At 50.0% G+C, this 57,671-nt stretch carries 41 protein-coding genes, 2 tRNA genes, 3 rRNA genes, 1 other RNA gene, 2 pseudogenes and 1 other annotated feature (2 of these 50 only partly in view); of the genes and pseudogenes, 21 read left to right on the top strand and 28 right to left on the bottom strand.

Going from position 1 to position 57,671, the window contains the following annotated elements:
• The 5 genes and pseudogenes from thrB to yjjY all read right to left on the bottom strand — a co-directional run.
• Nucleotides 1-313 carry the beginning of a homoserine kinase gene (gene thrB / locus U0008_RS17940; RefSeq protein ID WP_043495456.1) on the bottom strand. Its footprint begins 617 nt before the window's first position, so only the first 313 of its 930 coding nucleotides appear in the window; the start codon lies at nt 311-313; its stop codon lies beyond the left edge, outside the window.
• Nucleotide 314: 1 nt separating this feature from the next.
• On the bottom strand, nt 315-2,774 hold the full coding sequence (gene thrA / locus U0008_RS17945; RefSeq protein ID WP_043495459.1) for a bifunctional aspartate kinase/homoserine dehydrogenase I: 2,460 nt from the start codon (nt 2,772-2,774) through the stop codon (nt 315-317).
• Between the two features lie 25 nt (nt 2,775-2,799).
• Nucleotides 2,800-2,923, bottom strand: a sequence feature (Thr leader region).
• Entirely contained in the window at nt 2,859-2,942 is an 84-nt protein-coding gene (thrL, locus tag U0008_RS22565) for a thr operon leader peptide (protein WP_071603088.1), read from the bottom strand. (Overlaps the previous feature by 65 nt.)
• 241 nt (nt 2,943-3,183) lie before the next feature.
• On the bottom strand, nt 3,184-3,870 hold the full coding sequence (locus U0008_RS17950; RefSeq protein WP_025801392.1) for a tRNA/rRNA methyltransferase: 687 nt from the start codon (nt 3,868-3,870) through the stop codon (nt 3,184-3,186).
• A 415-nt stretch (nt 3,871-4,285) separates the two neighbouring features.
• Nucleotides 4,286-4,425, bottom strand: a pseudogene (gene yjjY / locus U0008_RS17955) (YjjY family protein); the annotation flags it as partial.
• 121 nt (nt 4,426-4,546) lie between these two features.
• On the opposite strand from yjjY, the gene arcA reads away from it, so the two are divergent.
• On the top strand, nt 4,547-5,263 hold the full coding sequence (gene arcA, locus U0008_RS17960) for a two-component system response regulator ArcA (RefSeq protein WP_004089205.1): 717 nt from the start codon (nt 4,547-4,549) through the stop codon (nt 5,261-5,263).
• 158 nt (nt 5,264-5,421) lie between these two features.
• Here arcA and U0008_RS17965 read toward each other — a convergent pair whose 3' ends face one another.
• Nucleotides 5,422-6,537: a tRNA/rRNA methyltransferase gene (locus tag U0008_RS17965; RefSeq protein WP_043495461.1), complete on the bottom strand. Its 1,116-nt coding sequence runs from the start codon at nt 6,535-6,537 to the stop codon at nt 5,422-5,424.
• A gap of 339 nt (nt 6,538-6,876) precedes the next feature.
• On the opposite strand from U0008_RS17965, the gene trxC reads away from it, so the two are divergent.
• The 4 genes from trxC to pssA all read left to right on the top strand — a co-directional run bounded on the left by trxC (nt 6,877) and on the right by pssA (nt 12,319).
• Nucleotides 6,877-7,308, top strand: a complete 432-nt coding sequence (gene trxC / locus U0008_RS17970) for a thioredoxin TrxC (RefSeq protein WP_043495462.1) — start codon at nt 6,877-6,879, stop codon at nt 7,306-7,308.
• Nucleotides 7,309-7,418: 110 nt separating this feature from the next.
• Entirely contained in the window at nt 7,419-8,111 is a 693-nt protein-coding gene (locus U0008_RS17975; RefSeq protein ID WP_043495463.1) for a tRNA-uridine aminocarboxypropyltransferase, read from the top strand.
• A gap of 44 nt (nt 8,112-8,155) precedes the next feature.
• Nucleotides 8,156-10,816, top strand: a complete 2,661-nt coding sequence (locus U0008_RS17980; RefSeq protein WP_043495466.1) for a bifunctional acetate--CoA ligase family protein/GNAT family N-acetyltransferase — start codon at nt 8,156-8,158, stop codon at nt 10,814-10,816.
• Between the two features lie 147 nt (nt 10,817-10,963).
• On the top strand, nt 10,964-12,319 hold the full coding sequence (pssA, locus tag U0008_RS17985) for a CDP-diacylglycerol--serine O-phosphatidyltransferase (RefSeq protein WP_025801388.1): 1,356 nt from the start codon (nt 10,964-10,966) through the stop codon (nt 12,317-12,319).
• Between the two features lie 496 nt (nt 12,320-12,815).
• On the opposite strand, the gene rrf is transcribed toward pssA, so the two are convergent.
• The 6 genes from rrf to gmhB form a co-directional block, all read right to left on the bottom strand.
• A 5S ribosomal RNA gene (gene rrf / locus U0008_RS17990) occupies nt 12,816-12,931 on the bottom strand.
• Nucleotides 12,932-13,051: 120 nt separating this feature from the next.
• Nucleotides 13,052-15,959, bottom strand: a 23S ribosomal RNA gene (locus tag U0008_RS17995).
• Nucleotides 15,960-16,208: 249 nt separating this feature from the next.
• A tRNA-Ala gene (locus U0008_RS18000) sits at nt 16,209-16,284 on the bottom strand.
• A gap of 131 nt (nt 16,285-16,415) precedes the next feature.
• Nucleotides 16,416-16,492 (bottom strand) — tRNA-Ile (locus tag U0008_RS18005).
• Nucleotides 16,493-16,565: 73 nt separating this feature from the next.
• Nucleotides 16,566-18,108, bottom strand: a 16S ribosomal RNA gene (locus U0008_RS18010).
• The 16S, 23S and 5S rRNA genes sit together here with 2 tRNA genes alongside, the layout of an rRNA operon.
• A 417-nt stretch (nt 18,109-18,525) precedes the next feature.
• Complete coding sequence (gene gmhB, locus U0008_RS18015) at nt 18,526-19,089, bottom strand: D-glycero-beta-D-manno-heptose 1,7-bisphosphate 7-phosphatase (protein WP_025801177.1); 564 nt, start codon at nt 19,087-19,089, stop codon at nt 18,526-18,528.
• Between the two features lie 191 nt (nt 19,090-19,280).
• Between gmhB and metN the strand changes: the two genes are divergently transcribed.
• The 6 genes from metN to proS all read left to right on the top strand — a co-directional run bounded on the left by metN (nt 19,281) and on the right by proS (nt 24,959).
• A complete protein-coding gene (metN, locus tag U0008_RS18020) occupies nt 19,281-20,312 on the top strand; it encodes a methionine ABC transporter ATP-binding protein MetN (protein ID WP_025801176.1) in 1,032 nt (343 codons plus the stop codon).
• Nucleotides 20,305-20,958: a methionine ABC transporter permease MetI gene (locus U0008_RS18025; protein ID WP_025801175.1), complete on the top strand. Its 654-nt coding sequence runs from the start codon at nt 20,305-20,307 to the stop codon at nt 20,956-20,958. Before metN ends, U0008_RS18025 begins: the two co-directional genes overlap by 8 nt.
• Before the next feature lie 108 nt (nt 20,959-21,066).
• Nucleotides 21,067-21,882, top strand: a complete 816-nt coding sequence (locus tag U0008_RS18030) for a MetQ/NlpA family lipoprotein (protein ID WP_025801174.1) — start codon at nt 21,067-21,069, stop codon at nt 21,880-21,882.
• A 115-nt stretch (nt 21,883-21,997) separates the two neighbouring features.
• Nucleotides 21,998-22,417 (top strand): envelope stress sensor lipoprotein RcsF, encoded by a 420-nt coding sequence (gene rcsF, locus U0008_RS18035; protein ID WP_025801173.1) that lies wholly within the window; start codon nt 21,998-22,000, stop codon nt 22,415-22,417.
• Nucleotides 22,414-23,121, top strand: coding sequence for a tRNA (N6-threonylcarbamoyladenosine(37)-N6)-methyltransferase TrmO (gene tsaA, locus U0008_RS18040; RefSeq protein WP_043489342.1), 708 nt, complete (start codon nt 22,414-22,416; stop codon nt 23,119-23,121). The genes rcsF and tsaA overlap by 4 nt, the downstream gene beginning before the upstream one ends.
• Before the next feature lie 119 nt (nt 23,122-23,240).
• Nucleotides 23,241-24,959 (top strand): proline--tRNA ligase, encoded by a 1,719-nt coding sequence (proS, locus tag U0008_RS18045; RefSeq protein WP_025801171.1) that lies wholly within the window; start codon nt 23,241-23,243, stop codon nt 24,957-24,959.
• 74 nt (nt 24,960-25,033) lie between these two features.
• On the opposite strand, the gene creA is transcribed toward proS, so the two are convergent.
• Nucleotides 25,034-25,510 carry a protein CreA gene (creA, locus tag U0008_RS18050; RefSeq protein WP_046360381.1) on the bottom strand — a complete coding sequence of 159 codons (477 nt, stop codon included), beginning with the start codon at nt 25,508-25,510 and terminating at the stop codon, nt 25,034-25,036.
• A 244-nt stretch (nt 25,511-25,754) separates the two neighbouring features.
• Here creA and robA point away from each other — a divergent pair, with 244 nt between their 5' ends.
• Entirely contained in the window at nt 25,755-26,633 is an 879-nt protein-coding gene (robA, locus tag U0008_RS18055; protein WP_025801169.1) for an MDR efflux pump AcrAB transcriptional activator RobA, read from the top strand.
• Here the strand turns inward: robA and gpmB are convergent.
• Nucleotides 26,630-27,277, bottom strand: coding sequence for a 2,3-diphosphoglycerate-dependent phosphoglycerate mutase GpmB (gpmB, locus tag U0008_RS18060; RefSeq protein WP_025801168.1), 648 nt, complete (start codon nt 27,275-27,277; stop codon nt 26,630-26,632). The genes robA and gpmB overlap by 4 nt on opposite strands.
• A 52-nt stretch (nt 27,278-27,329) precedes the next feature.
• Here gpmB and yjjX point away from each other — a divergent pair, with 52 nt between their 5' ends.
• Entirely contained in the window at nt 27,330-27,863 is a 534-nt protein-coding gene (yjjX, locus tag U0008_RS18065; RefSeq protein WP_040046168.1) for an inosine/xanthosine triphosphatase, read from the top strand.
• An 81-nt stretch (nt 27,864-27,944) separates the two neighbouring features.
• On the opposite strand, the gene trpR is transcribed toward yjjX, so the two are convergent.
• The 3 genes from trpR to cspE all read right to left on the bottom strand — a co-directional run bounded on the left by trpR (nt 27,945) and on the right by cspE (nt 30,767).
• Nucleotides 27,945-28,271 (bottom strand): trp operon repressor, encoded by a 327-nt coding sequence (trpR, locus tag U0008_RS18070; protein ID WP_043489340.1) that lies wholly within the window; start codon nt 28,269-28,271, stop codon nt 27,945-27,947.
• Nucleotides 28,272-28,365: 94 nt separating this feature from the next.
• Nucleotides 28,366-30,294: a murein transglycosylase gene (gene sltY / locus U0008_RS18075; protein WP_043489337.1), complete on the bottom strand. Its 1,929-nt coding sequence runs from the start codon at nt 30,292-30,294 to the stop codon at nt 28,366-28,368.
• Nucleotides 30,295-30,554: 260 nt separating this feature from the next.
• A complete protein-coding gene (gene cspE / locus U0008_RS18080) occupies nt 30,555-30,767 on the bottom strand; it encodes a transcription antiterminator/RNA stability regulator CspE (RefSeq protein WP_025801164.1) in 213 nt (70 codons plus the stop codon).
• Between the two features lie 563 nt (nt 30,768-31,330).
• Between cspE and ettA the strand changes: the two genes are divergently transcribed.
• A complete protein-coding gene (gene ettA / locus U0008_RS18085; RefSeq protein WP_038502471.1) occupies nt 31,331-32,998 on the top strand; it encodes an energy-dependent translational throttle protein EttA in 1,668 nt (555 codons plus the stop codon).
• A 201-nt stretch (nt 32,999-33,199) separates the two neighbouring features.
• Here ettA and U0008_RS18090 read toward each other — a convergent pair whose 3' ends face one another.
• Complete coding sequence (locus tag U0008_RS18090) at nt 33,200-34,105, bottom strand: LysR family transcriptional regulator (RefSeq protein ID WP_043489327.1); 906 nt, start codon at nt 34,103-34,105, stop codon at nt 33,200-33,202.
• A gap of 117 nt (nt 34,106-34,222) precedes the next feature.
• On the opposite strand from U0008_RS18090, the gene U0008_RS18095 reads away from it, so the two are divergent.
• Nucleotides 34,223-35,224 carry a zinc-binding alcohol dehydrogenase family protein gene (locus U0008_RS18095; protein ID WP_043489325.1) on the top strand — a complete coding sequence of 334 codons (1,002 nt, stop codon included), beginning with the start codon at nt 34,223-34,225 and terminating at the stop codon, nt 35,222-35,224.
• Between the two features lie 45 nt (nt 35,225-35,269).
• Here the strand turns inward: U0008_RS18095 and U0008_RS18100 are convergent, their stop codons facing one another.
• From U0008_RS18100 to serB, 4 genes are all read right to left on the bottom strand, one after another.
• On the bottom strand, nt 35,270-37,054 hold the full coding sequence (locus U0008_RS18100) for a DUF3300 domain-containing protein (RefSeq protein WP_043489323.1): 1,785 nt from the start codon (nt 37,052-37,054) through the stop codon (nt 35,270-35,272).
• 446 nt (nt 37,055-37,500) lie between these two features.
• Nucleotides 37,501-38,742, bottom strand: a complete 1,242-nt coding sequence (nadR, locus tag U0008_RS18105) for a multifunctional transcriptional regulator/nicotinamide-nucleotide adenylyltransferase/ribosylnicotinamide kinase NadR (RefSeq protein WP_043489321.1) — start codon at nt 38,740-38,742, stop codon at nt 37,501-37,503.
• Between the two features lie 86 nt (nt 38,743-38,828).
• Entirely contained in the window at nt 38,829-40,211 is a 1,383-nt protein-coding gene (gene radA / locus U0008_RS18110; protein WP_025801158.1) for a DNA repair protein RadA, read from the bottom strand.
• A gap of 185 nt (nt 40,212-40,396) precedes the next feature.
• Nucleotides 40,397-41,374, bottom strand: coding sequence for a phosphoserine phosphatase (gene serB, locus U0008_RS18115; protein ID WP_025801157.1), 978 nt, complete (start codon nt 41,372-41,374; stop codon nt 40,397-40,399).
• 111 nt (nt 41,375-41,485) lie between these two features.
• Here serB and U0008_RS18120 point away from each other — a divergent pair, with 111 nt between their 5' ends.
• Nucleotides 41,486-42,187 carry a YtjB family periplasmic protein gene (locus U0008_RS18120; protein ID WP_043489319.1) on the top strand — a complete coding sequence of 234 codons (702 nt, stop codon included), beginning with the start codon at nt 41,486-41,488 and terminating at the stop codon, nt 42,185-42,187.
• A gap of 60 nt (nt 42,188-42,247) precedes the next feature.
• Here U0008_RS18120 and rnpB read toward each other — a convergent pair.
• Both rnpB and rsmI read right to left on the bottom strand, forming a co-directional pair.
• An RNA gene (gene rnpB, locus U0008_RS18125) (RNase P RNA component class A) lies at nt 42,248-42,625 on the bottom strand.
• A 25-nt stretch (nt 42,626-42,650) separates the two neighbouring features.
• On the bottom strand, nt 42,651-43,520 hold the full coding sequence (rsmI, locus tag U0008_RS18130; protein ID WP_040046162.1) for a 16S rRNA (cytidine(1402)-2'-O)-methyltransferase: 870 nt from the start codon (nt 43,518-43,520) through the stop codon (nt 42,651-42,653).
• Between the two features lie 62 nt (nt 43,521-43,582).
• Here rsmI and U0008_RS18135 point away from each other — a divergent pair, with 62 nt between their 5' ends.
• From U0008_RS18135 to dolP, 4 genes are read left to right on the top strand one after another with little or no spacing between them, the layout of a single operon-like run.
• The gene (locus tag U0008_RS18135; RefSeq protein ID WP_043489317.1) at nt 43,583-45,634 is read left to right on the top strand and encodes a penicillin-binding protein activator; all 2,052 of its coding nucleotides are present in this window, start codon (nt 43,583-43,585) and stop codon (nt 45,632-45,634) included.
• Nucleotides 45,592-46,002, top strand: coding sequence for a YraN family protein (locus U0008_RS18140; protein WP_043489315.1), 411 nt, complete (start codon nt 45,592-45,594; stop codon nt 46,000-46,002). The genes U0008_RS18135 and U0008_RS18140 overlap by 43 nt, the downstream gene beginning before the upstream one ends.
• A 39-nt stretch (nt 46,003-46,041) precedes the next feature.
• Nucleotides 46,042-46,632, top strand: a complete 591-nt coding sequence (gene diaA, locus U0008_RS18145) for a DnaA initiator-associating protein DiaA (protein WP_025801152.1) — start codon at nt 46,042-46,044, stop codon at nt 46,630-46,632.
• 10 nt (nt 46,633-46,642) lie between these two features.
• On the top strand, nt 46,643-47,239 hold the full coding sequence (gene dolP / locus U0008_RS18150; protein WP_025801151.1) for a division/outer membrane stress-associated lipid-binding lipoprotein: 597 nt from the start codon (nt 46,643-46,645) through the stop codon (nt 47,237-47,239).
• Nucleotides 47,240-47,310: 71 nt separating this feature from the next.
• On the opposite strand, the gene mtgA is transcribed toward dolP, so the two are convergent.
• From mtgA to U0008_RS18170, 4 genes and pseudogenes are all read right to left on the bottom strand, one after another.
• Nucleotides 47,311-48,012: a monofunctional biosynthetic peptidoglycan transglycosylase gene (mtgA, locus tag U0008_RS18155; RefSeq protein WP_193764197.1), complete on the bottom strand. Its 702-nt coding sequence runs from the start codon at nt 48,010-48,012 to the stop codon at nt 47,311-47,313.
• A gap of 32 nt (nt 48,013-48,044) precedes the next feature.
• Nucleotides 48,045-48,698, bottom strand: a complete 654-nt coding sequence (gene elbB, locus U0008_RS18160; RefSeq protein ID WP_043489311.1) for an isoprenoid biosynthesis glyoxalase ElbB — start codon at nt 48,696-48,698, stop codon at nt 48,045-48,047.
• A 309-nt stretch (nt 48,699-49,007) separates the two neighbouring features.
• Nucleotides 49,008-51,429, bottom strand: a pseudogene (gene arcB / locus U0008_RS18165) (aerobic respiration two-component sensor histidine kinase ArcB).
• 695 nt (nt 51,430-52,124) lie between these two features.
• A complete protein-coding gene (locus U0008_RS18170; RefSeq protein WP_043489301.1) occupies nt 52,125-53,027 on the bottom strand; it encodes a tRNA modification radical SAM protein MnmL/YtqA in 903 nt (300 codons plus the stop codon).
• A gap of 694 nt (nt 53,028-53,721) precedes the next feature.
• On the opposite strand from U0008_RS18170, the gene gltB reads away from it, so the two are divergent.
• On the top strand, nt 53,722-57,671 hold the 5' portion of the coding sequence (gltB, locus tag U0008_RS18175; protein ID WP_043489298.1) for a glutamate synthase large subunit. It continues 508 nt past the right edge of the window; only the first 3,950 of its 4,458 coding nucleotides appear in the window; its start codon is at nt 53,722-53,724; the stop codon falls past the right edge of the window.

A 57,671-nucleotide genomic window follows, 5' to 3' on the forward strand; every position in this document is an offset into this window, starting at 1 on the left:
CGACCACCGAACAGGCGCTAGAACCGAGCCCTGAGCCAATCGGCATATTCTTTTCCAGCACCATGGCGACCGATAACTCTTGTCCGATCGCTTGGCAAAAACGCTCCCAGCATTGATAGACAATGTTTTCTTTAGGATCGCTCGGAAGCTTGCTCACAAAGCTGCCTTTAGACGTTAGGCTAAAAGCATCAGCGGCTTCAACGCTCACGCAATCGCCAAGAAACTGGCCATCGACCGGCGAAACAGCGGCACCCAGTACGTCAAACCCCACGCTCACATTTCCAATTGAGGCCGGTGCATAAACCTTAACCATATTAAACTCCCAACTTCCATGACAAGGTGCGCAGTAAATCTGCAAACACACCGGCTGCGGTGACGTCGTTACCTGCACCATAGCCGCGCAGAACTAACGGAATTGGCTGGTAATAACGGCTGTAAAACGCCAACGCGTTCTCACCGTTCTTCACTTTATAAAGCGGATCGTTACCATCGGCTTCAACAATCTTGACCTGACAGCGACCGTCGACAATTTGTCCAACGTAGCGCAATACCGCGCCATTCTCACGTGCTTTAGCCACGCGTGCCGCAAACAGATCGTCTAACTGAGGTAAACGCGCCAAGAATGATGCGGTATCGCCACTGGCGTCGAAATCAGCAGGCAACACGGACTCCACGTCGATATCATCCAGTTCCATTACATGACCCGCTTCGCGAGCCAAAATCAGAAGCTTGCGCGCTACATCCATACCCGACAGATCGTCACGTGGATCGGGCTCGGTATAGCCCAATTTTTTAGCTTCCAGCGTAGCGGCAGATAACGACATCCCTTCTTCAAGCTTGCCAAAAATAAACGACAGAGAGCCCGACAAAATCCCCGAGAACTGAACCAGTTCATCACCCGCGCTCAGCAAATTCTGCAAGTTTTCGATAACCGGCAGCCCCGCGCCTACGTTGGTGTCGTAGAGGAATTTACGGCGTGACCCTGCGGCAGCCTGACGCAGTTGATGGTAGTAGTTCATTGAACCGGTGTTGGCTTTTTTGTTTGGCGTCACGACGTGGAAACCATTACTGAGGAAATCAGCGTACTGATCGGCAACGGCCTGACTCGACGTGCAATCCACAATCACCGGGTTCAGCAGATGGTATTCGTTCACTAAACGAATCAGGCGGCCAAGATTAAACGGCTCTTTGGCATCAGCCAATTCATCCTGCCAGCGAGCAAGATCGATACCGTGCACATTGGTTAATAGCGCGCGGGAGTTTGCAATGCCGCAAACGCGTAAATCGATATGTTTGTTCTTCAGCCATGACTGTTGGCGGTGGATCTGCTCTAACAAAGCCCCACCCACGCCACCAGAGCCAATCACAAAGACTTCGATAACCTGATCGGTATTGAACAACATCTGATGGCTAACGCGCACGGCGGTAGTGGCTGAATCATTGCTGACAACAACGGAAATCGAGCGTTCGGAAGAGCCCTGCGCAATCGCAATAATATTGATATTCGCGCGCGCCAAAGCTGAGAAGAATTTTGCTGAGATACCGCGCATGGTGCGCATACCATCGCCAACCACAGAGATAATCGCTAAGTGCTCGGTCACATCCAACGCTTCCAACAGGCCGTCTTTTAGCTCCAGATAGAACTCTTCATTCAACGCCCGCTGTGCGCGATCCAGCTCGCCCTGCGGGATACAGAAGCTGATGCTGTATTCCGAAGAGGATTGCGTGATCAGTACCACCGAAATACCGCTGCGTGACATAACGGCAAATACGCGCGCCGCCATGCCGACCATGCCTTTCATCCCCGGGCCTGAAACGTTAATCATCGCCATATTGTTCAGGTTAGTGATCCCTTTCACTGGCAGGCCGTCCGAACCACTTTCACGTCCAATAAGCGTTCCCGGCGCTTGAGGGTTGGCGGTATTTTTGATGAGGCAGGGAATTTGGAACTGGGCGATGGGAGAGATGGTGCGAGGGTGAAGAACTTTGGCGCCAAAATACGAAAGCTCCATGGCTTCCTGATACGACATCGACTTAAGCAATCTGGCATCGGGCACAGTGCGTGGGTCGCAGGTATAAACGCCGTCTACGTCAGTCCAGATTTCACAACAATCTGCACGTAAGCAGGCGGCCAGTACAGCAGCAGAGTAATCAGAACCATTGCGGCCTAACACCACCAGTTCGCCTTTGTCGTTACCCGCGGTGAACCCCGCCATCAGTACCATATGATCGGCTGGAATCGGATCAGCGGCGATACGTCGAGTCGACTCCGCAATATCAACGGTTGATTCAAGATAACCGCCATGAGCCAAGAGTTTTTCAACCGGATTAATGACGGTTACGCCATAGCCACGCGCTTTGAGCAACTCAGCCATAATGGCAATCGAGAGCTTTTCACCGCGACAAATCATTGCCGCATTCACGCTGTCGGGGCATTGCCCTAACAAAGAGATGCCATGAAGTACCTGTTTGATTTGAGCAAACTCAGCGTCAACCACCTGCTTCAGACGCCCCGCGTCAAAACCGGTTTGGGCCTGCTGCAAACCCGTCAGCAAATCAGTAAAGATAGCCTCAGCGTCGCTGATATTTGGCAGTATCTCTTGCCCTGCAATGGTTTTCTCAACCATCGCGACCAGATGGTTGGTGATTTTTGCCGGCGCAGACAGCACGGTCGCAACCTGCCCCTGTTGGGCATTATTTTCTAATATGTCAGCAACGCGCAGAAACCTATCTGCATTCGCCACTGAGGTACCACCAAATTTCAGCACTCGCATTTGTCACACTCTCCCGAATTAGGCTTAAAAAAAAGCCCGCACTGTTTAGGTGCGGGCTTTTTTCTTTCTCTTTTTCTGTACGCGTCAGCCCGCCCCGTTACATGTCGTATCGGTGGTGGTAATAATTGTTGTGGTGTTCAGGCTGTAGTTATGAAAACTAATACGCATCTCTGTCTGTCCAATAAATTCTTGTGTCTGCCCTATATTGGTTAAAGCAAAGGCAAAACTAAGTCAACGAAATTCTGTTTTTAACCGGCAACATTTCGATAACCTCGACAGCATAAAAACCTATAGAAAAATAGCACATCAGCAAAAGTGCGCTGAATCACACTTTTCTTACACGTTATCTAAGAGAAATTTATCCGCCTTTGCCGAGCAATCGTCGTTTTCAGCTTTTTTCTTCGACAGGCTATTTTTTCAGCATTTTTTCGATGTCATGCAGCAAGGTGTGGAGCATAGAAGTATCACGTTTAGCGAGCAATCCAAGGCGCTGATCGAGCCAATCGGTAAGCTTTTGATCATCGGCAACATCGAGCGTTCCTAACAGACGGTGTACTCGTTGGCGTAGTGCCACCAGCTGATTCTCTTCAGCCAGCGCTTCTGGCTCCACATTGTTCTGAACTAATGACGATAGCTGATAGCAGAAGACCATTACGGCCTGCCCCAAGTTGAGCGAAGGATAATCGGCCACCATTGGCACACCGGTGAGAATATCCGCCAAGGCTAACTCTTCATTTGAAAGCCCTGACTCTTCACGCCCAAAGACCAACGCACAGCTGGATGTCCAACTCTGCTTTTCATGCAAGATATTGGTGAGCTCGGATGGCGAGCAGTAATAGTGAAATCTGGCACGGCTTCTTGCCGTAGTGGCAACCGTGAAATCCACATCAGCCAATGCGGCTTCTAGCGTGTCGAAATGCTGGGCATTATCCAGAATATCAGCGGAACCGTGAGCAACCCAGCGAGCAGCGGGCTCTAGGTATGCTTGGCTATCAACAATTCTTAGTGAAGAAAATCCCATGGTTTTCATCGCTCTTGCCGCAGCGCCAATATTTTCAGGTCTGGCTGGAGCAACCAGTACGATATGAATTTGCATAGAAATGCCCGATTTTTAACAATTAATAATAAACAGGTGCACACTTTATCCTGCTCGCAAGGGTTTTTCCATTAGCTATAAAGTTACATTTATTTAACAAAAGTACGGACTTTTCTATTAGATAAAAAAGGAAAAAGGCATTTTAGTCAAAAAACATTCAAAGACTAAGCTATTTGTCACTAATTCAATAAATTCATTCTTATAATCAATTAATTAAATTTTCCATAAATATAGAATAAAGTTCGGCTCGGATATGAGATTTTCCCGAGCTTAATCAGGAACAAACTCACTTAACTTCATTATCCAGCTCACAGACTTGTAAGTGTTTTTCACAAATCTGTTAACGTGCTACAATTGGATTTGATATATGTCAACAAAGCGTAGTTTTGTTGGATGGCAATTGCGGTGTGTGCTGTTATATTGCTGTTAATAGGGTTAGGATGTGCGCCGCTTTTGGCACCACCGGGGCTGTAGGGAGTAACATCCCCTGACCAACCTAGCGATGTTGTTGACGTTGATGGAAAGTGCATCAAGAACGAGTTTACGTACCTTAGTCTATTGAATCTCTATGTTGTTACATCATCGAAACAGCCACACTCTCGATTTGATGTTTTAGGAATCAAGACTACTGTACTTCCCTATTTCTATTTTGTTGGCAATTTTAGGTAGCAAACACATGCAGACCCCGCACATTCTTATCGTCGAGGACGAACTCGTCACTCGAAACACACTTAAAAGTATTTTTGAGGCGGAAGGTTATATCGTTCATGAAGCCAATGATGGCGCAGAAATGCACCAGATCCTGTCTGAATTCGACATCAATCTGGTTATCATGGATATCAACCTGCCTGGTAAAAATGGCCTGTTGTTGGCTCGCGAGCTGCGTGAACAAGCAAATGTAGCGCTGATGTTCCTGACCGGCCGCGACAATGAAGTGGATAAAATCCTTGGGCTGGAAATCGGCGCCGATGATTACATCACCAAGCCATTCAACCCACGTGAGCTGACCATTCGTGCTCGCAACCTGCTGTCCCGCACCATGAACCTCGGTGGCGGCACAGAAGAGCGTAAATTGGTTGAGAGCTATCGCTTCAACGGTTGGGAGCTGGACATCAATAGCCGCTCACTGGTGAGCCCTAACGGCGAACAGTACAAGCTACCACGCAGCGAATTCCGCGCCATGCTGCACTTCTGCGAAAACCCGGGCAAAATTCAGTCCCGTGCAGAACTGCTGAAGAAAATGACTGGCCGTGAGCTGAAACCACATGACCGCACCGTTGACGTGACAATCCGTCGTATCCGTAAGCACTTTGAGTCTACGCCAGATACCCCGGAAATCATCGCGACCATCCACGGTGAAGGCTATCGTTTCTGTGGCGATCTGGAAGAGTAATCTTTCCTTCGCATGCATATAGACAAAAAGGCCGGATTATCCGGCCTTTTGCTTATCTATCGTTTGACGATTTTATTTATTCGCAAATGACAGGCACAAAAAAGCGGGGCTAGCCCCGCTTTCTCATACAGCCTGAAGTATGGCTGGCATCCAACGCATTACGCGTTTTGACGCCACCATTCTGCCAGTAAAATACCGGTAGCAACGGAAACGTTTAGGCTTTCCACCTGACCCGTACCGCCGATAGAAAGGCTTAAATCACCTTGCTGCATCACGGTTTCAGACAGACCATCGCGCTCCTGCCCCAATACCAACACCATTTTCTTCGGCAATGAAGCCTTAGTCAGCGGCGTCGTACCTTTATGGCTGGACGTTGTCACGATGGTGTAACCTGCGCGGCGGAACTCATCCAGCGCACCGTCAAAACCATCCGCATCAATCGCCTGAATATGCTCAGCGCCGCCTTCAGCGGTACGCACTGCGGCACCGGACTCCAGCATAGAAGCATCCTGCACCATCAAACCTTTCACGCCAAAGTGCGCACAGGTACGCATGATGCCGCCGAGGTTATGTGGGTTACCTACATCTTCCAGCGCCAAAACACAGTCGGTGTCGGCGGCTGTTTTCAAATAAGTGCGGGCATCGAGGCCATTACGCTTTTTGATCAGGAAGCAAACGCCACCGTGATGTTCGGTGCCTGAGGCTTTCGTCAGCTCTTCATCATCAACCACGTGGTAGGCTTTACGGTTTGCCGCCATCCAGCGCAGCGCTTCGCGGAAGCGTGGCGTTACGGACTGAACAAACCATGCACGGACAATGGCATCAGGACGGCTGGCAAACAGCGCCTGACAGGCATTCTCACCGTAAACACGAGTTTCTTCAGCACGCTGACGACGCAGTTGCTCAGGATCGATAAAGCTCTTACCAGCGATACCGCCATGATCTGGCTTATCTTCTTCATTTGGAGCACGAGATACCGTTTTCCAAGGCGAACGATCATAAGGGCCTTCATTACGCCCTTCGCTACGACCTTCACTGCGGCTCGCACCAGCAGGACGGCGAGAGCGATCGTTTTCCTGGCTACGGCCTTGGCCACCACGGCGATCGTTGCGACGGTCTCCATCCTGAGCACTACGGCCCTGACGACCACCTCGTTCGCCTTGACGCCCTTTACCTTCCGGACGTGATTTTTGGTCACGGTCTTTGTTGTCGTCCTCGCTGCGGACGTACATCACTTTGACCTTGCCATTTTTGCCATTAAAAGAATCGTTCATTGCTATCTCCACCAACGCGCAGGGCGCGAAGATTACCTGATGTGTGACCACTAAGCTATACCCAAAATAATTCGAGTTGCAGGAAGGCGGCAAGAGAAAGTGTCCCGATGAGCTTACACAGATAAGTGATTCGGGTCATTAGGCGCAGCCAACACACATGCAGCTTGAAATATGACGGGTATATAAACTTCAACAAAAGCTGATATCTATTATAACCATTGAAGAAACCTGATTGTGATTAATATCCCCATACACGATAATGCTTAACATAATTTAAACATTAACGTTGCTTTTACCGTGAAAAAGCGCGGATTCTTTATCCCAATACCGAGGTTGCCCATGAATACCGTTTGTCCATCCTGCCAAACTACCAATCGTTTACCGGAAGAGCGCATCGAGGATCAGGCTAAATGCGGTCGCTGCGGTCATGAGTTGTTCGACGGCGAGGTCATTAATGCGACTTCAGCCACGCTGGATAAAATCCTGCAAGACGAACAACCGGTGTTAATTGATTTTTGGGCACCATGGTGCGGCCCATGCCAAAGTTTTGCGCCTATCTTTGAAGACGTTGCAGAAGAACGCACAGGGCAGATCCGCTGCGTGAAGGTCAATACCGAGGCAGAGCCGGAACTTAGCGCACGTTTCCGCATTCGCAGCATTCCAACCATTATGCTTTACCAAAACGGTCAGCTAGTAGACATGTTAAGCGGCGCAATGCCAAAGGCATCTTTCGATAGTTGGCTGAATGAACAGCTTGCTGCTAAGGCATAATCCCGATTCTAAGCCCAGCGCGACGCTGGGCTTTTCTTTTTTCCCTTTCGCCGCTGTACCCTATCCGTCTGCTTGTTTAAAATAGCGCTTTTGCCTCATCAGAGAAGTCGATGTCCCCTAACGCCGTATTGCGCCTGCGTGAGCTACGCCTTGCTAAAGCGACCAAACCCTTCCTCACTCGCGGAGGACGCGTAACGCGCTGCCAGCGTTGCTTACTCCCTGAAACTCGCTGCCTGTGCGACACCATTTATACCCAATCGGCTAAAAGTCGCTTTTGTCTGATGATGTATGATACCGAGCCGATGAAGCCTAGCAACACGGGGCGTTTGATTGCCGATATATTGCCTGAAACAGCGGCTTTTCAATGGGCCAGAACCGAAGTTGATCCAGAACTACTGGCGCTATTAAACGATCCTAACTATCAGCCTTATGTAGTCTTCCCTGGATCTTATGCGCCTGAACGTGCTGTATCAGACTTACCGCAAGACAGCTTAGCTAAGCCGCCGTTATTCATCATGCTCGACGGCACCTGGCGTGAAGCGACAAAGATGTTCCGCAAGAGCCCTTATCTCGACAAGTTTCCCGTGTTTTCTTTAGAAACTAAGCTTGAGAGTGACTATACACTGCGAGAATCAGCCCGTGACGAGCAGCACTGCACCGCTGAAGTTGCTGCTGCGCTATTAGATATCGCAGGCGATCACGAAGCCGCTCAAGGGCTACAACAGCACTTTAGCTATTTTCGCCGTCAATATTTGCTAGGCAAGCCTCATCACCGTGAAGAGGTCGCTGCAGAAAATATCTAGAGGCATTAGACTCAGGCTATCTACTTCGGCAAGGAGTTTTAGCTATGAGTCAGCGCAGTCTGGAATCGTTGTTACGTCCGAAGTCTATCGCCGTGATTGGTGCATCAAATAAAGTTGGCCGTAATGGCCACTTAATGATGCAGAACCTGCTTAAAGGAGGATTTTCTGGGCCCATTATGCCCGTGACGCCTCGTTATCAAGCCGTGTGCGGCGTACTGGCCTACGCTGACATCGAATCCCTACCCTTCGCCCCAGACCTGGCAATCCTGTGCGTCAACGCGCAGCGCAACCTAGAAATAATCGCCGCATTAGGTGATAAAGGCTGCCGAGCGGCCATTGTGCTCTCATCGCCAAGCGCCCAATCTGCCGAGTTAAAAGCCTGTGCCCAACGGCATAACGTGCGTTTATTAGGGCCAAACAGCTTGGGCCTTTTAGCCCCGTGGCAAAAAATAAACGCCAGCTTTTCACCGGTGCCGATTCTTCCCGGCAAGCTGGCCTTTATTTCTCAATCGGCAGCCGTTTCAAACACGATTTTAGATTGGGCTCAACAACGAGAAATAGGCTTTTCTCTCTTTATCGCCTTAGGTGACAGCCTTGATATTGACGTGGATGATCTTTTAGATTTTCTCGCTCGAGACAGCAAGACCAGCGCAATCCTGATCTACCTAGAACATCTGCATGATGCGCGACGCTTTCTGTCAGCCGCACGCAGCGCATCAAGAAACAAACCCATACTGGTCATCAAGAGTGGCCGCAGTCCACAGGCCCAGCAGTTGCTCAACAGCGTACAAGGGCTAGATGTAGCCTATGATGCCGCAATCCAACGCGCAGGCCTGCTACGCGTGCAAGATACGCATGAGCTTTTCTCTGCGGTAGAAACGCTCAGCCATATGCATCCATTGCGAGGAGAGAAAATCCTGATCATCAGCAATGGTGCGGCACCTGCTGCCATGTCGGTGGATGAGCTGCTGCGGCGTAATGGAAAGCTCGCCACACTGGATGAAGACACCCTCACCGCGTTACGCAGTAAGATGCCGGATGATGTGTACCTACAGAATCCTATCGATCTGCGCGATGATGCGACGCCAGCCCGCTATCAATCCGCCATCAACATTTTACTTGATAGCCACAGTTATGATGCGATGCTGATTATCCATGCACCGAGCGCAGCGGCACCAGCGACCACAACGGCCGAAATGGTTATTCAAACGCTAAAACAGCATCAGCGGGGCAAACGTATTTCAGTGCTCACTAACTGGAGCGGCGAATATTCATCGCAAGAAGCGCGCAGGTTATTTAGCGAAGCGGGTATTCCGACTTATAGAACGCCTGAAGGTGCGATTACTGCCTTCATGCATATGGTTGAATATCGACGTAACCAGCGCCAACTGATGGAAACACCGGCGTTACCAGCTGACCTCATCGCAAACACCACTCAGGCTCACGACCTCATTCAGCAAGCACTTAAAGAAGAGATCTACCACCTTGATACGCACGAAGTCAGATCGATTTTATCCAGCTATGGCTTACAAACATTGCCAACATGGATTGCCAACGACAGCACCGAGGCCGTGCATATCGCAGAGCAGGTTGGCTATCCGGTTGCATTAAAACTGCGTTCACCTGATATCCCGCATAAATCGGATGTACAGGGGGTGATGCTCTATCTGCGTAATGCAAACGAGGTTGAACAAGCGGCGAATGCTATCATTGATCGGGTGAAGCACTCATTCCCACAGGCGCGCATTCACGGCCTGTTAGTTCAAAGCATGGCCAACCGAGCAGGTGCTCAAGAGTTACGAGTGTTAGTCGAACAAGACCCCGTATTTGGGCCATTAATTATGCTTGGTGAAGGCGGAGGGGCTTGGAACCCAGACCACGATGCTGCCGTTGCCTTACCTCCGCTGAATATGACCTTAGCGCGATATCTGATTATGCAGGCAATCAAAGGCGGTAAAATTCGTAGCCGAAGTCCTTTGCAGCCACTTAATATTGACGGGCTTAGCCAGTTGCTGGTGCAGGTTTCCGATCTCATTGTCGACTGCCCAGAGATAAGTCGGCTAGATATCCACCCGGTTCTGGCCTCTGCTGAAGATTTCACGCTGTTGGACGTGTCACTCCAGCTCACCCCGTTCTCCGGTTTAGCCGAAAATAGGCTCGCCATACGCCCATACCCTCAGCACCTTGAAGAACAAGTGACATTGCGAAACGGAGTGGCTTGCTTGCTGCGCCCTATCCTCCCTGAAGATGAACCCTTACTACAGCAGTTCATTCAGAAAGTGACCAAAGAGGATTTGTACTATCGTTACTTCAGCGAGATCAATGAATTTACGCATGAAGACCTCGCGAAAATGACTCAAATTGATTACGACCGCGAAATGGCTTTCGTGGCCGTTATCCAAGAACAAGGTAAAGATTCAATTGTAGGGGTAACGCGTGCGCTATCCGATCCAGACAATCTCGAAGCCGAATTTGCCGTATTGGTTCGCTCAGACAGTAACGGTTTAGGGCTTGGAAAGACGCTGTTGGGTAAGTTGATCGCTTATTCAACTCAGCATGGGCTTGAAAGGCTGGTTGGAATTACGATGCCAAACAATCAGGGAATGATTGGACTCGCTAAAAAACTGGGGTTTAAGGTCGATATTCAAATTGAAGACGGCATCGTCAATTTATGCTTGCCGTTGAACAATTCATTGCCGGTTTAAACGCAATTTTGCTGAGAGGATGGCGACAAATCGAGGCAAAACATACGCAATAGATGGAAAGTAGTGTTATTATCGCCCGATTCCATAGGCTAATATAACTGTATGTAGCGTTTTGCTACACAATGATGAGAGAAGAAGCGCACTGTGATGTTGTCTAAATTTAAACGAACGAAACATCAACAACACCTTGCACAACTGCCAAAACTTCCCCAGACAGTTGAGGATGTTCAGACGCTGTTTACGCCAGAGGCTTTTCGCCTGGCGTTAATTGACGCGATTTCTAACGCCTCTCGCCGTATCTACATCACGGCGCTGTATCTGGAAAACGATGACGGCGGACGCGATGTCCTCAATGCCTTGTATAGCGCAAAGCAGCAGCATCCAGATTTAGAAATCTACGTTCTCGTCGATTGGCATCGTGCACAACGTGGACGTATTGGCGCCGCGGCGACAAATACAAACGCCGATTGGTACTGCGCTATGGCCGATCAGCATCCTGGTGTATCCGTTCCCGTCTACGGCGTTCCGGTTAATACTCGTGAAGCGCTGGGCGTTTTGCATCTTAAAGGCTTTATTGTTGATGACCGAGTGATTTACAGCGGCGCAAGTCTGAACGATGTATACCTACATCGCCACGATAAGTATCGTTATGACCGCTATCACTTCATCCAGAACAGCCGCTTAGCTGATACCATGTCAGCTTATATTCAAAATAAGCTCCTGACCGATCCCGCGGTTCAACGACTCGATCGTGACGATCGCCCTAAAAGTCCTGAAATCCGTAATGAAACACGCCAGTTCCGCCACGGTTTACGCAGCTGTGGTTATGATGTTGCGGCAATCGCTGGCAACGATGAATTGGCAGTGACACCATTAGCAGGGCTAGGTAAACATAGCGTTCTGAATAAAACGATTCATCACCTAATGTGCAGCACTGAAGAAAAAGTCACGCTGTGCACACCTTATTTCAACATGCCGGCATTGTTGGTGCGTAATATTATTTATTTATTACGCCAAGGGAAACAGGTTGAAATTATTGTCGGTGATAAAAAGGCAAATGACTTCTATATTCCTGAAGATGAACCGTTCAAGATTATTGGTGCATTGCCTTATCTTTATGAAATAAATCTTCGTCGTTTCATGAGCCGCTTACAACGTTTCGTCGACAATGGTCAACTGACCGTTCGTCTATGGAAAGATGAAGACAACACTTATCATTTAAAAGGCATGTGGATTGATGATCAATGGCAGCTGATTACAGGGAATAACCTGAATCCGCGCGCTTGGCGTCTCGATCTTGAGAACGCAATACTTATCCACGATCCTAAGCATCAGCTGCATGAGCAACGTCAGAAAGAGTTGGAATGCATCCGTACTAATACCCACGTTGTTCGTAGCTATCTTGAGCTTGAAACTATTCAGCAATATCCTCTGAAAGTCCGTAAGCTGATAAGAAGACTACGCAGAATTCGTATTGATAGACTAATAAGCAGAATTCTTTAATAAGACAAGAACCTCCTTCAGGGAGGTTTTTTTATATCTAAAATAACCTAACTTATTCTGTGATAAATACCATCAGCCTAATCATTAATACGGCCTTCAATAAATTATACGCTATTGAAGGCTCTAACTTTCTATTGTTAGTCTATAAGCAGCTTAGTCTCTAATTGGTCTAGGAGGTAGCACAAAAATAATGATAATAGATAGATGCTGCATCGCAGAAATACATTTCATGTATTCGAATTCAAATTCCCCATAGCAAAAAACCCCAGTCTTTCGACTGAGGTTCTTTCGATGACGTTTGACCGTTCCCTACAATACTCGTCTCATCCTGAGACTCGCCCTTCGGGCCAACGCTCCGCGTTGTTCAAAATCGTTCCCGACGATTTTGTCGCATGATACGCCCCTGCGGGCCGTTCCATGCTCAAGTCGGCAATTATCAAATTATATAAAGCAAAAAACCCCAGCCTTTCGACTGAGGTTCTTTACTTTATTTAAAGCCTGGCAGTTCCCTACTCTCGCATGGGGAGACCCCACACTACCATCGGCGCTACGGCGTTTCACTTCTGAGTTCGGCATGGGGTCAGGTGGGACCACCGCGCTATCGCCGCCAGGCATATTCTGTTAATTAACCCGTGCTCCGTATTTCTACAGCTCACCAGCTAATCCAATCTGTTCACAAGCTTACTCTTTGTGTTTTCGCGTCTCTGCGTCTTAAAACACCTTCGGTGTTGTAAGGTTAAGCCTCACGGATCATTAGTACTGGTTAGCTCAACGTATCGCTACGCTTACACACCCAGCCTATCAACGTCTTAGTCTTAAACGTTCCTTTAGGAGACTCAAGGTCTCAGGGAAGACTCATCTCGAGGCAAGTTTCGCGCTTAGATGCTTTCAGCGCTTATCTTTTCCGCATTTAGCTACCGGGCAATGCCATTGGCATGACAACCCGAACACCAGTGATGCGTCCACTCCGGTCCTCTCGTACTAGGAGCAGCCCCTCTCAATCTTCCAACGCCCACGGCAGATAGGGACCGAGCTGTCTCACGACGTTCTAAACCCAGCTCGCGTACCACTTTAAATGGCGAACAGCCATACCCTTGGGACCTACTTCAGCCCCAGGATGTGATGAGCCGACATCGAGGTGCCAAACACCGCCGTCGATATGAACTCTTGGGCGGTATCAGCCTGTTATCCCCGGAGTACCTTTTATCCGTTGAGCGATGGCCCTTCCATTCAGAACCACCGGATCACTATGACCTACTTTCGTACCTGCTCGAGCCGTCACTCTCGCAGTCAAGCTAGCTTATGCCATTGCACTAACCTCACGATGTCCGACCGTGATTAGCTAACCTTCGTGCTCCTCCGTTACTCTTTAGGAGGAGACCGCCCCAGTCAAACTACCCACCAGACACTGTCCTCAATCCCGATTAGGGACCGGAGTTAGAACATCAAACATTAAAGGGTGGTATTTCAAGGTTGGCTCCACGCAGACTGGCGTCCACGCTTCAAAGCCTCCCACCTATCCTACACATCAAGGCTCAATGTTCAGTGTCAAGCTATAGTAAAGGTTCACGGGGTCTTTCCGTCTTGCCGCGGGTACACTGCATCTTCACAGCGAGTTCAATTTCACTGAGTCTCGGGTGGAGACAGCCTGGCCATCATTACGCCATTCGTGCAGGTCGGAACTTACCCGACAAGGAATTTCGCTACCTTAGGACCGTTATAGTTACGGCCGCCGTTTACTGGGGCTTCGATCAAGAGCTTCGCCTTGCGGCTGACCCCATCAATTAACCTTCCAGCACCGGGCAGGCGTCACACCGTATACGTCCACTTTCGTGTTTGCACAGTGCTGTGTTTTTATTAAACAGTTGCAGCCAGCTGGTATCTTCGACTGGCTTCAGCTCCATCCGCAAGGGACTTCACCTACGCGCCAGCGTGCCTTCTCCCGAAGTTACGGCACCATTTTGCCTAGTTCCTTCACCCGAGTTCTCTCAAGCGCCTTGGTATTCTCTACCTGACCACCTGTGTCGGTTTGGGGTACGATTCAATGTTACCTAGAGCTTAGAGGCTTTTCCTGGAAGCTTGGCATCAACTACTTCATCACCGTAGTGACTCGTCATCACGCCTCAGGGTTAATAAAAGCGCGGATTTACCAACGCTTTCCCCCTACACGCTTAAACCGGGACAACCGTCGCCCGGATAGCCTAGCCTTCTCCGTCCCCCCTTCGCAGTAACACCGAGTACAGGAATATTAACCTGTTTCCCATCGACTACGCCTTTCGGCCTCGCCTTAGGGGTCGACTCACCCTGCCCCGATTAACGTTGGACAGGAACCCTTGGTCTTCCGGCGAGCGGGTTTTTCACCCGCTTTATCGTTACTTATGTCAGCATTCGCACTTCTGATACCTCCAGCAACCCTCACGAGCCACCTTCAACGGCTTACAGAACGCTCCCCTACCCAACAACACAATGTGTCGCTGCCGCAGCTTCGGTGCATAGTTTAGCCCCGTTACATCTTCCGCGCAGGCCGACTCGACCAGTGAGCTATTACGCTTTCTTTAAATGATGGCTGCTTCTAAGCCAACATCCTGGCTGTCTATGCCTTCCCACATCGTTTCCCACTTAACTATGACTTTGGGACCTTAGCTGGCGGTCTGGGTTGTTTCCCTCTTCACGACGGACGTTAGCACCCGCCGTGTGTCTCCCGTGATAACATTCTTCGGTATTCGTAGTTTGCATCGAGTTGGTAAGTCGGGATGACCCCCTAGTCGAAACAGTGCTCTACCCCCGAAGATGAGTTCACGAGGCGCTACCTAAATAGCTTTCGGGGAGAACCAGCTATCTCCCGGTTTGATTGGCCTTTCACCCCCAGCCACAAGTCATCCGCTAATTTTTCAACATTAGTCGGTTCGGTCCTCCAGTTAGTGTTACCCAACCTTCAACCTGCCCATGGCTAGATCACCGGGTTTCGGGTCTATACCTTGCAACTTGACGCCCAGTTAAGACTCGGTTTCCCTACGGCTCCCCTATTCGGTTAACCTTGCTACAAAATATAAGTCGCTGACCCATTATACAAAAGGTACGCAGTCACCCCATAAAAGAGGCTCCCACTGCTTGTACGTACACGGTTTCAGGTTCTATTTCACTCCCCTCGCCGGGGTTCTTTTCGCCTTTCCCTCACGGTACTGGTTCACTATCGGTCAGTCAGGAGTATTTAGCCTTGGAGGATGGTCCCCCCATATTCAGACAGGATGTCACGTGTCCCGCCCTACTCATCGAACTCACAACGTATGCATTTTCAAGTACGGGGCTATCACCCTGTATCGCCGGACTTTCCAGACCGTTCCTCTGACACATACGCTGATTAAGGTTCTGGGCTGCTCCCCGTTCGCTCGCCGCTACTAGGGGAATCTCGGTTGATTTCTTTTCCTCAGGGTACTTAGATGTTTCAGTTCCCCTGGTTCGCTTCGTTAAGCTATGTATTCACTTAACGATAGTGCAACGAATTGCACTGGGTTTCCCCATTCGGAAATCGTCGGTTATAACGCTTCATATCAGCTTACCGACGCTTATCGCAGATTAGCACGTCCTTCATCGCCTCTGACTGCCTAGGCATCCACCGTGTACGCTTAGTCACTTAACCTCACAACCCGAAGGTGTCTCTTAGTGAACGCGGTTACGAACCGGTTCAAGACAGCATTCAAGATTGCAAAAAATTGAGAGACTGCTTAATACAAACTGTGTCAGTGTGTCTCACAGTTGCTTAAGCTTTCAAATTTCAGCTTGTTCCAGATTGTTAAAGAGCAAAATACTTCGCAGCATACTGTTTCCAATACACTCTGAAGTATGTTTTTGAGACTGAATACTTATTATTTATCGCAAACAAAAGTAATGGTGGAGCTATGCGGGATCGAACCGCAGACCTCCTGCGTGCAAGGCAGGCGCTCTCCCAGCTGAGCTATAACCCCATACAGTCAACAGTTTACCTTTATACATTACCACTCATAGAAGAGTTTAATTCTTTCTCAGACAAGGCGGAGTCATGCGAAGTTTGCTATTGCAAACGATACGTGACGACAACGCAGTATGAGTAAGAATTTGGTAGGCCTGAGTGGACTTGAACCACCGACCTCACCCTTATCAGGGGTGCGCTCTAACCACCTGAGCTACAAGCCTATATAAAGGTATTCTGCTCGTTATTCTTCATCAGACAATCTGTGTGGACACTGCACTTAACGCTATCTTTAGGTAAGGAGGTGATCCAACCGCAGGTTCCCCTACGGTTACCTTGTTACGACTTCACCCCAGTCATGAATCACAAAGTGGTAAGCGCCCTCCCGAAGGTTAAGCTACCTACTTCTTTTGCAACCCACTCCCATGGTGTGACGGGCGGTGTGTACAAGGCCCGGGAACGTATTCACCGTAGCATTCTGATCTACGATTACTAGCGATTCCGACTTCATGGAGTCGAGTTGCAGACTCCAATCCGGACTACGACATACTTTATGAGGTCCGCTTGCTCTCGCGAGTTCGCTTCTCTTTGTATATGCCATTGTAGCACGTGTGTAGCCCTACTCGTAAGGGCCATGATGACTTGACGTCATCCCCACCTTCCTCCGGTTTATCACCGGCAGTCTCCTTTGAGTTCCCGCCATTACGCGCTGGCAACAAAGGATAAGGGTTGCGCTCGTTGCGGGACTTAACCCAACATTTCACAACACGAGCTGACGACAGCCATGCAGCACCTGTCTCAGAGTTCCCGAAGGCACTAAAGCATCTCTGCTAAATTCTCTGGATGTCAAGAGTAGGTAAGGTTCTTCGCGTTGCATCGAATTAAACCACATGCTCCACCGCTTGTGCGGGCCCCCGTCAATTCATTTGAGTTTTAACCTTGCGGCCGTACTCCCCAGGCGGTCGACTTAACGCGTTAGCTCCGGAAGCCACGCCTCAAGGGCACAACCTCCAAGTCGACATCGTTTACAGCGTGGACTACCAGGGTATCTAATCCTGTTTGCTCCCCACGCTTTCGCACCTGAGCGTCAGTCTTTGTCCAGGGGGCCGCCTTCGCCACCGGTATTCCTCCAGATCTCTACGCATTTCACCGCTACACCTGGAATTCTACCCCCCTCTACAAGACTCTAGCTGACCAGTTTCAAATGCAGTTCCCAAGTTAAGCTCGGGGATTTCACATCTGACTTAATCAACCGCCTGCGTGCGCTTTACGCCCAGTAATTCCGATTAACGCTTGCACCCTCCGTATTACCGCGGCTGCTGGCACGGAGTTAGCCGGTGCTTCTTCTGCGAGTAACGTCAATCATTGCGGTTATTAACCACAATGCCTTCCTCCTCGCTGAAAGTACTTTACAACCCGAAGGCCTTCTTCATACACGCGGCATGGCTGCATCAGGCTTGCGCCCATTGTGCAATATTCCCCACTGCTGCCTCCCGTAGGAGTCTGGACCGTGTCTCAGTTCCAGTGTGGCTGGTCATCCTCTCAGACCAGCTAGAGATCGTCGCCTAGGTGAGCCATTACCCCACCTACTAGCTAATCCCATCTGGGCACATCTGATGGCGTGAGGCCCGAAGGTCCCCCACTTTGGTCCGAAGACATCATGCGGTATTAGCTACCGTTTCCAGTAGTTATCCCCCTCCATCAGGCAGTTTCCCAGACATTACTCACCCGTCCGCCGCTCGTCACCCAGAGAGCAAGCTCTCTTGTGCTACCGCTCGACTTGCATGTGTTAGGCCTGCCGCCAGCGTTCAATCTGAGCCATGATCAAACTCTTCAATTAAAAGCTTGATTTGCTTCAACAAGTGAAGCGATGCTCGAAAATTAACTTTCGTAATAATTCAACTAAATGAATTACTGCTTGGTCACTCTTCAAGACTTTAATATTTTATCGTCCGAGGACGTTAGATATTGTCTTGTGAGTGCCCACACAGATTGTCTGATAAATTGTTAAAGAGCAGTGAGTTAGGAGACTAAGCTTGCTAACTCGAGGTGGCGTATAATACGCTTTCCTCTTTCAGAGTCAACCCTAAATTTCAGGATTTTTTCTCTTGCGATTTCTTATCGAAACCGCCGATACGGTGTGAAGTGATTCACATGTTCCGTGTCGATGGAGGCGCATTATAGGGAGTTCTCGCGGGCTGACAACCCCTAATTACACTTTTTTTTCTGTTTGGCTTATTTTCAGCCATTTAGTGCACTAAACCCGCTGTTTTATCGCTTTTGGCAAGTCAGCAAGGCTCTTAATCACTAAATCCGCCTTGGCCTCAGCTTCTGGTGTAACCGGTTTGCCGGTACGAACCAATACTTTAGTTCCCACGCTAGCGGCTTCACCCGCCAACAGGTCTTCGATTTTGTCACCTACTATATAAGAAGCGCTCATATCAATGTTGAGTTCTTCTTTAGCGGATAGCAGCATACCTGGCTGCGGCTTGCGGCAATCACATACCTGACGGAATTCTTCTACCGTTCCCTCAGGGTGATGCGGACAATAGTAGACGCCATCCAAATCAACGCCGCGATCGGCCAAAGACCAATCCATCCATTCGGTGAGATGCATAAACTGATCTTCGGTAAACATACCGCGAGCAATACCGGATTGGTTCGTGACCAATACTAAGGCATACCCCATTTCTTTCAGCTTAGCCATGGCATCAATGACACCATCTATAAACTGGAAATTATCGCTTTCATGAACATATCCGTGATCGACGTTAATCGTACCATCACGATCTAAAAAAATTGCGGGAACAAGCTGGGCCACAGATATTCACTCCTTATGGCGTTAGATGCCGCTCAGTATCGCACGATTTACATGAAAGGGAGAGTCTCTAGCGCACTCGACACTTGTTGACTTAGACGTCTAGACGCCTTAACATCCAGTTTAATACTTTGGGCTTTCCCAAAGTTTGCTTTTTATCTGCCACGGGCAACACCAAAAGTAAAAATATAAAAATGATTAAACTTACAAATATCACCAAGGTTTTTCAGCAGGGTCAGCGCCAGATTAAAGCGCTGTCTGACGTGTCATTACACGTCCCTGCCGGGCAAATTTATGGCGTCATCGGTTCATCCGGTGCCGGTAAAAGTACACTGATTCGTTGCGTAAACCTGCTCGAACGCCCGACCAGCGGTACCGTTTTGGTTGGCGATCAGGACATGACAGCGCTTTCCGAAAGCGCACTGACTAAAGCGCGCCGTCAGATCGGCATGATCTTTCAGCACTTTAACTTACTCTCATCGCGTACTGTTGCAGGGAACATCGCTCTGCCGCTGGAGTTAGATAACACGCCGCGGAGCGAAATCACGCGTCGCGTCAGCGAACTATTAGATCTGGTCGGGCTTAGCGATAAACGAGATGCCTATCCCGCGAATCTGTCTGGCGGGCAGAAACAGCGCGTGGCGATTGCCCGTGCATTAGCGAGCAACCCAAAAGTCCTGCTGTGTGATGAAGCCACCAGCGCACTTGATCCTGCAACCACGCGCTCTATTCTGGAACTGCTGAAAGACATTAACCGCCGTTTGGGGCTGACAATTCTTCTGATCACTCACGAAATGGACGTCGTAAAGCGTATTTGCGATCAGGTGGCCGTGATTAGCGATGGCCAGCTGATTGAGCAAGGCACCGTTGGCGAAGTGTTCTCTCACCCGAAAACACCTCTCGCGCAGCAGTTCATTCATTCCACACTGCATTTAGATATTCCAGACGATTTTGCTGCACGCATGACGCCAGATCGTAAACCTGATACGCAACCGCTGTTGCGCCTTGAATTTACCGGCCAGTCCGTCGACGCGCCGTTAATCTCTCAGGCCGTTCGTCGTTTTAATGTCGATATCAGTATTTTAAGTTCTCAAATGGATTATGCCGGCGGCGTTAAATTTGGCGTGATGTTAGCTGAGCTGCACGGTGATGACGCGGATGCGTTATCCGCAATCGAATTTTTCAAGAATCATCAGGTAAAAGTAGAGGTACTGGGTTATGTCTGAGGCAATGATGTGGTTAATGGGCCGAGGCATTTGGGAAACCGTCGTCATGACCTTTGTATCCGGCTTCTTTGGTTTTGTTATTGGTCTTCCCGTCGGCGTGCTTCTCTATATAACGCGTCCGGGGCAAATTTGGGAAAACGCCAAGCTGTATAACCTGCTTTCGGCACTGGTTAACATCTTCCGTTCCATACCGTTCATTATTCTCTTGGTATGGATGATTCCTTTTACCCGCGTCATCGTAGGTACGTCTATCGGTTTGCAGGCAGCATTAGTGCCGTTGACCGTCGGCGCAGCACCGTTTATTGCTCGTATGGTTGAAAACGCGCTATTGGAAATCCCAACAGGGCTGATTGAAGCGTCACGAGCCATGGGTGCAACGCCAATGCAAATCATCAACAAGATCTTATTACCGGAAGCACTTCCAGGCTTGGTCAATGCGGCAACCATCACATTGATTACCTTAGTGGGCTACTCTGCAATGGGCGGCGCAGTAGGCGCTGGCGGTCTAGGACAGATTGGTTATCAGTACGGTTATATCGGATATAACGCAACCGTGATGAATACGGTATTAGTATTGTTAGTGATTTTAGTGTATCTGATCCAGTTTAGTGGCGATCGCATTGTTAAAGCGGTTAGCCGCAAATAAAGCAGTCTAATAATAAAAACGGCGCTTGCTATGGTGCGCCACCCGATGTTTCAAAAACAACGTCTCAACAACAATGTCTCAAGAACAAGTCAAAAGAAGGATAAGGGTATGTCATTAAAGTTTAAGTCGATTGCTGTCGTTGGCGCACTTCTGGGTTCTCTGGCGCTGGCGGGCTGTGGTCAGGAAGAAAAAGATCCAAACCATATTAAAGTGGGCGTTATTGTCGGGGCAGAGCAGCAGGTTGCCGAAGTTGCGCAGAAAGTTGCTAAAGACAAATACGGTCTGGACGTTGAGCTAGTCACATTTAACGACTATGTACTGCCTAACGAAGCATTGAGCAAAGGCGATATTGATGCGAATGCTTTCCAGCATAAACCTTATCTGGATCAGCAGATCAAAGATCGTGGCTACAAACTGGTTCCAGTCGGCAGCACCTTCGTCTACCCAATTGCAGGCTATTCGAAGAAAATCAAATCTCTGAGCGAACTGCAAGATGGCTCTCAGGTTGCTTTACCAAACGACCCAACTAACCTTGGCCGTTCACTGTTACTGCTGCAAAAAGTGGGTCTGATTAAACTGAAAGACGGCATTGGCTTGCTGCCAACTGTGTTGGACGTGACCGAGAACCCGAAAAAACTGAAACTGGTTGAGCTGGAAGCACCACAATTGCCACGTTCACTGGACGATGCGCAAATTGCCCTGGCGGTTATCAACACCACCTATGCAAGCCAAATTGGCCTGACTCCAGCCAAAGACGGTATCTTCGTTGAAGATAAAGATTCTCCATACGTAAACCTGATCGTAGCTCGTGAAGACAATAAAGATGCAGAGAACGTGAAGAAATTCGTTCAGGCTTATCAATCTGACGAAGTTTACAACGCTGCCAATAAAATCTTTAACGGTGGTGCAGTTAAAGGCTGGTAATTGCCTCGCGCTGTTATAGTACGTAATATCTTCAAGACGGGCTAATGCCCGTCTTGTCATTTCTGCCATACCTTGATTCAATAGCACTCACTTTTATAAAAATCAGGAAACATTTATGCGTGCATTACCTTTATGCTTGCTCGCTGCCACTTTGGCTTTGTCCGGCTGTTCTTTACTGCACTCGAAATCAGAAAATACCACGCCCGTTGAACCGGCAAAAGCACAGGTAAGCACAACAAAAACCACCAAGCCGACTCAGCCCAAACCGCGTCCGGTAAAAGTGTATGACAATGCCGAAGACTTGGTCGGTAAGCCTTTCCGTGATTTAGGCGAAGTAACAGGCAGTGTTTGCCAAGCAACGGAGCAAGACTCACCTCCGAATCTGGCCACGGCGCGCAAGCGTATGCAAATTAAAGCTTCAACTATGAAAGCCAATGCGGTGTTACTGCATCAATGCCAAGTCGTCACCGACGTACAAGGCTGCTACCAACAAGCGGTGTGCAAAGGCTCTGCGCTAAACGTTTCCAAGCAATGAGTCAATTTACCTTCGATACGATCGGGCTTATTCGCTCTCCTTATAAAGAGAAATTTGCCATCCCTCGACAGCCCGGACTCATTGAGGACGGCGGCGGTGAACTGGAACTCATCGCGCCTTATAACCAGCCCGAAGCGGTACGTGGTCTCGAAGAGTTTAGCCATTTGTGGATCGTTTTTGTCTTTCATCAAACGATGGAAGGTGGATGGCGTCCAACGGTTCGCCCACCTCGCCTAGGGGGAAATGCGCGTATGGGCGTTTTCGCCACGCGCTCCACGTTTCGTCCGAATCCGATTGGTATGTCGTTAGTTGAACTAAAATCTGTAGAGACCAAAGGCGGCAAAGTTATATTGAAGTTAGGTAGCCTCGACTTGGTCGACGGCACGCCGATCATCGATATCAAGCCTTACCTGCCTTTTGCTGAAAGCCAACCTCAGGCTCGCGGTGGTTTTGCTCAAGACGCGCCTCTGGCAGATATGCCCGTCATTTTCTCGGAAGTTGCCCAACGGCAAATCGGGCAACACCAGCAGCGCTATCCTCATCTGCAGCGATTTATCCAGCAGGTGCTGGCACAGGATCCTCGTCCGGCCTACCGCAAGGGAGAGAGCGAAGATCGCATTTATGCCGTGCATCTGCTCGATTTTAACGTGCGTTGGCAGGTGAAAAATGGCATAACCGAAGTGATCGACCTGAATTCAGTCTAGAATTTCATGCCCTTCTCTTTTGACAACTCGCCGTCACTGGTAAACTAAGCCACTTTTCTTTATTTTGGCCGCCTTTCCCGACGGTCTGATACATATTGCGTTCTAACGGAACAATACACATGCGTACAAGCCAATATCTGCTCTCCACTCTGAAGGAGACTCCAGCCGACGCCGAAGTTATCAGTCATCAACTGATGCTACGTGCCGGTATGATCCGCAAACTGGCCTCCGGTCTTTATACCTGGATGCCTACCGGTCTGCGTGTTCTGAAAAAAGTTGAAAACATCGTCCGTGAAGAGATGAACAACGCCGGCGCAATCGAAGTGTCCATGCCCGTAGTTCAGCCTGCGGATCTGTGGCAGGAAAGCGGTCGTTGGGAGCAGTATGGTCCTGAGCTGCTGCGCTTCGTCGATCGCGGCGAACGTCCATTTGTATTGGGTCCAACCCACGAAGAAGTTATCACCGATATGGTGCGCAATGAGATCAGCTCTTATAAGCAGCTGCCGCTAAACTTCTTCCAGATTCAAACCAAATTCCGTGATGAAGTTCGCCCACGTTTTGGCGTCATGCGTTCGCGTGAATTCCTGATGAAAGATGCTTATTCTTTCCATACTTCTCAGGAATCACTGCAAGAAACCTACGACAAGATGTTTGCTGCTTATAACAAAATCTTCAGCCGTATGGATTTGGATTTCCGTCCAGTTCAAGCGGATACCGGTTCCATTGGCGGCAGCGCTTCCCACGAATTCCAAGTGCTGGCACAAAGCGGTGAAGATGATGTCATTTTCTCCAACGAATCTGACTATGCAGCAAACATCGAATTGGCCGAAGCCGTAGCACCGAAAGGTGAACGCGCTGCGCCAACGGAAGAACTGCGTATCATTGATACACCAAACGCCAAAACCATCGCTGAATTAACCGAACAGTTTAATCTGCCGGTTGAAAAGACTGTTAAAACTCTGTTGGTTCATGCCACCAAAGAGAGCGGTCATGCGTTAGTGGCTCTGCTGGTTCGTGGCGATCACGAACTGAATGAAGTGAAGGCAGAAAAGCTGGAAATGGTTGCCAGCCCACTGACGTTTGCAACCGAAGCAGAAATTCGTGCTGTCGTAAATGCGGGTCCAGGCTCTTTAGGCCCAATCAATATGACCGTACCGGTAGTGGTTGATCGCACCGTTGCCATGATGAGTGATTTTGGCGCAGGCGCTAACATTGACGGTAAACATTACTTTGGCATCAACTGGGAACGCGATCTGCCGTTGCCACAGGTTGCGGATATCCGTAACGTGGTTGCAGGCGATCCAAGCCCAGATGGCAAAGGCACGTTACTGATCAAACGCGGCATCGAAGTGGGTCATATCTTCCAGCTCGGCACTAAATACACCGAAGCCTTGAAAGCCACTGTTCAAGGTGAAGATGGCCGTAACCAGTTAATGACCATGGGCTGCTACGGAATCGGGGTAACACGCGTTGTTGCTGCCGCAATCGAACAGAATCATGACGACCGTGGCATTATCTGGCCAGACGCTATTGCACCGTTCCAAGTCGCTATTCTGCCAATGAATATGCATAAATCTTTCCGCGTGAAAGATTTGGCTGAGTCTCTGTACGATAGCCTGCGCGCGAAAGGCATCGACGTGATTATGGATGACCGCAAAGAGCGTCCAGGCGTTATGTTTGCCGATATGGAACTGATTGGTGTACCACATACCATCGTTATCGGTGACCGTAATCTCGACAGCGATGAAATTGAATATAAGCATCGTCGCAGCGGCGATAAGCAAATGATTAAAACCGGTGAAATCGAAGATTTCTTACTGGCGCGAATCAAACGCTAAAGCCGATAGTATGAGAAGTAAAAAAGGCCGACAATAATGTCGGCCTTTTTGTAACTAGATGATTCAACGTTAAATCACTGTGCCGCAGCGGCAGCGGGAACGCTCGTTTCGGCAGTAGCCCAAGGCATAATAGGCACTGCGCTGATGGCGTTCTTCGGAGAACCATCCACAACTTTATCGGAATACGTCAAATAGACTAAAGCGTTACGAGCGGGATCGTAAAAACGTACTACCTGTAATTTTTTAAACACCAATGAAGTGCGTTTACGGAAAACAACTTCTCCATCAGATTTCTTATTCTTAATCTTTTCGCTTATTGCGATTGGCCCAACCTGCTGGCAAGAGATCGCGGCATCAGCAGTATCTTCTGCTAATCCCAAACCACCTTTAATGCCGCCAGTTTTCGCTCGGCTAATATAGCAAGTCACATTTTTAATGTCTGGATCGTCAAATGCCTCAACCACAATTTTGTGGTCAGGCCCCAGAATTTTAAACACCGTATCAACGGAACCGATCTGTTCTGCATGGGCTGCAGACATCATCGCAGTCATTGTGAAACATAACCCTACAAAAAATTTGTTCACCTAGCTACCTCGGATAATTATAATCACGCCAGTTATTAATAAAACGAACGTAATTACATAGTATATAAAAGTTCTAAATCTTACAGCACGGCTCACACCTGCATAGCACTCTTTGCGCTGAAAAAACCTTAATATAAGTCTAAGGCCTAAAAAGTTGCTATTATGCCGCTTAGTTGCTGTTTACGTTCATTACTGCTTTTGAGGATGCTATATGGATCAGGCCAGTATTATTCGTGACCTGTTAAGCTGGTTGGAAGGACACTTAGACCAACCACTATCGCTCGATAACGTCGCAGCCAAAGCGGGATATTCTAAATGGCACCTGCAACGGATGTTCAAGGAAGTCACTGGTCAAGCCATTGGTGCCTATATACGCGCACGCCGTTTATCTAAGGCCGCCGTGGCACTTCGACTAACCAGTCGCCCAATTTTAGATATCGCACTGCAATACCGTTTTGACTCACAGCAGACGTTCACTCGCGCCTTTAAGAAGCAGTTTAATCAAACTCCCGCGCTTTATCGCCGCGCGGAAGATTGGCATGCTTACGGAATGTGCCCACCGATTCGTCTGGGTCTGAGCAATTTGATTCAACCTGAGTTTATAACGCTGCCTAGCATATCCTTGGTGGGTATCACGCAATGTTATACCTGCACGTTGGAGCAAATCAGCAAAGTCCGTACCGAACTGCGTAGCCAATTCTGGCACGATTTCCTGCACGATGTGAAAAACATCCCGCCGGTTCTGTATGGATTACACCACTCTCGCCCAAGTTTAGATAAAGATGACGAGCAAGAAGTGTTGTATACCACCGCGCTAGAAATTGAGCATTTGCCACCTGATGTCACGAAAGAAGTACAGTCGATAACTCTGCTCGGCGGCGAATATGCCCAGTTTTGCTATAACGGCCCAGCTGAAGGATTCCAGGAATTTATCCTAAACCTTTACGGCACCACATTACCAACGCTAAATCTGGTGCGTCGTAAAGGTTACGATATCGAGCGCTTCCATCCTCAGACGGATTCCTCGCAGCGACCACCTAAACATATCTGCTGCGAGTATCTGATTCCGACCCGTCGCGAAGAAGATTAACGCTGGATCTCATCAAGTGCAGGTCTATCCAAATGATGGATATCACCTGCACTTTCAACGACCCAACCCGGCGCCAGCCAAGGGCTTTGCTGATAATCTACCCGTGATAGTGAACAGTTGCGCAGGCGCAAACGTCGCTCGGCGTGTGGCGGTAACCCTAAAATAGTCCCTAACAACGCGCCTAAGGCAATCCCATGGCTCACCAATGCGGGCTGACTTCCCTCGGGTAAATCAAGACAGCTATTCAACGCGGCACGCATGCGCGTGGCCAGTTCAGCCATGCTTTCCCCCTCGGGGATACGCGCATCAGGCGTACCATCAACCATCTGCTTACGCCATTTCTCTTCCTCAGGGGAAAGCGAATCAAGCAAGCGCTCTTCTAATACGCCCATATGCAGTTCACGCAGGCGCGAATCGAGAATGAGCTCACATCCACAGGCATCAGCGATGGCCTGCCCAGTTTGGCGAGTCCGCCCCAGATCGCTGGCAATCACATGCGTGATCCCCATCTGGCTCAAACGGGCCGCAACCTGACGCGCTTGAAGTTCTCCTAACTCGGTCAATGGGCTGTTGGATTGTCCCTGAATCCGGCGTTCTGCGTTCCACTCGGTTTCACCGTGGCGAATAAGATATACCTGTGTCATGTACTTTTTCCGTATACTGCGAGAAATGCGCTAATAGGAAGCTGGAAATACTATGTACCATGTTGTAGCAGCAACTACCAACCCCGCAAAAATTAAGGCTATTTCTCTGGCGTTCGATGATGTTTTTGGTCCCGACCAGTATCGCATTGAAGGCATTGAAGTTGATAGTGGAGTCCCCGAACAACCCATTGGAAATCACGAAACGCGAACCGGCTCACGCCACAGAGTAATGTGCGCACGTCAAGTTTGCCCGGAAGCTGATTTTTGGGTCGGTGTTGAAGCGGGTATTGAAGAGAATATGACGTTCGCATGGATGACGATTGAGAATCATCATATGCGCGGAGAATCTCGTTCAGCAAGCCTGATGCTGCCGGAATCTGTCCTGCAAGGCATCGCAGAAGGTAAAGCCTTAGGCAGTGAAATGAAGGCGATTACTGGAACAAATGATATCGGCCGCCGCGAAGGCGCTATCGGTGTCTTTACCAACGGTGTACTGACACGCACCAGTGTTTATCACCAAGCGTTAGTTTTAGCTCTGGTCCCTTTTCATAATGAAATCTTCCAGAAGCGTGCAGAAACAAAATAGCGATGCACCTTACTAGACGCTTTAGCGATCTGACGATGGCTCCCAAACGAGCCATCGCATAGCAATTCACTTAACGTCATACTATTTATCAGTCAGTAACTGCTGTTCTAACCATTGTTTCAGATCTGCGGGCGCTGTTTTCAAACTATTTGATCCGCGAGTGATGGTTGCAATACCTGCGCCTAACTGACTTTTCAGCTCACGCTGGCTGATCTCGCCTTTCATCAACTCTTCAATAATTCGCACCCGCGTCGCCAACGCTGTTCTTTCGTCCGGCGTCAAAAAAAGCTGTAACATCGGGCCTTGTAAATCTTCGGCAAACGCCTGCCGTAGCAATTCAACAAAACGTTGCCAGTCATCATTTTCTTGTGCGCTGAGCGCGGGATCATTCAGGGATCGCGTTGTCATGATTAGCTGCCATACTCTTGGTGAGAAAATACTCATTAACTAGTACGGCAGCATACCATAAACTTGGCGCAGTCAAAGATATCCAGAACAGAAATCAGTAACGGCGCTCCCATTCTGCATCGGTCAGGATTTTGGTTGGGCGCTTCATGAAGTAACGATAGTAAGCATCATAAGCCAAGACGTTCTTCACATAGCCACGGGTTTCCGAGAAAGGAATACTCTCAATAAAGGCGACTGCATCTACGCGACCACCGGTATTTCCGAGCCACGTGGTGACGCGAGACGGCCCTGCGTTATAAGCTGCGCTCGATAAAATACGGTTACGCCCCAAACTCTGATACACATATTCCAGATAGCTGGTGCCAATCTGAATGTTGGTAATAGGATCGAGCAGCTGGCTGCTGTTGACGTAGTTGCTTAAATTAAACATTTGCGCCGTGTGCTCAGCGGTTTTAGGCATCACCTGCATCAACCCACTAGCCCCAACCGGTGACTGGGCTTTTGGATTCCAAGCACTTTCTTGGCGTGCGATAGCCATCGCATAGGATTGAGAAATCCCTTTATCTTCTGTGGCCTGGCGGAACTGCTGCGGCCACGCCATTGGGAAACGTTCTTCTAAATGATCCCATAGCTTCGCGGTGATCGTCGCCTGAACACTGAGATCGGCCCAGTTTTGCTCAAAGGCATAACGCGCTAAAGCCGCCTGATCCGATTTAGATTTACTGCTAATGAGAGAAACCCATTCGCTCCGCGCAGTATTATCCATGTTCCAATACATCAGTTCACGGATACGATCGATCGCAGGATCGTTGGTAAGCTTGGAAGATGGCTTATCCGCAACCTCAACCTGCAATGGATATGTGATACCCAGTTTTTGAGCCGCCACCATCGGATAGAATCCGCGCTGCTGAGTCAACGAACGAAGAATGCTTTCACCTTCGCTGCGTTTGCCATCCTCAATCATGACGCTCGCATTCCAGTAGCGCCATTCGTCTTTATTACGCACTTCTTGCGGCAATAAAGCCAACCATGTGCGGATTTCTTGCTTATTGCCATTGCCTAACGCTAACCGCACACGACGTTCAATCAGTGAAGCGCTGTTGCTATTTTTAATCACATTATCTCGCCACCGAATATCATCGGTGGTGGCGTCGCTGCCCATCAAGCGCCATGCAATACTGTCTTCCATGGCCTGACGTTGCTTATCGCCAATTTTTTGCAATCGCACCAAAGTTGGAAGCATCGCGCGTGCTTCATCAGCGTTCTGACGCGCCAAGCTGGAGAATGCGATTTCAGTCGCGTCGCGGGTAAAATCGGTTGGTCCCACGCTACGCGCAAATGCCTCGACATTGCGAGGATCGGCCTGAAGGCTAGCAAGTGCATCGCCCATAGTTTGATAATCAGGCGGAAGCTGCTTGGCTAGGAAACTTACCAGCCCGTTATTGCCTTTCTTCAGCGCCAAACGCATACGTTCAAGCACGGTCAGCGGCGTCTGATCGCCAGAGGCTTTCCACGCATCAAACAACTTGTCGCAGTTGGTAGGCAGTGACTGACCGCTCAGCCAAATATCACGAGCGCCATCCCATGCAATTTGCTGATGGCCCGTTGCGTATTGGGCATAGTAATAATTACAGCGAGCCGCGATAGGTTTAGGAGGCTGAGGGCTAAACACCAACAATCCTGTCCAATCCTGACGACGAGAGAGCTCATTCACATAACGAGACGGCAATGATTTAGCGGGAGGCAAGGTCGGATTGCGAGCAATAAAATCTTTAATCTCAATCGTCGTAGCCTGACCAAGATCCTGAGTTAGCTGGCGGTATTCTAGATAAGGATAAAGCGGGTAATCGCGCAGCGTTGGCATCAGCTGATTCACCGTCATCATCTGATTGCTGTCCCATGCCTGCTTTACCTGTAAATAACGCTGACGCTGAGCATCCAAAGAGTCAGCAAAACTGCTCCCGGACACAGCGACTAAACATAAACCTATACCCCAAGCACGCCAATTGTCCGCCATGACCATCTCACCTTTCCTCGCTTTAAACCGATACCACTCATAGACAGCGATTTTAGCAGAGCATTCCATTAGCCCCTGCCTTTCTTCACAACTTTTACGTTTAGGTTGCCTAGCCACTAACATAAACAACCGAGAAGGGAAAACAAAGGGATAGTGAATTTTGGGCATAAAAAAACCCGCTCAAGGCGGGTTTTTCTTTTCAGTATTCTTTAACTGCTCAGGTCTATGCCGTCATCGCTATCGTAAACAATACTAAACTATAGAGATTACAGAGCTACTACGTTAGCTGCTGCTGGGCCTTTAGCGCCATTCTCGATAGTGAACTCAACGGTCTGACCTTCGTCCAGAGATTTGTAGCTATCGCTCTGGATTGCAGAGAAATGTACGAATACATCTTTGCTGCCGTCAGCTGGAGAGATGAAGCCGAAACCTTTATCAGCGTTGAACCATTTTACTAAACCAGTCATTTTGTTAGACATTAGATACTTCCTTTCAATTTTTTAAGCCACATTATTGCAGCGAACGAGGTTCGTCGTCAGAGCTAGCTTATGGGGTGCACTTAGGAGGAGACTCACGGAAGAAGAGGTATCTAAGGATAACGCTTGAACTGAGGACTGCTTTACTAAAACTGCTTTCACATAAGGTCTGTGTTCCAAACCGATGACGCTATTTACTCATGCCTTAGGTTTATAAGCAACACCTATTTTTGAATCTTCTTGAATAAACCGTAGTAATTTTGGGGAGAATCCAACGCGGACGCGGCCTACAGGAAAGAAAATTCTTAACTCAATATTTATCCGAACGATGAAATAAACATCAAATACCCTATATTTGCATAACTTAACCGACAAAATTTACGCGTTAAACACCCATGTCATGCGACGATGGCTGGGATAAAAATTGAAAACGGGCTAAACTCCGCCTTCATAAAATGCCCTGTCGCGCCAATGACAGAACGTCATTTAAATGCTTATGCCCCGCCTCTCGCCCATGAATCTGTGAGATAGAGGTAAAACCCTTATAAATCAAGGAGTATATAGCCGTGGCTCAATACGTCTATACTATGCACCGCGTCGGCAAGATTGTTCCGCCGAAGCGTCACATTTTGAAGGACATTTCCCTTAGTTTCTTCCCCGGAGCCAAAATCGGTGTTCTGGGTCTAAACGGCGCAGGTAAATCAACCCTACTGCGCATCATGGCCGGTATTGATACCGAAATCGAAGGTGAAGCCCGCCCACAGCCGGGGATCAAAATCGGTTATCTGCCGCAGGAACCAAAACTTAATCCAGACCAAACCGTGCGTGAAGCGGTTGAAGAAGCCGTTGGTGAAGTGAAACGCGCACTGACCCGTTTGGACGAAGTGTATGCACTGTATGCCGATCCAGACGCTGACTTTGATAAGTTAGCCAAAGAACAGGGCGAGTTGGAGGCGATTATTCAGTCTCACGACGGCCATAATTTGGATAACCAGTTAGAACGTGCCGCCGATGCGCTGCGTCTGCCTGCCTGGGATGCACAGATTGCAAACCTGTCCGGTGGTGAACGTCGCCGCGTGGCAATTTGCCGTCTGCTGCTGGAAAAACCAGACATGCTGCTGCTCGACGAACCCACCAACCACTTGGACGCCGAGTCCGTGGCATGGCTGGAACGCTTCCTGCACGACTACGAAGGCACCGTGGTGGCGATTACCCATGACCGTTACTTCTTGGATAACGTTGCCGGTTGGATCCTCGAACTTGACCGTGGTGAAGGTATTCCATGGGAAGGTAACTACTCTTCTTGGCTGGAGCAGAAAGATCAGCGCTTGGCGCAGGAAGCCTCGGCTGAAGCCGCTCGTCGCAAATCTATCGAGAAAGAACTGGAATGGGTACGTCAGGGCGCGAAAGGCCGTCAGTCTAAAGGTAAAGCGCGTTTGGCTCGCTTTGAAGAACTTAACAACGTTGAGTATCAAAAGCGTAACGAAACCAGCGAACTGTTCATTCCACCAGGACCTCGTCTGGGTGACAAAGTGCTGGAAGTTCAGAACCTGTCAAAATCTTACGGCGACCGCCTGCTGATTGAAGATCTCTCCTTTGCGCTGCCGAAAGGCGCCATCGTGGGTATCATCGGCCCAAACGGTGCGGGTAAATCTACCTTGTTCCGTATGATTTCCGGCAAAGAGCAGCCAGATTCCGGCAATATCGATCTCGGTGAAACCGTCGTGCTGGCATCAGTAGATCAGTTCCGTGACAGCATGGATGACAAAAAAACCGTTTGGGAAGAAGTCTCTAACGGCCAAGACATCATGCGCATCGGTAACTTTGAGATGCCAAGCCGCGCCTATGTAGGCCGCTTTAACTTCAAAGGCGTCGATCAAGGCAAACGCGTCGGCGAACTGTCCGGTGGTGAACGTGGTCGTCTGCACTTAGCGAAACTGCTGCAGGTTGGCGGCAACATGTTGCTGCTCGATGAACCGACCAACGACCTCGACATCGAAACCCTACGCGCCTTAGAAAACGCCCTGTTGGAATTCCCAGGCTGCGCGATGGTTATTTCCCATGACCGTTGGTTCCTTGACCGTATCGCCACCCACATTCTGGATTATCAGGATGAAGGTAAAGTTGAATTCTTCGAAGGTAACTTCACCGAATACGAAGAATACAAAAAACGTACTCTGGGCGCTGAAGCATTAGAACCGCACCGTATTAAGTACAAGAAGATGACTAAATAGGTTTAGTCTCTGTGAATAAGGCTCCTATCGAGGAGTAATGCTGTTCACTTAAGCGTGATTTTAGGGGAAGTACACCGATGGGGTCGTAGCAGCTTTAGCTGCCGGAGCGCCCCGCGGTGTGCTAGCCCCGTGTATCTCGATCTCTTCAACGAACTGCATTACCTATCAAAGGGAGCCTTTTTATCTCTCACCGCCTGCCAACTAATCGCGTAGTGCCTGATTGTATTGAGCAAAAGCGCGGTGATTTAATGTAACCTCAATGAATCGGTCGAGCGCCGGCGAGTTCAGCTTGCGACTTGGATAAACCAGATACAGCTCATTTCCCTCCGCTTCCCAACCGGGTAATACCCGCACCAAACGCTCTTGATCGACCAAATCCTGCGACAAAAATGCGGGCAGCAATGAGATCCCTGCGCCAGCCAATACGCACTCACGCACATACAACAAATTATCGGCGGCATGATCCATCGGCAGCTCCCAGCGATAGAATTCCCCTTTACGCTGTAACACCCACTCATGCCATGCACGGTGCGCGATACACTGGTGTTGCTCTAACTGTTTCGGATGCTCAAGCGGCGGGAAGCGCGAAAGATAAGTCGGAGAGGCCAAAAGATAGCGAGGAGAATACCCCAGACGGCGCCCCACCAACGAAGAATCCTGCGGTTTCCCCGTACGCAGTGCGACATCAAATCCATCCTGAACCAGATCGTTCATCACGTCTGAAACGTAAACTTCCAAGCTTACGTCTGGGTAGCTTACGCGGAAATCACTACACACATGTGCCAATAGCGTCACCGCAATCCCCGCGGGGGCAGTGATCCGCAGGCGTCCACTGGGATTCTCTTTCAGGCGCTGCAAGCTAAGATCCGCGCGCTCAGCGGCTTGGATCATTTCGCGACAATGCACCAAATAGCGCTCCCCTGCATAGGTAAGATTGAGTTGCCGGGTAGTGCGATTTAGCAGCCGCAGGCCAAGCTGCTGTTCTAAATTGCTGACTCGTTGGCTAACGCTGGATTTAGGTAGCCCAGCTCGCTGTGCAGCGGCCGTAAAACTTCCGCACTCCACCACCAGCGCAAACAACGCCATGTCCTGTAGTTGATTAAACATCTCGCCTCATTGTTCGTCATAAAAGAACACTGCGTTAATGATTGTCCATCTTATCATCAGAAAACAGCTCAACTACACTAACTTCATTCAACGCAGTTTCTATTTGGGAGCCCTACCATGACTATTACCGCTATCGCCGTCGATCCTTCTAACCCGAAAGAATTCACCGTTATTCACCCACAAATCTCCGCTCCAGCTGATTATGATTTGCTGGTCGATGTTAAAGCCGTCTCGATAAATCCTGTTGATACCAAAGTACGCGAGAACCTGATTAAAAATGGGTTGGAGCAACCGCGTGTATTAGGCTGGGACGCCAGCGGCGTGGTGCTAGCCGTTGGAAGCAAGGCCACTGGATTCAAGGTAGGAGATGAAGTCTGGTACGCGGGTGACATTACTCGCCCAGGCAGTAACAGCACTCAGCAGCTGATCGACTCGCGGATCGTTTCACATAAGCCACAAAGCATGAACTGGGCGCAGGCCGCAGCGATGCCATTAACCACGCTAACGGCTTGGGAAGGCTTATTCGAACGCCTGAAAGTTCAAGACGCTGATGCCGACAAAACCTTATTGATCATCGGCGGCGCAGGCGGCGTGGGCTCATTGGCAATTTCACTTGCCGCGTTAAACGCCAAAGTAAAAGTGATTGCGACGGCTTCAAATGCCTCGTCGGCGCAATGGTGTCTCGATCGTGGCGCCGATCTCACCGTTGACTGGCATGACCTAAAAGGCGAGCTTGCCAAGCACGATATCAAACAGGTTGATTACATCTTCTGTTTGAATGATACCGACGGACACTGGGCCGCCATCTGCGATTTAATCGCCCCACAGGGACAAATCTGTACCATCGTAGAAAACAGCCATCCGCTGGATCAATCTGCATTAAAAATGAAAAGTGCGGCTCTGCATTGGGAATTTATGTACACCCGCAGCATGTTCAATACGCCAGATATCGCTGAGCAAGGCAACATTCTTCAGCAGGTGGCTAAGTTAGTCGATGAGGGGAAACTGCAGGGCACGCTCAGCGATACCCTGCACGGCTTCTCTATCGAAAACTTGGAAAAAGCGCATAGCAAAGTTGCCGAAGGCCGGATGCGTGGCAAGATGGTCATTGAGTTTTAGTTCATAGTTTCAGGCCACTCCCAACGGAGAGGCCTGAATGCCCCATTAACGCTGATGTAGCTGCAAATGATTATGTTCTAGTATCACCGGATGCGCTGGTACGCTATGTTCCGGCAGGCTACGCATCATGGAGTGACCTTGATTTCCACGCTCTTGCTGCGGATGCCAATTTGATACACCGCTGGCGTTACCGTTGAAAAGGTTCTCATGCTGCTGATTAAAGCGCGGTACTATTGGTTGCTGACCTTGTTGTTGTCGAACCTGCTGTTGTCGAACCTGCTGTTGTCGAACCTGCTGTTGAAAAGCATTCTGCAACGCATTATTTGGCGAAGCATTAACATGCTGAGTATTGGGCTGGCTCACACGCTCAACACGCTGTTCCACGGAGTTTCTGGTTACGGCGATATGCTGATTTATAGGAGCACGCACCGGCATTGATGATTCAGTACGATTATGCAGCACAGATTCCGCATTTTGCCGACGCAGCTCAGGCTGATTAGCCGCGGCATGACTCAATGACACCCCATTAGTTTGACGATTAAACACCGCGGCTGCATTTTGACGTTGCAAGCCTGCGCTGTTCATGTGGGCAACCCCGTTATCAAGCCCACGCACGTTAGCGCGCGGGTCGCTAGATGTCAGATTTGGGTTAGCCGATAAATGAGTCTGTCCTGATAAAACCGGCTGATTTCCCACTGGTTGATGCAGCGAGCTGAGATCAATTTTATTGGCCGAATTGCCGCCCACGCTGGCCTGAGTTGTACCAGAAATAAAGTGCTGCGACGTCGCCGGATCGTGATACGGCACGCTGGCGCGATAAGCCGGATTGTGCTGCCATTGAGTCGCCCCACCGATGTTCCCGCCGGTAATGTGGTTATAGTTATTCACGTTGATATTCACATGGCTGTTATTCACGTAGTTATTACCCTGATGGTAATTCCCGCCATGGCCGTCATCATGATACCCATCGTCGTGGTGATGATCGTCATCGTGGTGGTGGTGATCGTCATCATGCCAATCGAGACTGCTAAACAGAGCATAGGTGGTCGCCACTCCGATACCGAACCCGATGCCGGAAACTAAACCATTAGTAAATTGTTCCCCCGGAGGCGGCGGTAGATAAACCGGCGGATAGGCGGGAGTAGCCCACGTGCCATACACCACATTCGGGTTGTAGCTTGGGACATACACAACCTGCGGATTAGTTGGCTCAATAATGATGGTTTGTGGCTGGGACGTCACCACGGTCGTTGATTTACCCGGGACACGAGTCGTATTCGCTGGCTGAATAATCACTTTCTGCTGAGCGTTCGACGTGAGCGAGCCATTTTTCTGCGCCGTCTGACGCAATTTCTGCACGCTATTCATCACGTCATCTGGCTGAGCTAAAAAGGCATCACCTAGGTTTTGCACCCACTCAGGGTTTTCTCCCATCAACGCTAAAAGCTGCGGCAGCGCAACCAGCGATTTCACACTAGGATCCCACGGTTGATTCGCCACCCGCTTAACCGCTGAATCTCCCTGTGCCTTTGGATTATCGCGCGACCACTGAACCGCCTGAACAACATTAGATGGATAGGTAGATGCCATCAGAATTTGCGCCAACACGGGATCAGGATAAAGCGCGATTGGCGCAACCAATTGATCAAGCTGCGGTTGAGTAAAGGATTTCGTTACGGCAGCCGACGTTGACGCTTCAGACTGAGTCTGTGCGGCCTGAGGCTGTTGCCACGAAATATACCCATTTTTCACTAATACTGTACCCGCGACGGCAACCGCACCGACGCCACAAAGCAGCGCAATCACTGACGGTTTAAATGACATATTCATTCTGACTCTCCAGAAATCAACATTCTGAATGCATAGTGCTGCGCTTAATCACAACGCACGCTCAAACACAGAAACTCAATTAATTAACATGGACCGTTTCAATATTATGTATGACAGCACACTGCAGAATTAGTTAGTGGGGAGAAGTAGAGAGAATAGTGGAGAAATAAAGCAGATATTTTTGTCTATATAAATCCGTTAATACACACAATATAAAAAAGGCTATTAAGTGTATTAAAAAAACATATTAATCAATAAGAAAACAAACACCAAGCAGATTCAAACCACAAATAACACAGAATAAAGCCGCTTAAGCATTATAAATTTAAATATAAAAAACAAAGTCATTCAAATAAAGAATATTTCTTGTCGGAGAAACACATACTTAATAACAATAAATCACATAATAAAGTCATGTGGCTCTCAGACATTATCCCCTAAACGGGCTAAGAGCGCTCACCGCGCTCTCCCAACATCTGTTTCACCAGATCAACGCAGCGTAAAAAACGCTCGTCGTAGTCGGAGGATTCGACGCGCACAAATTCCATATTATTTTTTCGCAGCATCTGCTCAAGCAAATCCTGAAACTCGCGGCGTTCCGTCGAAGTTCCTAAACTACGTAGGCCATCAGCCACCCACGGCGTATTGTTTTCCAATAGAATAATTAGATCAAAGCGATATTCATCGATCAACGCCTGCACAAATGGGTGTTCACGGCCTTCATATTTTTTGCAAAACGCCTGAGTGGTCACAAAGTCGGTATCAATAAAAGCCACTTTATTCGCATACTTCACAGCAAAATCAATATATTGAGCGTGACCTAAGGCAATTTTGTCATAGTCAGAATATTGGAGCGCCATCTCATCGCCGCCAAGGTGTGAGAAGACATAATCGCGACCATATTCCCAAGCGCTGGTAGTATTAAAGATATTGGCTAGCTTATTGACCAGCGTCGATTTCCCGCTGGATTCACCACCGAGGATCGCCACGGTACGGACAAAGAAAGGTTTCACTTCGGTAGGGATATAGTCCCAATAGCGAAAGGGATCGTGACGGATTTGCCCACCGCTGATGTTCATAAACGAACGCTCAGGATCAATCAGCAAGGTTTCCATGCCAAAGAACTCGTGATACACCGGCGCATCTTGGCTATCACCCGAGTAAATCACGCTCGGAGTAATCCCGTTTTCTGCCATAAAGGCCTTCATGCCATCGCTCCACACTTTCCAGCCATGGGGATAAGGCTCAATCCCCTGTTCATCAAAGGAGTGAATACGAATATTCTTTTGATACTTGAAGGTCTGCAACAGCCAGCGAAGTCGATCGCTTACCGTTGGCTGCTGTGACATCGCGCTATTTTCAAACAGCTCACGATCGCGCGGTTCGTCATGGCACAAAATCACATGCAGCTCATCAACTTGGCTACATGCGCGTTGGATAAGATAGATATGGCCCGTGTGCAGCGGATAGAACTTCCCAAACACCACGCCGACGCTTTTAACCTTGCGCGGGAATTCAATATCGAGGAAGCGGTGAATCGCCTCAAGCTTTTGCGCACTCGGGCTTTTGATTTTCTCGTTTAGCAGTTGGCTTAGGTAGCCTTTGGTCATTCCGCTAGCGTCCGCCACCTGCTGCAACGTGCAGCCTTTTTGCTTAATGGCGGTTTTTAGATAATCAAACTGCGACATTCGCGCTTCCTCTGTTTATACCCAAAATAATTCAACTGACGGGTTTAGTTAACTAAACAAAAGTAGCACAAATGTCGCTGTAATCATCATAAATCTTGCAAGACATCCAAGGCGTCAGACAGCTTTTTCACCCCAAAAACCTGCATATTCGGCAACGGCTTTTTCGGCATATTGGCATGTGGAACGATGGCGCGTTTAAAGCCATGTTTTGCCGCCTCAGAAATACGCTCCTGACCGCTGGTCACGGGGCGAACTTCTCCCGCCAGCCCCACTTCACCAAAGACCACTAAATCCTGTGGCAACGGACGATCGCGCAGGCTAGAGACTAAAGACATTAGCAGTGCGAGGTCTGCGCCGGTTTCCGTCACCTTCACGCCACCGACCACGTTCACGAAAACGTCCTGATCCGCCATCTGCAAGCCACCATGACGATGTAATACCGCCAGCAAAATCGCTAAACGGTTTTGCTCTAGCCCCACCGCAACGCGGCGCGGGTTTGACATCATCGAGGTATCCACCAGCGCCTGAATCTCCACCAACAGCGGGCGCGTACCTTCCCATACCACCATCACAGAGCTTCCGGAGGTAATTTCTTCGCCACGGCTCAAGAAGATAGCCGAAGGGTTACTCACTTCACGCAGCCCCTGCTCTGTCATGGCAAATACGCCCAGTTCGTTCACGGCGCCAAAACGGTTTTTATGACTACGTAGGGTGCGAAAACGAGAATCCGCGTCCCCATCTAACAGCACGGAGCAGTCGATACAGTGTTCCAGCACTTTCGGCCCCGCCAGCGAGCCGTCTTTGGTTACATGGCCGACCATCACGATAGCCACGCCGCGCGTTTTAGCAAAACGGGTCAAATACGCCGCCGTTTCACGCACTTGCGCCACGCTGCCCGGCGACGATTGAATGTCTGCCATGTGCATCACCTGAATGGAGTCGATAACCATCAGCTTCGGCTGCTCTTGTTCCGCGATCAGGCAAATTTGCTCAATGCTGGTTTCTGACAGCATATTCAAGCCCTCAGTGGGCAGGCCCAAACGGTGCGCTCGCATCGCGACCTGCTGCAACGACTCTTCCCCGGTGACATATAGCGTTTTCATTTGCTGAGATAATTTACACAGGGTTTGCAGCAGCAACGTACTTTTCCCCGCGCCGGGGTTACCGCCGATCAGAATCGCACTGCCCGGCACCACGCCGCCGCCTAATACGCGGTCAAACTCAGCAAATCCGGTTGAAAAGCGTGGCAACGCCTCAAGGCTGATATCCGAGAGTTTTTGCACCTTGCTAACGCCGGCATCACCCGCATAGCCAGACAACCGTTCCGCGCGCGCCACCGCAGGCGAAGCCGCCAAACGTACTTCAGTAATGCTATTCCACGCCTGACAGGCGCTGCACTGCCCCTGCCAACGTGGGTAATCAGCACCACATTCGTTGCAGACAAAGGCTCGTTTAATTGCTTTCGCCACGGAGACTCCTAGAACGGTTTTAGTCACAAATAGATAGGGGGAATTCTAACAGGAGATGGGAGAATATTACTGTTTTTTTATACAGACTTTGCAGCGATGGCTCCGCTCTTTAAATAAGAAAGAGAGAGGAGAAGATACACCGTGCGTTTCTCCCCCTGATAGGGGGAGGCTGAAAGGGCGGAAAATTACCGCTCCTCGTGCTTCAAACTCGCACTCAGCACGCACAGCACGCCCATCAAATCAGCATGACGTATAGCCACCGAGGCCTGAGCATAGACTTTCGGCTTCGCATGAAACGCCACACCTAATCCTGCCGCCTGAATCATTTTTAAATCGTTGGCACCATCGCCAATCGCAACGGTTTGCGACAGCGGGATCTCCAATTTCTCGGCGAGTTTTATCAGTGTCTCGGCTTTGTACTGAGCGTCCACAATCGGGCCGATCACTTTGCCGGTAAGTTTACCATCCTTAACTTCCAGATGATTAGACACCGCATCCACCAAATCAAAACGATCGCGCAGGTGATCGGCAAAATAGGTAAAACCACCGGAGGCAATGGCCACATGCCAATCTAACGATTGAAGTTTACGCACTAAACTCGTCAAACCAGGCATTAGCGGCAGCGAAGAGCGCACCGTTTCTAGCACCGAAACATCGGTATCTTTAAGCTTACCGACACGCTCACGCAGGCTGGCTTTAAAGTCTAATTCGCCGCGCATCGCACGTTCGGTGACTTCAGAAACCTCTTCGCCCACACCGGCCAGCTTCGCAATTTCATCAATGCATTCAATTTGAATCGCGGTGGAGTCCATATCCATCACCAACAAACCGGGCGTACGAAGATGCGGAATTTTACCTAGCGTAGCAATATCCAGCCCTTGCTCATCGGCCAGCTTTTTCGCCCGCGACGGCAGGTTCCCCGCTAAACGGATCACCTGATAATCTTCAATACACCATGCCGTCACCACCACCATGGCTGCACCAAGGCGGCGCTGGAAGGCGCATAGCGCGGTCTTATCCAGATTGCGTCCATACAGAAGCCATCCGGTGTGACCTGCGCGATAATCTAACGGCATGACTTCGTCGCCGCTGAGAGAAAGGGGTAAACCCGGCCAGCGATAAATTTCTGCTGGCAAATCGCAATAAGTCAGACTGTTTGGCATAACAACAACTCCTTGGAAGACTTCATTTGCCACCACAAAACCGAGCATCAAGCTATCCTATCGGTAAGGCTTCTGGCAACATAAAGTGATAAACGTCTTATAGGGCTAGCTATGGTTAAGGCTAAAATTAAATTCAGGCTACACCGCACCGCTATTGTGCTGATTTGTTTGGCCTTATTGGTGCTTTTGATGCAGGGAGCATCCTATTTCAGTTTGAGCCACCAAATGGCGCGTTCTGAGCAGGTTGAAGAACTGGCACAAACGCTGGCCGAACAGGTTTCCGATCGCCTCATCCCGTTGATGAATACCGGCAATGACGATCCCGACGGCGACAAAATTACTCAGATTCTGAATCGACTGACAGAGCATAGTCGTATTTTAGACGCCAGTGTGTATGACGTTGATGGCACCATGATTGCTCGTTCCGGCGAGAAAGTGGCCGTTCGTGACAGATTGGCACTGGATGGAAAGCGCGCTGGCAGCTATTTCAATCACCAAATCGTGCAAATGATTAAAGCTAAAGATGGCCCAATTGGCTTTCTGCGCTTAACGCTGGATACGCATGTGTTAGCCACGGAATCTCAGCAGGTGGATAACACCACGAACCTGCTGCGTCTGATGATGTTACTGTCGCTGGCGATTGGCATTATTTTGGCACGCTCACTGCTACAAACGCGTCGTTCACGTTGGCAACAATCAACTTATTTACTGACCGCAAATACGCCGGTGGAAGAAGATCCTGACGATCAAAACGATGATGATTCTACCACCGAACGCCCTGACACATTGGAAAAAGAACCGAAGAAACCGTAATTAAGTCTCTGAATGCAAAAAGCCCCGCCAAGCATATGCTTCGCGGGGCTTTTTAACGAATGAGGGAGTTGACCGGTAAGCCGGGTTCTGTCGTGGACAGTCATTCGTCTAGGCCAGCAATCGCTCACTGGCTCAAGCAGCCTACCCGGGTTCAGTACGGGCCGTACCATGTGAACCCCTATTTGGCCTTGCTCCGGGTGGAGTTTACCATGCCACGGACTGTTGCCAGCCGCGCGGTGCGCTCTTACCGCACCCTTTCACCCTTACCTGATCCCACTTGCGTGGGCCATCGGCGGTTTGCTCTCTGTTGCACTTGTCGTAGGCTTGCGCCTCCCAGGCGTTACCTGGCACCCTGCCCTATGGAGCCCGGACTTTCCTCCCCTCCATCTGTCTCCCCGAAGGGGACGGCAATGAAGCGGCGACTGTCTAGTCAACTCCGCGGCGGATAATAGGGCATTACGCCCTATTTGTCACCCTCTGCATTCTCAAGCGCGTATTTATACAGCGCATTCTTCTTCACACCGTGAATTTCGGCGGCTAAAGCGGCGGCTTTTTTCAACGGCAGCTCTTTTTGCAGCAGTGCTAATGTACGCAGCGCATCGGCTGGTAATGCATCTTCATCGGCTTTATGGCCTTCGACGATCAGCACCATTTCACCGCGGCGACGCATATCATCTTCCAATACCCAGTCGAGTAACTCACCGACTGGCGCACCGTGAATGTTTTCCCACGTTTTGGTCAGCTCACGCGCTAACACCACGTAGCGGTCGCGCCCCATGACTTCAACCATATCTTTCAGGCTATCAATCAAGCGATGCGTTGATTCATAAAAAATTAGCGTGCGAGGTTCTTCTAACAAAGCCTGAAGCGTGTCTTTGCGTGATTTTGTTTTCGCAGGCAAAAAGCCTTCATAGCAGAAGCGGTCGGACGCAATGCCAGACGCGCACAACGCGGTAATTGCGGCACAGGCGCCCGGCAGCGGAACCACGCGAATACCCACTTCCCGACAGCGGCGAACTAGGTGATAGCCCGGATCGTTAATCAGCGGCGTGCCCGCATCAGAAACCAACGCAATGCTCTGACCTTCTTGAAGTTTTGCAATAAGCTGGTCTGCTTTTTGTTGTTCGTTATGGTCGTGCAAAGCGAATAGTCGAGCATTAATAGCAAAATGCTGTAGCAGTAGGCCAGTGTGTCGCGTATCTTCTGCTGCTATCAAATCGACCGCTTGCAAAGTATCCAACGCTCGCTGGGTAATATCACCGCGATTCCCGATTGGCGTAGGAACGACATACAGCGTTGCAGCAGAAATTACAGCTTGATCGTCTTGATTCATTGTTTCATCCGGTTTACCGATTTAATATTGAGCATCTTTGAAAAAACTGCACTGGATACAGTATGCTTTCCTCACTCATTGTCCGCACCAAGTCCGGACGCATTATCCCCGTAGTTCTCGCCGCTATGTTAATGGCTGCGTGCTCGGGACAAGCTCCACAGACGCCTGCGGCAAATATTCAGGCTGAAGCATCGGCTTCATCCGAATACTATCTGCAACAAATGCAGCAGAGCAGCGATGATAACAAGGCTGACTGGCAATTACTCGCCATTCGTTCCCTGATCCGCGAAGGAAAGCTCCCACAAGCGGCGGAATTGCTGGGCAAACTACCGCAAGAGCTAACTGATGTCCAACGTCAGGAACAGCAGTTAGTTAGCGCTGAGCTCAGCATCGCGCAAAAAAACATGCCTAACGCTTCAGCGATTTTAGCCAAGTTAAACGTCGACTCGCTTTCAAATAGCCAGAAAGCCCGCTACTACCAAGCGGTTATCGACGCCAGCCAAGGCAAAGCCTCACTGCCGGTTATTCGCGCCTATATTGCTCAAGAACCTTTGCTCAATGACAAACATCGTCTGCAAAATATCAATGGCACTTGGGCTGCATTAACTCAGCTAACGCAGGCCGATCTGAATAGTCTGGTGATTAACGCCGACGAAAATATTCTGCAAGGCTGGCTGGATTTGCTGCGTCTGTATCAAGACAACAAACAAGATCCAAGCCTGCTGAAAGCCGCGATCAAAGATTGGCAAACTCGCTATCCAAACAATCCGGCCTCCAAAGTCTTACCAACCGCGCTGGATAACGTGCTGAATTTCAAACAGGCATCAACCTCAAGCGTTGCCCTATTGTTACCGCTAAACGGTCAGGCACAGGTTTTCGCTAACGCGATCCAAGCAGGTTTTAACGCCGCTAAAAATGGCGTTATCACCCAAAGCGCGCCAAGTCAGAGTCAGCCACAGCCAGCGGCAGCCCCAGACGATGCCAACGCCGCCCAGCCAACCAGCACCGATCCTAATGCTAACGGCGCAGTTAGCACCAGTGGAGCAGCGCCCGTTGCAGAAGCTGCACCAGCAGCCGCGCAAACCGACGCTGACGGCATGCCTGTTGCCCCGATCGTGCCGCCGTCTGCCAGCAATGCGCAGATTAAAGTGTATGACACCAGCTCTCAGCCACTACCCGCCCTGCTCGCTCAGGCTAAGCAAGACGGTGCGACGTTAGTCGTTGGCCCACTGCTGAAAGAAAACGTGGATCAGCTCTCCGCTGGCAGTACGCCGTTAAATGTACTGGCGCTGAATCAGCCAGAACAGGTGCAAAACAATCCCAATATCTGCTACTTCGCGCTGTCTCCAGAAAATGAAGCACGCGACGCGGCTAAACATATTTGGGAGCAAGGCAAACGTACTCCGCTCATTTTGACCCCACGTGGCTCATTAGGCGATCGCGTAGCGAAAGCCTTTGCGCAGGAATGGCAGCAACTGGGTGGTTCAACCGTGTTACAACAAGGCTTTGGCTCAACGGGTGAACTGCGTCAGTCAATTAACGGCGGCACAGGCATTCGCATGACTGGGCAGCCCGTGATGGTGGCCTCAGCCTCACAGCCTCAATCCGTGACCATCGCGGGTTTAACTATCCCTGCGCCCCCGGCTGATGCGGGTGCCGTTTCTACCTCCAGCGGTAAAGTCGATGCGGTATACATTATCGCCACGCCTGCAGAACTAACGTTAATTAAGCCGATGATTGATCTGGCTAACGGTTCGCATAGCGGATTAGGCCTGTACGCGAGCTCACGCAGCTACCAAGCAGGTTCTGGCCCTGATTTCCGTTTAGAAATGGACGGATTGCAGTTCAGCGATATTCCATTGCTGGCGGGAAGCAACCCAGCGTTGTTGCAGCAAGCCGCTGCTCAGTTCAAAAATGACTACTCTCTGGTTCGCCTGTATGCCATGGGTGCCGATGCTTGGGTGCTGGCAAATCACTTCTCGCAGATGCGCCAGATTGGTGGTTTCCAATTGAATGGCTCCACCGGTGTTCTCAGTGCAGACAGCAACTGCGTCATCAACAGGAAGTTGCCATGGCTCCAGTACCGTGCAGGAAGCATAGTGCCGATGCAATAAGTAGGAAAAAAGTAGACCGACGCCAAATTGGTGCGCAGTATGAAATGATTGCGCGCCAATACCTTGAACGTGCCGGACTTCATTTTTACGCCGCTAACGTCACGCTACGTGGCGGCGAGTTAGATCTTATTATGCGCGATGGCGAAACGTGGGTTTTCGTTGAAGTTCGTTATCGTCGCACCTCTCTTTATGGCGACGCGGCTGCGTCAGTCAGTTACACCAAGCAACGCCGGTTGTTGCACAGCGCAGCAATCTGGTTGACGGAACGCGGTGGCAGCTTCGACACCACGGATTGTCGCTTTGATGTTTTGGCAATCACCGGTAGCCAGTTACAATGGTTGCCAAACGCATTTGCAGCGGCCGAATAATTTCGCCCGCCGCGCCTTGAACCAATGGACAATTTTACCGTGCTGGAAAGAATCAAAGGCTGTTTTACAGAAAGTATTCAAACTCAGATTGCTGCGGCTGAAGCCTTGCCTGACGCTATTTCGCGTGCAGCAATGACGCTGGTACAGTCATTACTGAACGGCAATAAAATACTCTGCTGTGGTAACGGCACCTCTGCCGCAAACGCCCAGCATTTTGCCGCCAGCATGATCAACCGTTACGAAACCGAGCGTCCAAGTTTACCGGCGATTGCACTAAATGCCGATAACGTGGTCTTAACTGCCATAGGCAACGATCGGCTGCATGATGAAATGTATGCCAAACAGGTTCGTGCACTCGGCCATGCAGGTGATGTGTTACTGGCAATTTCAACGCGCGGGAATAGCCGCGATATCGTGAAAGCCGTGGAAGCCGCGGTAACCCGCGATATGACGATTGTGGCACTGACAGGCTATGACGGCGGCGAACTGGCCGGTTTACTTGGCCAGCAGGATGTGGAAATCCGCATCCCTTCACACCGTAGCGCACGCATACAAGAAATGCATATGCTTACGGTTAACTGCCTTTGTGACTTAATTGATAATACGTTGTTCCCCCATCAGGATGATTGAAGGAGTCTCGATGACTAAGCGTTCCCCGTTCACCCGCTGTTTTCCTATCGCATTTGTTGTAGTGAGTGCGCTATTGCTCCAGGGATGTATCGCCGCTGCCGTTGTTGGCAGTGCTGCCGTGGCCACGAAAACCGCCACCGATCCCCGCAGCGTAGGGACACAGGTTGATGATGGTACGCTCGAAGCTCGCGTATCAAATGCGCTAGGCAAAGATGCACAGCTGAAGAAAGAAGCGCGTATTGTTGCTACCGCCTATCAAGGCACCGTTCTCTTAACCGGTCAGGCACCAACGGCAGATCTCGGCGCTCGCGCCAAACAGATAGCCATGGGCGTTGACGGTACAACATCGGTCTACAACGAAATTCGTACCGGCAAACCGGTGAGCTTGGGGACAGCCTCAAGCGATACATGGATCACGACGAAGGTTCGCTCTCAGCTGTTAACCAGCGATGCGGTTAAATCCTCTAACGTCAAAGTAACGACGGAAAATGGTGAAGTGTTCCTGCTGGGCTTGGTCACGCAGGAAGAAGGCCAAGCAGCGGCGAAAATCGCCAGTCAGGTTAGCGGCGTTAAACATGTTACGACGGCATTTACCGTTTTGAAGTAACACCCAAAAGGCCATAATAAAAAACCCCGTTGATACGGGGTTTTTTATTTATTGATTCTGTTAACTCAAGCCTAATACAGCTTATTCTGTTTCAGATAACCTTCACCACCAAGCTGTCTCATTTGGCGTAAAATCCACTGCTGGCGTCGTAAAACATAGCCTGAAGGTGCCTTGGCACTAAACCGATGCGGATTAGGCAATACGGCGGCTAAAAGAGCGGCTTCAGATGCAGTAAGGCGACTGGCTGGTTTATGGAAATAGCGTCTGGCAGCTTCTTCAACGCCAAACACGCCGGGGCCAAACTCCACAATATTCAAATAGACAGTTAATATGCGACGCTTAGTCCACACTACTTCGGTGCCCAGTGTCAGCCCAGCCTCTAATCCTTTACGTACCCAACTGCGGCCATCCCATAAAAACAGATTCTTAGACGTTTGCTGGGAAATCGTTGATGCGCCACGCACGGGCTTATCCCCTTTGTCGCCGCCATCGATGACAGATTCAATCGCGCCAAGATCAAAGCCCCAATGTTGAGGAAACTTTTGATCTTCAGCCGCAATCACGGCTAACGCCATATAGGGAGAAATTTCATCCATCGGCACCCAATCTTGATGGGCAACGTAGCCGAAATCGCCGCTAAGCCAAGCGCCCAACTGGCGCTCAACCATCACCGCGGAAAATGGAACTGGCAAAAAAGCAAAGATAACAATCCCCGCAGCCCACACACCAACCACGGCGAGAACTGCTCTGACCGCCCAAAAGCGCAGTCGCATCAACAAGCCATTTCCCTGCCCGTGCCGCCTCTTCATTCAGTCAGTTCCAGTACCCGCGCAACCAGTTTATCAATCCCTGCTGCCGCTTCGCTGATAGAGTTTGCGAGCATATAGGCAGGTGTTGTGACAACTTTCTGCTCTAAATCAACCACGATGTCATCCACCGGGCAAACAACGTGTTCACCACCCATCTTATCGATGGCCTCAGCGGTATCAGGATCGTTGCCAATCGTTAAACGCGTATGCACGCCTAACAATTTAGGCAGCATGGTTGGTGCAATGCACATAAAGCCCAGCGGTTTACCCGCCTGATGCAGCTGCTGGACCAACCGTTGCAGATCGGCATCAACGGAACATTCAGCGCCCTGCACGGCAAACGTACTCAGATTTTTAGCCGCGCCGAAACCACCGGGAACGATCAACGCGTCGAGTTCTTCTGCGTTAGCTTGGGAAAGCGGTTTGATATCACCTCGTGCGATACGCGCAGATTCCACTAACACATTGCGACTTTCGTGGCTCTCATCACCGGTCAGATGATTAATCACGTGCATTTGAGGCTTATCCGGAGCAAAAAAGTGAACCTGAGCGCCTGCGCGATCCAAGGCTAGCAGAGTTAAAACCGACTCATGAATTTCAGCACCATCAAAAACACCACAGCCACTCAAAACCACACCGACTTTTTTCATTTCTTTCTCCAAAAAATGGTGACTCAGCATACTTATTCAACACTTAACAAAGTTAAAGGTATGCATGCTAAGCATTAGAAACATTTAACAGTTTGCTTTTTCTCAATGCAAAGGAACATTTTTACTGGAATTTTCCTAGTAACTATCTAGAGTTAAGTCAATCCTTAAAACGTTTGTATTAGGAAACACTAGGCTGCATCACACATTTTAATGAATCAACTAACACGCAGTAAAACATGTTGGTATGTTGGTTCGGCTTCGCGTGAAACTCATAAGTTATGTTTACGCAATTGCTTCAAGGCAATACCTTTAGAAAAACTTAAGCGTAGACACCCTGTTTCCCTGGTGTTGGCGCAGTCGTTGCGCACCCCAGCCTAGGCTGGGGTCATTTTTTCTATTTCTTGGTCGCTTTATCCGCCCAATCTCTCAACACTTTCACGTCATGACGCCATTCATGTTTGAGCTCATCAACCCACTCCTGAACGTTGTCCCACCATGCAGGCAATGATGACGTTTGGATCTGCTGAGCAACCTGCTGTAAATGGCGTAAACCGACCGACCCCGCAGCGCCTTTGATCTTGTGACCTTCCTCAGTAATGCCTTTCTCATCGCGAGCGGTCATATTGGACTCAAGAACCGCCAAATAGCCTGGCATCATTTTTTCAAACATCTCAACGCTTTGATAGATGAGTTGCGGCCCGACTAAATCAATGTACTGTTGCAGCATGTCAGTATCTAAAAGGTCTTCGGTATTGTGGGTCACTTTTTTACTCTCCACCTTTTTCTCCTTAGCCTTCGGCGCTTCATCCCAGAACTTCTTGATCATGGCGGTTAGAGCCGGAACCGATAGCGGTTTGCTCAAGACATCATCCATGCCAGCATCAAGATATTCTTTCTTGTCTTTCAGCACGTTAGCAGTTAACGCCACCAGCGGTGGCAAATCATCATAGTGCTCACATAAATTGCGAGCGATATCCAACCCCGTCATATCTGGCAACTGAATATCAAGCAGCACCAGATCGTATTCACCCGGCGTAAACATATCCAACGCCTGTTGTCCCGTCATCGCAACATCAACGCTATTGCCTAGTTTTTCCAGCACGGAACGCGCCACGATAACGTTTAATTCAATGTCTTCCACCAACAGCACATGCAGCGCTGGCAGCGGTAACTCAGCATCTTCCGGCTGTGGTGATAGCGCCTCCTCCACCACAGGTGCATCAATCGAGAGCGTGAAGCATGACCCTTCCCCCGGCGTGCTGCGAACCACGATATCGCCGCCCATGTTTTGCGCTAAACGCTTGGAAACCGCAAGACCAATACCGGTGCCCGTTGCGGGTTTACCACCATTCTGATCTTTCACCTGATAGTACATGGCAAAGATTTTATCTTGTTCATCCTGCGGAATACCGATGCCGCTGTCCTTCACTTCAAAGAACAATTTCCCATCGTTTTCACACCACACTTTCACGTTTACGCCGCCTTTCTGGGTAAACTTGACCGCGTTACCGATCAGATTCCACAGGATTTGGCGCAGCCGCGTGCCGTCTGCCAAAATTTTATGCGGTAAATTAGGCTGTGGCTCTAAAGTGAAGTCCAGTTTTTTCGGCTGCACCAGCAGCCCAGAGAGGTTCTCTAAGTCCGTCAGGAAGCCGGTGAAATCTATCGGTTGGTTATCAAGCTGAACCTTACGTCGTTCCAGCTTATCCATTTCGATAATATCGTTGAAAATATTGCCGAGGGTAATGGCGCTCACATGAATGGTTTTAAGGTAGTTAAGCTGCTCTTGATTCAGCTCGGTGTCGAGTAAAATGCGGCTCAGCCCCACGATACCGTTCAGCGGGGTACGTAGCTCATGGCTGATGGTGGAGATAAAGGTGGTTTTGTCGCGGCTGGCGTTTTCTAACGCATCCTGATAACGCTTACGCTCGGTGATATCTCGGCCAAAGCCCATTAAGCCATGGCGCTTGCCGACGCGATCATAAAACGGCACTTTGCGCAGCTCAAAGCAAGCTTTGCGTCCATCGGGATAAACGAGCCATTGCTCATAGGTCAGCGAGACGTTATGGCGGAAAACTTTCTCATCGGTCTCAATCACTTTCTTGGCGATATCTTCATCGTAAACATCACCCGGCTGTAAGCCAATCAGCTGTTTTTCACTCTTGCCTGTCAACAGTTCCATGGCGCGGTTACAGCCGGAAAACTCTTCATTTTCATTACGGTAGTAAACCAGATCGGGCGAAGCATCCAAGAAAGAGCGTAACAGCGCCGACTGCTGTTCTAGTTCGATTTGCGCTTGTTCACGCTGATCGATTTCATGCTGCAAAGTATCGAGCACCTGCAAACGCGCTTCTTCAGCTTTAACGCGCTCGGCGATTTCCTGATTCAGTTGAACGATATTATTTTTTAGCTGCTGATTAAGCTCAAGATCGCGATAGCGCATCTCTTCCAGCTTATTCACTAATTTAGACAGGCGTTGGCGTGACTCTTCCAACTGTTCCACGACAACGGAAAGAAAATACACGGCCCATGGCGTGATCAGCAAACCAAAGAATACCGAGCGGACAACGTCGATACTCTCAACTTGCCCGCGCAAAAGCATCGTGACGGCCATCTGCACCACGATAGCTAATATAACCAGCACCGAAGCCAACAGGATGGAAAAGCGCACCAGCCCCAGTTTTACCATTAAATCGACGTAGTACTGGGCTAATACCCGAATTTGCTTCATGTGCAACTCCCTTGGATTACGGTCTTTTAAATCATACCGTAAAACGATTGTTAAGGGAGATTGGAGTTAAAGGAGTATGGATTACTTAACAGCCCCCCACCCTAACCCTCCCCTTCGCAGGGGAGGGAACTGTTCGGTGATGTTTATATGAATCTCGCTCGGCCCCTCCCCCTGACAAGGGGGAGGCTGGGATGGGGGCAGTCTGATATTTATCCACCCTAACTCTCCCCTTCGCAGGGGAGGGAACTGTTCGGTGATGTTTATATGAATCTCGATCGGCCCCTCCCCCTGACAAGGGGGAGGCTGGGAGGGGGCAGTCTGATATTTATCCACCCTAACCCTCCCCTTCGCAGGGGAGGGAACTGTTCGGTGATGTTTATATGAATCTCGCTCGGCCCCTCCCCCTGACAAGGGGGAGGCTGGGATGGGGGCAGTCTGATATTTATCCACCCTAACTCTCCCCTTCGCAGGGGAGGGAACTGTTCGGTGATGTTTATATGAATCTCGATCGGCCCCTCCCCCTGACAAGGGGGAGGCTGGGAGGGGGCAGTCTGATATTTATCCACCCTAACCCTCCCCTTCGCAGTGGAGGGAACCGTTCGGTGATGTTTGTATGAATCTCGATCGGCCCCTCCCCCTGACAAGGGGGAGGCTGGGAGGGGGATGTGGCAATATTAGAGGCGAGGGAATAATAATTACAATGCTGAACCCTGCCCCCCAAACTCCAGCATATAGCGATTTAACTCCACCATTCCCGTCCAGCGATTCTCGCACCATAACGGTGCTAGCAACGTTGGCCGGCGGGCGCTGGCGGAAATGCGGTGGTAGACGATATCCATCGGCGTATGGCGGATCATTTCTCCCGCGATGTTCACATACTCTTCCAGCGGGAGTTCACGTAAGCGCCCCGCCTGCCAAGCCTTCGCCATGGTGCTGCCGGTAACGATATGCAGCGGATGCAGCTTAATTCCGTCCACACCGGTTTCAACTACGCGATCCAGCGTCTGCATACATTCATCTTTCGCTTCGCCGGGCAAACCAACAATCAGATGGCTACACACTTTCAAACCACGCTCACGCGCTGCACGCGTGGTTTTTTGATAACAGGCAAAATCATGCCCGCGATTGATGCGTTTTAGGGTTTTATCCTGTGCGCTCTGCAAGCCAAGCTCGAGCCACACCTCATAGCCTTTATCGCGGTACTCGCTCAGCAAATCCAGCACGCTATCCGGCACACAGTCTGGGCGAGTGCCCACGCAAATCCCAACCATATCTGCCTGCTGCAATGCCTCTTCATACATGTTCTTCAACGTACAGACTTCTGCATAAGTACTCGTATAGGCCTGAAAATAAGCCAAGTAACGATTCGCTCGGTTTACCTTGCGTGCCTGCGCGGCAAGCTGCTCGGCAATACTCTGGCGCTGCATTTGTTCGTCGGCAAATGAAGCAACGTTGCAAAAAGTACAGCCACCGCGCCCTAAAGTGCCGTCACGATTTGGGCAATTAAAACCGCCATGAAGGGTAAGTTTATGAATTTTTTCACCATAGCGGCGCTGAAGATCGGCACCGAACATATTCACGAGTTGCTGCAACTGCATAATCTAGGAGGTCGCCTGTACACATCACGAAAAAACTGAGGGCGCAGATCCTACCGCATACTGCGATAGCCTGCGCTGATAGAGATCAATCACACCCCCCATCACCACATAGAATAAAAAATCACTATTAATGATAATAAATTCAATCCATCGATAATGAAGAATTCTTATTATTTTCAAGCTGCTGACACAATGATGTTGCTGAGATGAAAAATAGTGATAACCAACGCGAAAACTTAATTTTACAATACAATTCACTATTAAAGTGAATTGCTCTAGCACGGTGCATAAATAATAGCCTTGCACTACAGTGAGTCAGCTCACATTTTTCTAGGCCTAGCTTGACTTCCAGAAACAGTAAAAACACCTAGTTTTCATTTTAAAATCATGCAATTGAATGAGAACCACATCTCCTAAAGTGTGAGCATCCCCACATTTGACCTACGTACTCTTTCTAGATAAGTTGAAAGACCGCTGGAAGCTAAATGTTTTTTTAACGATTTTTTCTAGACGGGCTAACGTCTCGTCATTTTTATGCAGTCATTTACGACTCCCTCGAAACACGCTGTTGAGTGCTTGCGGGCTTATCCCAAGCGAACAATAGCCGAGGCGGATGCGCGTGCCGAATGGTTATGCACTATCCCACTCGCAGTAAAGATGGTTAGTAATGCAGAGCCTGGGGAGGTTCACTGATATGTTGTACGATGCATCCCTTGAAAAGGACAACTGTGGTTTCGGTCTGATCGCCCATATAGAAGGTGAGCCAAGCCATAAAGTTGTCCGTACCGCGATCCATGCGCTCGCACGTATGCAACACCGTGGCGCGATTTTGGCAGATGGCAAAACCGGTGACGGATGCGGTCTGCTGCTGCAAAAACCCGATCGCTTCTTCCGCATGGTGGCCGAAGAGCGCGGCTGGCGTTTAGCCAAAAACTACGCCGTCGGCATGATCTTTCTCAGCCAAGACGAAAGCGAAGCCCGTGCCAGCCGCCGGATTGTTGAAGAAGAATTGCAAAATGAAACGCTGTCGGTTATCGGCTGGCGTGAAGTTCCTATCAACGAGGATGTGTTAGGCGAAATCGCCCTTTCCTCCATGCCTCGCATCGAACAGATATTTGTCAACGCGCCCGCGGGCTGGCGTCCACGCGATATGGAACGCCGTCTGTTTGTGGCTCGTCGCCGCATTGAAAAGCGTATTGAAGATAAAGATTTCTACGTTTGTAGCCTGTCTAATCTGGTGACGATCTATAAAGGGCTGTGCATGCCCGCCGACCTGCCACGCTTCTACCTCGATTTGGCTGACCTGCGTTTAGAATCGGCGATTTGTCTGTTCCACCAACGCTTCTCCACCAATACCGTTCCGCGCTGGCCACTGGCTCAGCCGTTCCGCTATCTGGCTCACAACGGTGAAATCAACACCATCACCGGCAACCGCCAATGGGCGCGCGCCAGAACCTATAAATTTAAAACGCCGCTGATCCCAGATCTTCAGGACGCTGCGCCTTTCGTCAATGAAACCGGCTCGGACTCCAGTTCGCTGGATAATATGCTCGAACTGCTGCTCAGCGGTGGGATGGATATCGTGCGCTCCATGCGCCTGCTGGTTCCACCGGCATGGCAGAACAACCCCGATATGGATGCCGATCTGCGCGCCTTTTTCGACTTCAACTCCATGCACATGGAGCCGTGGGATGGCCCTGCCGGTATCGTGATGTCCGACGGCCGCTTTGCCGCCTGCAACCTCGATCGTAACGGCCTGCGCCCTGCTCGCTATGTCATCACCAAAGATAAACTCATCACCTGCGCGTCTGAAGTGGGGATCTGGGATTATCAGCCGGATGAAGTGCTGGAAAAAGGCCGCGTTGGCCCCGGCGAGCTGATGGTGATCGACACCCGTAGCGGACGCATTCTGCATTCAGCCGAAACCGATGATGATTTAAAAAGCCGCCATCCGTACAAAGAGTGGATGGAGCGCAACGTTAAGCGCCTCGTGCCGTTTGAAGATCTGCCTGACGATCAGGTCGGCAAACGTGAACTGAGCGACGATAAGCTGCTGACGTTCCAAAAACAGTTTGGCTATAGCAGTGAAGAATTAGATCAAATCCTGCGCGTGCTGGGCGAAAACGGACAAGAAGCCACCGGCTCGATGGGCGATGATACGCCGTTTGCCGTGCTCTCGAGCCGCCCACGCATCATCTATGACTATTTCCGTCAGCAGTTTGCGCAGGTAACCAACCCGCCAATCGATCCGCTGCGTGAAGCGCATGTAATGTCGCTGTCCACCAGCATTGGCCGCGAAATGAACGTGTTCAGCGAAGCGGAAGGTCAGGCACACCGCTTGAACTTCAAATCGCCGATCCTGCTGTACTCTGACTTTACCCAGCTCACCACGCAGGATAGCGAACACTATCGCGCCGATACGCTTGATCTCACCTTCGATCCGCAGCAAACCGATTTGCAACAGGCGATTCATGCACTCTGCGAAGAGGCCGAGCAAAAAGTTCGTCACGGTGCCGTACTGCTGGTGCTATCAGACAGAAATATCAGCGCAGAACGCTTGCCAGTACCCGCACCGATGGCGGTAGGTTCTATCCAACAGCGTTTGGTCGAAAAAAATCTACGCTGCGATGCCAACATCATTGTTGAAACCGCCAGCGCACGCGACCCGCACCACTTTGCCGTTCTATTGGGCTTTGGTGCCACGGCTATCTATCCTTACTTAGCCTATGAGACGTTGGCTAAGCTGGCAGACTCCCACGCTATTGATAAAAAATATCGTGACGTAATGCTGAACTACCGCAACGGCATCAACAAAGGTCTGTACAAGATCATGTCGAAAATGGGGATCTCCACGATCGCCTCTTATCGCTGCTCTAAGCTGTTTGAAGCCGTAGGCTTACATCGTGATGTTAGCACCCTGTGCTTCCCTGGCGTGGTTAGCCGCATCGGTGGCGCCGGATTCAGCGATTTCCAGCAGGATCTGCAAAACCTGTCTAAACGCGCATGGCTGAAACGCAAGCCGTTGGATCAGGGCGGACTGCTGAAATTCGTTCACGACGGCGAATACCACATGTACAACCCTGATGTGGTGAACACGTTGCAAGCGGCGGTACAAAGCGGTGAGTACAGCGATTACCAAAAATATGCCAAGTTGGTTAACGAACGTCCGGTATCCACGCTGCGCGATCTGCTGAAAATTACGCCGAAAGGTGATGCGGTTCCCGTCGAAAGCGTTGAGCCTGCCAATGAGCTATTTAAACGTTTTGATACCGCAGCCATGTCTATCGGCGCACTGAGCCCAGAAGCCCATGAAGCGCTGGCTGAAGCCATGAATGGCTTAGGCGGTTTTTCTAACTCCGGTGAAGGCGGCGAAGATCCTGCGCGTTACAAAACCAATAAAGTTTCCCGCATCAAACAGGTGGCTTCAGGCCGCTTTGGCGTCACCCCTGCTTATTTGGTCAACGCCGACGTGATTCAGATCAAAGTCGCTCAGGGTGCAAAACCGGGCGAAGGTGGTCAGTTACCGGGCGACAAAGTGACGCCGTACATTGCCAAACTGCGCTATTCGGTTCCCGGCGTGACGTTGATTTCACCACCGCCGCATCATGATATTTACTCTATCGAAGATTTGGCCCAGTTGATTTTCGACTTAAAACAGGTGAATCCAAAGGCGCTGATTTCCGTCAAACTGGTCTCTGAACCGGGCGTTGGCACTATCGCTACCGGCGTTGCCAAAGCCTATGCGGATCTCATCACCATCGCGGGCTACGACGGTGGTACGGGCGCAAGCCCGTTATCGTCGGTGAAATATGCTGGCTGTCCGTGGGAACTGGGGCTGGTTGAAACTCAACAGGCGTTAGTGGCCAACGGTCTGCGTCATAAAATTCGTTTGCAGGTCGACGGGGGGTTAAAAACCGGCGTCGATATTATCAAGGCCGCAATTTTAGGCGCAGAAAGCTTCGGCTTTGGTACGGGGCCGATGGTGGCGCTGGGCTGCAAATACCTGCGTATTTGCCATCTCAACAACTGCGCAACCGGCGTGGCAACTCAGGATGAAAAACTACGCCGCAACCACTTCCATGGTTTGCCAGAGCGCGTAGCGAACTACTTCCAGTTCATCGCCCGCGAAACCCGTGAGCTGATGGCTGAGCTGGGGGTCACTCGTTTAGTCGATCTGATTGGCCGTACCGATCTGCTGCTTGAGCTCGACGGTTTCACCGCCAAGCAAAACAAGCTGGATCTGTCCGCGCTGCTGAAAACGGCAGAGCCTAAACCGGGTAAAGCAGTGTACTGCACCGAAAGTAATCCATCGTTTGATAAGGGCTTGCTCAACAAAGAACTGCTGGCGCAGGTACAGGCTAATATCGAAGCCAAACAAAGCAAAACCGTTTTCTTTGATATCCGCAATACCGACCGCTCCGTTGGCGCATCGCTGTCTGGTGCCATTGCGGAACAACATGGCGATCAAGGACTGGCAAGCGATCCGATCAAAGCGCAGTTCACCGGCACCGCCGGTCAAAGCTTCGGTGTGTGGAACGCCGGTGGCGTAGAGCTAACGTTAACAGGCGACGCCAATGACTACGTTGGTAAAGGCATGGCGGGCGGCAAGATCGTAGTTCGTCCTCCGGTGGGCTCCGCCTTCCG

The sequence above is a fragment of the Hafnia alvei genome (assembly GCF_034424155.1).
Taxonomy (GTDB): domain Bacteria; phylum Pseudomonadota; class Gammaproteobacteria; order Enterobacterales; family Enterobacteriaceae; genus Hafnia; species Hafnia alvei.

Bases quoted from the DNA above. Each gene is read 5' to 3' on its own strand.
- tsaA (WP_043489342.1), top strand. From the start codon at position 22,414: ATGAGTCAATTTACCTTCGATACGATCGGGCTTATTCGCTCTCCTTAT.
- sltY (WP_043489337.1), bottom strand. From the start codon at position 30,294: ATGGTCATGGCGGACAATTGGCGTGCTTGGGGTATAGGTTTATGTTTA.
- thrL (WP_071603088.1), bottom strand. From the start codon at position 2,942: ATGCGTATTAGTTTTCATAACTACAGCCTGAACACCACAACAATTATT.
- U0008_RS17965 (WP_043495461.1), bottom strand. From the start codon at position 6,537: ATGAACGATTCTTTTAATGGCAAAAATGGCAAGGTCAAAGTGATGTAC.
- rsmI (WP_040046162.1), bottom strand. From the start codon at position 43,520: ATGAATCAAGACGATCAAGCTGTAATTTCTGCTGCAACGCTGTATGTC.
- U0008_RS18135 (WP_043489317.1), top strand. From the start codon at position 43,583: ATGCTTTCCTCACTCATTGTCCGCACCAAGTCCGGACGCATTATCCCC.
- U0008_RS18025 (WP_025801175.1), top strand. From the start codon at position 20,305: ATGTCTGAGGCAATGATGTGGTTAATGGGCCGAGGCATTTGGGAAACC.
- U0008_RS18140 (WP_043489315.1), top strand. From the start codon at position 45,592: ATGGCTCCAGTACCGTGCAGGAAGCATAGTGCCGATGCAATAAGTAGG.
- elbB (WP_043489311.1), bottom strand. From the start codon at position 48,698: ATGAAAAAAGTCGGTGTGGTTTTGAGTGGCTGTGGTGTTTTTGATGGT.
- U0008_RS17975 (WP_043495463.1), top strand. From the start codon at position 7,419: ATGTCCCCTAACGCCGTATTGCGCCTGCGTGAGCTACGCCTTGCTAAA.
- U0008_RS18170 (WP_043489301.1), bottom strand. From the start codon at position 53,027: ATGCAGTTGCAGCAACTCGTGAATATGTTCGGTGCCGATCTTCAGCGC.
- nadR (WP_043489321.1), bottom strand. From the start codon at position 38,742: ATGTCGCAGTTTGATTATCTAAAAACCGCCATTAAGCAAAAAGGCTGC.
- yjjX (WP_040046168.1), top strand. From the start codon at position 27,330: ATGTACCATGTTGTAGCAGCAACTACCAACCCCGCAAAAATTAAGGCT.
- pssA (WP_025801388.1), top strand. From the start codon at position 10,964: ATGTTGTCTAAATTTAAACGAACGAAACATCAACAACACCTTGCACAA.
- proS (WP_025801171.1), top strand. From the start codon at position 23,241: ATGCGTACAAGCCAATATCTGCTCTCCACTCTGAAGGAGACTCCAGCC.
- U0008_RS18095 (WP_043489325.1), top strand. From the start codon at position 34,223: ATGACTATTACCGCTATCGCCGTCGATCCTTCTAACCCGAAAGAATTC.
- U0008_RS18100 (WP_043489323.1), bottom strand. From the start codon at position 37,054: ATGAATATGTCATTTAAACCGTCAGTGATTGCGCTGCTTTGTGGCGTC.
- rcsF (WP_025801173.1), top strand. From the start codon at position 21,998: ATGCGTGCATTACCTTTATGCTTGCTCGCTGCCACTTTGGCTTTGTCC.
- U0008_RS18090 (WP_043489327.1), bottom strand. From the start codon at position 34,105: ATGTTTAATCAACTACAGGACATGGCGTTGTTTGCGCTGGTGGTGGAG.
- U0008_RS18030 (WP_025801174.1), top strand. From the start codon at position 21,067: ATGTCATTAAAGTTTAAGTCGATTGCTGTCGTTGGCGCACTTCTGGGT.
- dolP (WP_025801151.1), top strand. From the start codon at position 46,643: ATGACTAAGCGTTCCCCGTTCACCCGCTGTTTTCCTATCGCATTTGTT.
- robA (WP_025801169.1), top strand. From the start codon at position 25,755: ATGGATCAGGCCAGTATTATTCGTGACCTGTTAAGCTGGTTGGAAGGA.
- U0008_RS18120 (WP_043489319.1), top strand. From the start codon at position 41,486: ATGGTTAAGGCTAAAATTAAATTCAGGCTACACCGCACCGCTATTGTG.
- cspE (WP_025801164.1), bottom strand. From the start codon at position 30,767: ATGTCTAACAAAATGACTGGTTTAGTAAAATGGTTCAACGCTGATAAA.
- U0008_RS17950 (WP_025801392.1), bottom strand. From the start codon at position 3,870: ATGCAAATTCATATCGTACTGGTTGCTCCAGCCAGACCTGAAAATATT.
- metN (WP_025801176.1), top strand. From the start codon at position 19,281: ATGATTAAACTTACAAATATCACCAAGGTTTTTCAGCAGGGTCAGCGC.
- thrA (WP_043495459.1), bottom strand. From the start codon at position 2,774: ATGCGAGTGCTGAAATTTGGTGGTACCTCAGTGGCGAATGCAGATAGG.
- trpR (WP_043489340.1), bottom strand. From the start codon at position 28,271: ATGACAACGCGATCCCTGAATGATCCCGCGCTCAGCGCACAAGAAAAT.
- trxC (WP_043495462.1), top strand. From the start codon at position 6,877: ATGAATACCGTTTGTCCATCCTGCCAAACTACCAATCGTTTACCGGAA.
- U0008_RS17980 (WP_043495466.1), top strand. From the start codon at position 8,156: ATGAGTCAGCGCAGTCTGGAATCGTTGTTACGTCCGAAGTCTATCGCC.
- creA (WP_046360381.1), bottom strand. From the start codon at position 25,510: ATGACTGCGATGATGTCTGCAGCCCATGCAGAACAGATCGGTTCCGTT.
- serB (WP_025801157.1), bottom strand. From the start codon at position 41,374: ATGCCAAACAGTCTGACTTATTGCGATTTGCCAGCAGAAATTTATCGC.
- gpmB (WP_025801168.1), bottom strand. From the start codon at position 27,277: ATGACACAGGTATATCTTATTCGCCACGGTGAAACCGAGTGGAACGCA.
- mtgA (WP_193764197.1), bottom strand. From the start codon at position 48,012: ATGCGACTGCGCTTTTGGGCGGTCAGAGCAGTTCTCGCCGTGGTTGGT.
- arcA (WP_004089205.1), top strand. From the start codon at position 4,547: ATGCAGACCCCGCACATTCTTATCGTCGAGGACGAACTCGTCACTCGA.